The sequence below is a fragment of the Pantoea sp. Cr_R13 genome (assembly GCF_029222565.1).
GTDB classification, from domain to species: domain Bacteria; phylum Pseudomonadota; class Gammaproteobacteria; order Enterobacterales; family Enterobacteriaceae; genus Pantoea; species Pantoea eucalypti.
Map to the genome: position 1 here is coordinate 1 of NZ_JARHXL010000011.1, position 55,595 is coordinate 55,595.

Consider the following 55,595-nt stretch of genomic DNA (forward strand, 5'->3'; position numbering starts at 1 on the left):
TCATCGATAAATTGCTCAGCATTGCAAAACTTGCACACCTCAATTTGTGATCCCATACAACTCTAGCTATTTTAGGATCTGAAAATCACGTTTAGTGAGACCACGTTTTTACAGAGGCACTGTTATGGACAACTACTGGGACACAAAAAGACTCTCAAACTACTTTCTGACGATGGCAAATCTTGAAGCTAATCATTTAGTTAACATAGCCACTTCACTTTCTCAATTTCACCTCAAGGATGCTCTTGTAAAACTGAAATTCCAGGATGAGGTGCGCGAGTTCGCTCGTTTACAGATCCATACCATTCGTACTTCAAATTCTGACGATCAGTGTCAGGAGTGCATTCAGAATCTTAAGCAGGAAAGTCAGCATCTCAAGATTCAGGACAGAATGCTTAGGACCGGTGAAGCTGTCGTATCGTCTTCGGTGCAGTTTTATCATGACCATGAAAAGGTCATTGGATATGTCATCAATGGGATCGGAGTGGTGTTAAGTGGCTTGCAAATCGTGGCTGGTGTCGGTCTGATTGTATGTTCTGTCACTACAGGTAATATTTTAGGTGTTGTAGCGGGTTCGACCCTGGTAATGAATGGAGTGGGATCAGGGATTGAGAGCATAGGAAAACTCAGCGGTGTGCCTCACCCATCGAACCCAATAAGAGATAAATATGAAGATGTTGCAGATTTTTTTGGTTTTGATAAGCGACTCGGTTTGTTAGCCTATCAGGTAGTTGATTTGACAACCTCATACTATGGCATTTTCAAACTGACTTTGAAGCCAGAAGCATGGCGGCTATACAAATATCTGCCAACAGACTATTACCGCAAGGTTCAGGTTATGAGTAAACCAGCACTTGCCTTAAAAGGCGCTGGAGCAGCCTATAAGGGGGCTGGAGTAGGTTTGAACCTATACCAAATGCAAAATAGCCCTGCACAAAACTAACCTCTGGTTTTTCTGATAAACCTGTTAGCTTTCCAGGAGAGGTTCAGAGGAGTCACAAAATAGACCACAAGAAATGCAAACGTCAGAACAATAATATATGGAATGGCATTTGAAGCATCCGCATTGAAAATGCCATCCAGTCCAATAAGTAGCAAAATAACAAGAGCAATGACACCGCCCCAGAAGCGTTTACTCAAATCAATAACGAGGCTTTGTAGTGTATCTTTTTTTGATTCGTCTTTTTTAATGATGCTCTTGAGCTTACCGATATCTTTAGCAGAGAAGCCGTTATTATAGAGTTCTTGCTCAAATTCGTTCATCTGATTCATCCTGAATAACGTTGCGATACGTGCGAAATATAGCACAGTGAAGGAGACACATGCTAACCAACCTGCTTACCTGGCCAGCACTGGTATCAACGTTTCCTCACCTCAGAAGGCTCTGCCTGAACATCATACCCATGCAATTGCGCATGATATTAAAATGCTATATGCAAAAAACAGCATGCACAATAAGCAGATCGTAAGCACAGAAAAATACTAACCTATCCAAACAGCCATGCGAGTAATGCGGGCAATTCGTTTTTTGAACATAAATAAGAGTAAAATGTTGAGATATCATACTGACAATAGAGAAAAAAGAGTCTCAGTATGCAAAAAAGAGGAGAGAATTTGGTACGCCCTACAGGATTCGAACCTGTGACCTACGGCTTAGAAGGCCGGTGCTCTATCCAACTGAGCTAAGGGCGCATGGAGATGGCACGGATTATACGTCGGGAAGCGGGTACGTCAACGTTTTTGCCGTTTCCCCGCAGCGAAGTGCTGCGGGAATAACCAATTGGCGTCAGTGACGACTGCGCCATTCGCTGAGCGACACGAGTTTACTGCTGCCGGTCAATTCTCCTTCCAGCTCAATCCCTTGTGATGTGAAGCGCGCGTTGTATTGCTCACGAAGTGCGTGCAGTTCCTGACTGTCCGGTTCCAGCTGGCGCAGAAAGCCCAGCGCGAGTAGCAGCTGCTGGCGGCTGATAAGCGGTGAAAAACCGGCGCGACTGATAATCGTATGCCAGCGCTGGCTGTTCTCCTCGCTGCCATCAACAATCAACACCTGCCAGATCAGCAGTACCACTGCGCCATTATGCAGATGCGTTTCATTATCGTGGCTGAGATAGTCGGTAAACTCTTTCGCGGCCTCTTTTCCCATCATAGAGATCATTGATTCCACCTGTACCGTTGGCAGCTGCAGTCGTTTGCTGAGCCGCTGGGCGGCGTGGCGTGAGCCCGCGGTGAGCAGCTGAAATCCAGCAACAAATACCACCGCCAGAGTCGCAAGCATTATCCAAATCATTACATCGTCCCCGGATTGTCCTGCAGATATCATACGCATGCAGGCTGGCATCGTCGCGACGAAAACATCGGAAAGCGCATACACGGCTGAAACTGTAACTGACAGCAGCCCACGCTTCTGACAAAATAGCGCCCTTCCCCGATTCAACACAACACAGTGGATTTCCTCTCTGATGGCAGCAAAAATTATTGACGGTAAAACGATTGCGCAGCAGGTGCGCGTTGAGGTTGCGGAAAAAGTGAAGCAGCGTCTGGCGGCCGGAAAACGTGCCCCAGGTCTGGCAGTGGTTCTGGTGGGTGAAAATCCGGCTTCGCAGATCTATGTGGCCAGCAAACGCCGCGCCTGTGAAGAGGTTGGTTTCCACTCCCGCTCTTACGATCTGCCTGCCACCACCCGCGAGGCTGAGCTGCTGGAGCTGATCGATAAGCTCAATCAGGATGATGAAATCGATGGCATTCTGGTACAGCTGCCGCTGCCAGCGGGCATCGATAACGTGAAAGTGCTGGAGCGGATTACGCCTGACAAAGATGTCGATGGGTTCCACCCTTATAACGTCGGCCGCCTGTGTCAGCGTGCACCAACCCTGCGTCCCTGCACGCCACGCGGTATCGTCACGCTGCTGGAGCGTTACAACATTGACACTTACGGCCTGAACGCTGTGGTGGTCGGGGCATCCAACATCGTTGGTCGTCCGATGAGCATGGAGCTCTTGCTCGCAGGCTGTACTACAACGGTTACCCATCGCTTTACCAAAGATCTGCGTCATCACATTGAGCACGCCGATCTGCTGGTCGTTGCTGTGGGCAAGCCAGGCTTTATTCCGGGCGACTGGATCAAACCCGGTGCGATCGTTATCGACGTGGGCATTAACCGTCTGGAGAGCGGCAAAGTCGTAGGCGACGTTGACTATGACAGCGCATCAGCGCGCGCATCTTACATTACCCCGGTGCCGGGCGGTGTGGGTCCAATGACAGTAGCAACATTGATTCAAAACACGCTGCAGGCGTGCGAAGAGTTTCATGATAAAGAGGTTTTTTAAATGACAAGTTTTTCACTGGGTAAATTCCCGCATGTCGATCTGTGTGACCTGTTAAAGCTGGAAGGCTGGGTTCAGAGCGGTGCACAGGCGAAAGTCGTGATTGCCGAGGGTGAAGTGAAGGTGAATGGCGCGGTTGAAACCCGTAAGCGCTGCAAGATCGTAGCCGGTCAGACCGTGGAATTTGCGGGTTTCCGCATCACTGTGGTCGAGTAATTCCGGAGCGTCCCTGCGGGGACGCTATTACAGCGGTTCATCCTCTTTCACACGCGTCTCCCCTTCCTGTTGCTCCAGTGCAATATGATTCACCGCCGTATGCTGCGCAATCAGCGTTGCGAGTCGGGGTGAATGGCTGGTGATCCAGAGCTGACTGTAATCGCTGGCTTCGGCGATTAAACGCGCCAGCGCAGGCAACAAATCCTCATGCAGACTGTTTTCCGGTTCATTCAGTGCCATAAAGGCGGGTGGACGCGGGCTGAGCAGCGCCACAACCAGACAAAGAAACCGCAGCGTGCCATCAGAAAACTCCGCGCTCTCCAGCGGACGCAGAATGCCATGACGGGACATCAGCATCTGAAAACGGCCGTTCTGCACCTCGACGTCAAACTGGCAGTCGGGAAACGCCTGCGCCATTACCTCAAACAACAGCTCTGAATGACCACGCTCCACGATGGTCGCCCAGGCCGCCGCCAGATTGCGGCCATCGTGAGCGAGCACCGGCGCACGCACACCAATCTGCGGCGCACGAATGGGTGAGCCGGGCCAGACCGCGAACTCATGGTAGAAGCGCCACTGCTGCAGACGTTCACGCAGTTGCGAAAGCTCCGGATAAAGATGGGGTTCGCCAAGCTGACCAAACAGTGACTCCTCCGGATGCAATACTGCCGGATAGGCGACGCGCTCACCTTCAACGTTGTGCAGAAAGGCGGTCTGGTTTTCGCGCTGCATGATGCAGGCAGAAGGACGATGTCGCTGGCCGCTGAGCCAGAGCCGTTCCTGCTTCACCAGCGGATCCAGATTGAACAGGCTTGTCGACAGTGGCTCGGGAAAACCAATCTCCAGCTGGTAATCCATATCATCCATTACCACCGCCAGCTCCAGTCGCTTTGGATCGTGTCGGCGATCGCCCCGGCGCAAACCACCTGCCCACATCGCTTTCTGGATGCCGCCTTCTTCAGCCAGCGCCAGCGCCAGCGCCAGACTACCGCTGGCAGCCTCATGCAGCAACCGCACCGCTTTATAGAGGTTGGATTTACCGCAGCCGTTGGGACCGCTCACCACATTCAGCTGCTGAAGCGATAGCGTCAGGTTCCGTATTGAGCGGAAGCCGCGGATCTGAATCTGTTCAATCGCCATAATAAAAAAGGGCGATTGCTCGCCCTCTCCGGTTTATTTTCGACGCCAGCTGGACCCTTGTGGCCCATCTTCGACGATGACACCCAGCGCGTTTAGTTTGTCACGCGCGATATCCGCTTCTGCCCAAGCTTTGGCAGCGCGTGCATCGGCACGAGCCTTCACCCAATGCTCAATCTCGGCAACTTCTTCATCATTCACCTGCGCGCCGCTTTGCAGGAACAGCTCAGGATCCTGCTGCAGGATACCCAGCACGTTAGCCATTTCGCGCAGTTTAGACGCCAGCGCATGTGCTGAAGCACCATCTTCGCTTTTCAGACGGTTGACTTCACGCGCCATGTCGAACAGCACAGAGTAGGCTTCCGGGGTGTTGAAATCATCATCCATCGCGCTGCGGAAACGCGCTTCAAACGCGTCGCCGCCGCTTGCAGGCACGCTGCTGTCGGTGTGACGCAGCGCCGTGTAGAGACGCTCCAGCGCCGCACGCGCCTGATTCAGGTTATCTTCGCCGTAATTAAGCTGGCTGCGATAGTGACCGGACATCAGGAAGTAACGCACTGTTTCCGCATCATAATGTTGCAGCACGTCACGCACGGTAAAGAAGTTGCCGAGTGATTTGGACATCTTCTCGCGGTCAACCATCACCATGCCGGAGTGCATCCAGTAATTGACGTAAGGGCCGTCATGGGCGCAGCTCGACTGAGCGATTTCGTTTTCATGGTGCGGGAACATCAGGTCTGAACCGCCGCCATGGATATCGAAATGCGTACCCAGCTGTTTGCAGTTCATCGCAGAACACTCAATGTGCCAGCCAGGACGCCCGTTGCCCCACGGCGATGACCAGGCTGGCTCATCCGCTTTGGACATTTTCCACAACACAAAATCCATCGGATTGCGCTTCACATCGGCCACTTCAACGCGTGCGCCCGCCTGCAGCTGCTCCAGATCCTGACGCGACAGCGCGCCGTAATCGGTGTCGCTGAGCACATCGAACATCACGTCGCCATTGTCCGCTACATAGGCGTGACCGCGAGCAATCAGCTTTTCCACCAGCTCGATAATCTCAGCGATGTGACGGGTCGCGCGCGGCTCCTCATCGGGCGGCAGGATCCCCAGCGCAGCGAAGTCATTGTGCATCTCGCCGATCATGCGGTTAGTCAGGGTTTCGATACTCTCGCCGTTTTCATTGGCGCGTTTGATGATTTTGTCATCAATGTCAGTGATGTTACGGACATAATTAAGCTGATAACCGAGGTAACGCAGGTAGCGCGCCACGACGTCAAATGCCACGAACGTCCGCCCATGACCAATGTGACAGAGGTCATACACCGTGATGCCGCAAACATACATCCCGATTTTACCGGCATGAATGGGTTTGAATTCCTCTTTCTGTCGACTCAGGGTGTTATAAATCTTAAGCATTGAACGGTTCCGTTTTCGCGTGTGGTTGGCACTTTTAAGTATCCAGACATTGTGCCGTATTTTTATCGCTCGCGCGACGCAAAGCAAGCCAACTGCGCCGTGCTGCTGACGCGTCATTGGAAATTATGATATAAGAACGGTCGACAAAAAGGGGTACGCCAATCGACACCGCGACCTCAGCAACTGATGACAACCTTTACAGGACGACAAAAATGGTAACTTTCCAGACGAACCATGGCGATATCGTAATCAAAACTTTCGATGATAAAGCGCCGGCAACCGTACAGAACTTCCTGGATTACTGCCGTGAAGGTTTTTACGACAACACCATTTTCCACCGCGTAATCAACGGCTTTATGATTCAGGGCGGCGGCTTCGAGCCGGGCATGAAGCAGAAAGAAACCAAAGCCGAAATTCAGAACGAAGCGAACAACGGTCTGAAAAACACCAAAGGTACGCTGGCAATGGCACGTACTTCTGCACCGCACTCTGCCACCGCACAGTTCTTCATCAACGTAGCTGACAACGACTTCCTGAACTTCCGTGACGAAAGCGTTCAGGGCTGGGGCTACTGCGTGTTCGCTGAAGTGGTTGAAGGCATGGATGTGGTCGAGAAAATCAAAGCAGTCTCTACTGGCCGCAGCGGCATGCATCAGGATGTGCCAAAAGATGATGTTGTTATCCAGAAAGTGACCGTCAGCGAGTAATGTCGCGCACGCTGTTTATCGCAGATCTCCATCTGTGTCAGGAAGAACCGGCGATTACCGCCGGTTTTCTGCATTTTTTACAGCGCGAAGCGCCCCACTGCGACGCGCTCTATATTCTCGGCGATCTGTTCGAAGCCTGGATTGGTGACGACGATCCCAATCCTCTGCATCAGCAGATTGCCCGCGCCCTGCGCGCCCTCCCGGTTCCGGTCTTCTTCATCCATGGCAATCGGGACTTCCTGATTGGCCGACGCTTTGCGCGCGCAAGCGGCATGACGCTGCTGCCGGAAGAGCAGGTGCTGACGCTCTACGGCCATCGGCTGCTCATCATGCACGGCGATACGCTCTGCACCGACGATGCGGGTTATCTGCGCTTTCGTGCCAAAGTGCACAATCCCTGGATCCAGCGACTGTTCCTGGCGCTGCCGTTGAGGATCCGCAAACGCATTGCGGCCCGGATGCGAGCCGACAGTAAACAGGCAAACCAGCACAAATCCCAGACCATCATGGATGTAAACCAGGAGGCGGTCACTGCCGCTATGCTGCGTCAGCAGGTGCCGCTGTTGATCCACGGTCATACTCATCGCCCGGCCATTCATACGCTGAACCTGCAGGGTGAAACGGCGGAACGCGCGGTGCTGGGTGCCTGGCACAGCCGGGGTTCCATGATTCAGCTCGACGCCAGCGGCATTCAGCTCATCGATTTCGACTTTTAATCTGCGGTTAATTCCCGGACGTTAGCGGGACGCAACCGTTTTCCTTGCGTGCTTCTCATGCTATTCTCGGTGCCCTTCAAAACCTGTCCGCCCGGCCAGGTCTGTTTGTCTATTCACAGGAGTTGACCGCATGTCATCCAACGCCCCGGCCCGCATCGCCATTGTTATGGGTTCCAGAAGTGACTGGGCCACCATGCAGTTCGCCGCTGAGATCCTTACCAGCCTGGACGTCTCTTTTCATGTTGAAGTAGTCTCTGCGCACCGTACCCCGGATAAACTGTTCAGCTTTGCCGAAACGGCAGCCGATAACGGTTTTCAGGTGATTATTGCTGGCGCAGGTGGCGCAGCGCATCTGCCAGGTATGCTGGCGGCAAAAACTCTGGTGCCAGTGCTGGGTGTACCGGTGCAGAGCGCTGCGCTAAGCGGCGTGGATAGCCTCTATTCAATTGTGCAGATGCCGCGCGGCATTCCGGTCGGAACGCTGGCGATTGGCAAAGCAGGCGCAGCCAATGCCGCGCTGCTGGCCGCCCAGATTCTGGCGCTGCATGACAGTGGGCTGGCGTCACGCCTGACTACCTGGCGTCAGAGCCAGACCGATGAGGTGCTGAACCATCCTGATCCGCGGGTGGATGCATGAAGCCGGTCTGCGTACTGGGCAACGGCCAGCTGGGTCGTATGCTGCGTCAGGCAGGTGAACCGTTGGGCATCGCGGTCTATCCGGTGGGTCTGGAGGCCGATCCTGCTTCCCTGCCAATCGCCGACAGTGTCATCACCGCCGAAATCGAACGCTGGCCCGAGACCGCGCTGACGCGCGAACTGGCCAGCCATCCGGCCTTTGTTAACCGTGATATTTTTCCGCGTCTGGCCGATCGTCTGACGCAGAAACAGTTGCTGGACCAGCTGGGGCTTGCCACCGCGCCATGGCAGTTGCTGGCCGATAAAAGCGAATGGCCGGCAGTGTTTGACTCGCTGGGCGAACTGGCCATCGTGAAAAGCCGCACCGGCGGTTACGACGGGCGGGGTCAGTGGCGTCTGCGTGCTGATGAGACGCATCAGCTACCGGAAGCGTGCTACGGCGAATGTATCGTTGAGCAGGGCATCAACTTTTCCGGTGAAGTCTCACTGGTGGGCGCACGCGGTCACGATGGCACCGTTGTATTCTATCCGCTGACGCATAACCTGCATCAGGATGGCATTCTGCGCACCAGTGTAGCGTTTCCGCAGGCAGACCAGGCTCAGCAGCAGCAGGCTGAATCGATGCTCAGCGCCATTATGCAGGCACTGAATTACGTTGGCGTAATGGCAATGGAGTGTTTCGTTACGCCTGACGGACTGCTGATTAATGAGCTGGCGCCCCGCGTGCACAACAGTGGTCACTGGACGCAGAACGGTGCGTCGATCAGCCAGTTTGAGCTGCATCTGCGCGCCATTCTTGGTCTGGCATTGCCACAGCCGATGGTATTTGCGCCGTCGGTAATGGTTAATCTGATCGGCACCGATGTGAATCTCAGCTGGCTGCAGCAGCCGCTGGTGCATCTGCACTGGTACGACAAAGAGGTGCGTCCGGGCCGTAAAGTGGGTCACCTGAATCTGACCGACAGCGATGCCGGTCGGCTTAAAGCAGCACTGAATGCGCTGGTGCACCTGCTCCCGGAAGAGTACGCCAGCGGCATCGCCTGGGCCGTTGAAAAGCTGTAGTTTCCCGTTACCCGCTTGCGGGTTCTGGGGGCGTTCCGGATAAAGGTCAAAGGCGGCCTCATGCCGCCTTAGTCAGCCCTGCCTTATGCCGCATCAAACTTCCTGAACAACGCCTTCCCTTTCAGTAACCGAATCCCAAGCCAGCCACCGCACAGCGATAACAGCAACGCGCCGCACAACGGCAATGCCAGCCATAATGTCCAGTCAGGCTGCCACGGGAAATCGAAAATCTTTGTCTGTAATCCCCATAGCGCCGCTTCTGCTCCCATCGCGGCCGCCACGCCAGAGACGACGCCGAGCAGAGCAAACTCACACCACAGCGTGGTGCGTAGCAGTCTTTTGCCCGCACCCAGCGTGCGATAGACCACCAGCTCCTGCCTGCGTTGCCGCATCCCGACCTGAATCTGCGCCAGCAGCAGTAACACACCGCAGGCCGTGACCAGTACCACCATGATCTCCAGCGCCCGGCTGACCTGCGTCAGTACCTGACCGATCTGCTGCATGATGCTGCCGATATCCAGCAGACTCAGCGCCGGAAAAGCACGATTCAGCTGCGCCAGCAGAACCGGGTTCGCCTCCATGCGGAAGCTGGTGAGCCAGGTCTGCGGCTGGCTGTCGAGCGCACCCGGCGGGAAGATAAAGAAGAAGTTCGGCTTCAGGCTTTCCCAGTCCACTTTACGCAGGCTGGTAATACGAGCGCTGAACGTCTGCGTATCGCCGTCGAACGTCAGGGTATCGCCGAGCTTCAGCCCCAGCCGATCCGCCAGTTCCACTTCCATTGACACTTCACCCGCTTTTGGTGGCCAGTTGCCTGCCACCAGCGGATTGTGATCCGGGCGATCGGCCAGTTCCGTCAGGTTGAGCTCACGGTTCAGGGCGTTATCCAGCTTCGGATCGGCCGGTTTGCCATTGAGTTCACTAAGCCGTACCCGCGCAATCGGGTAAAAGGTCCCGGGCGTGATCTGATGCGACTGCAGGAAGTCACGCACCTGCGGCACCTGATCGGCCGTCATGTTCAACAGGAAGAAGTTCGGGCTATCCGCCGGTAACTGCTGCTGCCAGCGATCCAGCAGATCGCCACGCATTACCAGCAGCAGCGCCAGCAGCATAAACGACAGTGAAAACGCGGCGAGCTGGCTCAGCGTCATGCCAGGCTGCCGTAGCAGACGGTTGATTGCCAGTCGCAACGCCAGATTACGCACCACCAGCCGACGCAATAGAAGCAGCGTTCCCCAGCCGAGTAACGCCAGTAATCCCGCCAGCACCACCACGCCCGCCAGCAGCGCCCAGAGCATTTTACTGCCGCCGACCAGTAGCGCTAACAGCGTCACGACCACCACGATCATTACCGGAATATAGAACTTCAGTGGCCAGAGATTTGCCACCGCATCGCGCCGCAGTACCCGCAACGGCTGGGTTGCCAGCAGCAGACGATAGGGACGCAGTCCCACCAGCAGCGAAATTACAAACAATGAACCCACTGCCCAGATCCACGGCCAGACGCTGGCTGCCGGTAAGCTGGCAGGCAATACCGGTTTCAGCATCGCCATCAGGATCGCTTCCACGCCCTGCCCCACCAGGCCACCGGCAATCGCCGCCAGCAGCAGCACCGCCAGCCACTGACCGATGATTAAGCGCTGCAACGCGCCGTGCGTCGCACCCAGGGTTTTCAGCACCGCCACCAGATCGTAGCGGCTGCGGCAGTAGTGACTCATGGCGACCGCCACGGCTGCAATCGCCAGCATCAGCGTCAGCAAGGCCGAGAGCAGCAGGAACTGTTGCGCGCGCTGCATCGAACGGCCCAGCGCATCTTCCGTGTTCTCCACGCTGATCCAGCGCTGATCCGCCTTCAGCTGCGGCTCAATCCAGCGGTCATAGCTGGCCAGCGGGTCAGGATTACCGGAGAATTTATAACGCCAGGTGATGCGGCTACCCGGCTGAATCGCACCGGTTTTTGCCGCATCTGCCAGGTTAATCAGCAGACGTGGCGCCATCTCAAATGGGTCAAAGCCGCCATCCGGCTCCTGAATTACCTCGCCGCTGATGCGCAGCTGGGTATCTCCCACTTCCAGCGTGTCGCCCACTTTCAGATTGAGCAGCGCCATCAGGCGCGGTGCTGCCAGCGCGGTGCCTGCCTGCGGTCTCAGCCCCGGAGGTTGCGTCTGTAAGGTGCCAAACATCGGATAGCGATCATCGACCGCTTTGACTGAGGCGAGTTGTGGCGACTGACCGGCAAAAGTCATGGTCATGAAAGTCAGTTGAGAACTGACTGTCAGGCCGTTTTCCTTCGCTTTTTCCAGCCAGGCTTCCGGGGCAGCATCAGTGCTACGCAGCGTGCGGTCACCCGCCATAAAATCACGACTCTGCTGATTCAGCCCTTTTTCCATACGATCGCTGATCGAGCCCAGCGCCAGTACACAGGCTACAGCCAGCGTCAGAGCCAGCCAGACGATCAGCAGTGAGGGGGAGCGCCACTCGCGCCAGAACCAGCGCCAGATCATTGCTCCTCCCACAATTTTCCGTCACGCAGCCGCAATCGACGATCGCAACGCGCCGCCAGCTGTTCATCATGCGTCACCAGAATCAGCGTGGTGGCGAAGTCGCGATTAAGGGAAAACAGCAGGTCGGCAATTCGGTCACCCGTTTTACGATCGAGATTGCCGGTGGGCTCATCGGCAAACAGCAGGCCCGGACGACCACTGAAGGCGCGGGCCAGCGCGACCCGCTGCTGTTCGCCGCCGGAAAGCTGGGCGGGCAGATGATGCAGACGCTCACCCAGCCCGAGCAGCGTCAACAGTTCACGCGCCTGTTCGCGGCTCTGGCGATCGCTGTCGCCGCGCAACAGTGATGGCAGTTGAACGTTTTCCTGCGCATTCAGAGTCGGTACCAGCATAAATGACTGAAACACAAAACCAACCTGTCGTGCGCGCAGTGCCGCACGCTGCTCTTCATTCATCTGGTGCAGCGGCTGACCCAGCAGATGCACTTCACCGCTGCTGCCATCGTCCAGCCCGGCCAGAATGCCCAGCAGGGTAGACTTACCGGAACCCGACTCGCCAATCAGCGCAATGGTCTCGGCTGGTTTGACAACCAACTCAACTCCGGTGAGGATGGTTAACTGATGCTCTCCCTGACCGACGGACTTAGTAAGATGATGAACTTCAACAATGTTTTCCGCTGGCATTATCCCTTCCTGTTATTGATTCTTCTGCTGGTATCCCGTCTTGCTGCTGCAGATACCCTGATGGTGCTGGGCGACAGCCTGAGTGCGGGCTATCGCATGTCTGCCACTGCGGCCTGGCCCAGCCTGCTTGATAAGCAGTGGCAGCAGAAACCGAAAGTGGTCAACGCCAGCATCAGCGGTGATACTGCTGCCCAGGGACTGGCGCGCCTGCCTGCGCTATTAAAACAGCATAAGCCGCAATGGGTGTTAATCGAACTGGGCGGTAACGATGGTCTGCGCGGTTTTCCGCCCGACGCTATCGCACAGAATCTGAGTAAAGTGATCGACGATGTAAAAGCCGCTAATGCGAAACCCTTGCTGATGCAGATCCGTCTGCCCGCCAACTATGGCCGCCGCTACACCGAGGCGTTCAGCGGCATCTATCAGGAGCTCGCACAGCAGCATGCCATTCCTCTGGTGCCCTTTTTTATGGAGCAGGTCTATCTGAAACCCGAATGGATGCAGCAGGATGGTATTCATCCGAATCCTGATGCTCAGCCGTTTATCTCTGCGTTAATGGCAAAAGAACTGGCCCCCTTAGTTAAGCAGCCGTAACGCGCCAGGATGCGCAAATAGGGTAAATAAATGCAAAAAACTATTCTGATTACAGGTTGTTCAAGCGGTATTGGCCTGGTCGCCGCCCACGATTTGCTGGCGCGAGGTTACCGGGTGATCGCCGCCTGTCGCAAAGCCGGCGATGTCGCGCGTATGAACACGCTGGGTTTTATCGGGCTACAGCTCGATTTGGACGATCCTCAAAGCTTGGATCAGGCAGCAGATGCGATACTCGCGTTATGCGATAACCGTCTGGATGCGCTGTTTAACAACGCCGGATTTGGCCTCTATGGACCGCTTCGTACCCTTTCCCGTCAGCAACTTGAACAGCAGTTTTCCAGCAACTTTTTCGGTGTACATCAATTAACGCTGCGGCTGTTACCCGCGCTGCAGGCCAGCGGCGATGGCCGCATTGTGAATACCAGTTCGGTGCTGGGACTGATCTCCACGCCAGGCCGGGGCGCGTACGCTGCCAGTAAATATGCACTGGAAGCCTGGAGCGATGCACTGCGGCTGGAAGTCCGCAGCAGTGGCATTCGGGTCAGTCTGATAGAACCTGGTCCGATTGAGACGCGCTTTACCGATAATGTGACGCAGGGCGAACAGCATAATCCGGTGCGTAACCCCGGCATCGCGGCACGCTTCACCCTGCCACCGGAAGCCATTCTGCCTAAACTTCGTCACGCACTCGATAGTAAACATCCACGTTTACGCTACCCGGTGACACTGGTCGCACACGTAATGAGCCTGTTGAAACGGTTACTGCCTGGCTGGATGCTGGATCGCATTTTGCGCAGCCATTAATCAGCCCTGCGTAATAGCGCTTGAAGCCGGGCCAGTTGGCCCCATATTCTTAGAACACTTTTTGCAAAGAGACTTATCCATGTCACCACAAGCTTCTATCATCGACATCAACGAATCTAACCTGCAGCAGACCCTTGAGCAGTCGATGCAGCTGCCGGTGCTGTTCTACTTCTGGTCTGAGCGCAGCCAGCACTGTCTGGAGCTGACGCCGGTGCTGGAGCGTCTTGCCCAGGAGTACGCGGGTCAGTTTATCCTCGCAAAGCTGGATTGTGACAAAGAGCAACGGGTGGCGTCGCAGTTTGGTCTGCGTTCAATTCCGACCGTCTACCTGTTCCAGGATGGCCAGCCGGTCGACGGCTTCCAGGGACCACAGCCAGAAGAAGCGATCCGCGCCCTGCTGGAAAAAGTGCTGCCGCGCGAAGAAGAGCTGAAAGCGCAGCAGGCGATGGCGCTGATGCAGGAAGAGAAACCGCTGGAGGCGCTGCCACTGTTAAAAGATGCGTGGCAGCTGAGCAACCAGTCCAGCGAAATTGGTTTCCTGCTGGCGGAGGTGCTGATTACCCTGAACCGCAGCGATGAAGCGGAGGCAGTGCTGAAAGTGGTGCCGCTGCAGGACCAGGATACCCGCTATCAGAGCCTGATGGCACAGATCGATCTGCTTAAACAGGCTGCGGATACGCCGGAGATTCAGCAGCTGCAATCCGAGCTGGAAGCGGACCCGACTAACGCCGGACTGGCTGCTAAACTCTCGTTACAGCTGCATCAGGTGGGTCGTAATGACGAAGCACTGGAACTGCTGTTCAGCTTCCTGAAATCCGATCTTAATGCCGCTGATGGCCAGGCGCGTAAAATGCTACAGGAAATTCTGGCAGCGCTGGGTACCGGCGATTCACTGGCTGCGCGCTATCGTCGCCAGCTCTACTCCCTGCTGTACTAAACAGCAGCACCACGGGCCGAAGCGACTCGGCCCGTTAATCTGACAATGCGGAGGTTGTATGATTACTGTTATTCCTGCCCTGATTATTCTGGCACTGGTAGCGGTCTGGGCGACCGTTAAAATCGTGCCACAAGGTTTTCAGTGGACGGTCGAGCGTTTTGGCCGTTATACCCGCACCCTGCAGCCAGGATTAAGCCTGGTAGTGCCGTTCATGGATCGTGTCGGTCGTAAGATCAACATGATGGAACAGGTACTGGATATTCCCTCGCAGGAGATCATTTCTAAAGACAACGCCAACGTCACCATCGACGCCGTCTGCTTTATTCAGGTCGTTGACCCTGCGCGTGCCGCCTATGAAGTCAGCAATCTTGAGCAGGCTATCCTGAACCTCACCATGACCAACATGCGTACGGTTCTTGGCAGTATGGAGCTGGACGAAATGCTGTCACAGCGCGACAGCATCAACACCCGCCTTCTGCACATCGTGGATGAAGCGACGAATCCGTGGGGCGTTAAGATCACCCGTATCGAGATTCGTGACGTGCGTCCGCCGCAGGAACTGATTGGCGCGATGAATGCGCAGATGAAAGCGGAGCGAACCAAACGCGCCGACATTCTCACAGCCGAAGGGGTACGGCAGGCGGCAATCCTGCGCGCTGAAGGCGAAAAGCAGTCGCAAATCCTTAAAGCCGAAGGTGAACGTACGTCGGCATTCCTTCAGGCAGAGGCGCGTGAGCGTCAGGCTGAGGCAGAAGCCAACGCCACGAAAATGGTCTCAGAAGCGATCGCGGCAGGCGATATTCAGGCCATCAACTACTTCGTGGCACAAAAATACACCGATGCGCTGCAAAAAATCGGTGAGGGGAATAACAGCAAAGTCGTCATGATGCCGCTGGAGGCAAGCAGTCTGCTGGGTTCAATTGCAGGCATCGGTGAACTGCTGAAGGACTCACGCACTGAGTCGAAACGCTGATGCTGGCCGACATTATCGCGCACCCGCACTGGTTCTGGCTGACGCTGGGTGGATTACTGCTGGCGGCTGAGATGCTGGGCACCAGCGGTTATCTGCTGTGGAGCGGTCTGGCGGCGGTTATTGTCGGCCTCATTGAATGGTTTGTGCCGGTGAGCTGGACGACGCAGGGTTCCCTGTTTGCCGCGATGACGCTGGTGTGTGTGTTTTTGTGGTATCGCTGGATGCGCCACCGCGAGGCGCATCAAAAACCCAACGCTCTGAACCAGCGCGGCAGCCAGATGATCGGGTTGCAGCTTACTCTGGATACCGCCCTGCACAACCGCACCGGCCATGTGCGCATCGGTGACAGCAGCTGGCGTGTTGAGGCAGATCGGGATCTGCCTGCGGGCACACCGGTGGTCGTGGTGGGTATTGAGGGCATCACACTGCGTATTCAGCCACGCTGACCGCAGCATCCGGCCAGATTATTGATGATGGGACACTCGGCACTGTCATCGCCGGGACAGGCGTCCGCCAGCGCCAGCAGGCGTGCGCGCATGGTATGCAATTCTTCAATGTGGGCCGCGATTTCATCAGCTTTCTGCAGCGTGCGGGCTTTGACATCAGCACTGTGGCGCGAGGGATTATTGAAAAACGCCACCAGCTCACGACACTCATCCAGCGTGAACCCCACCTGACGCGCCTGACGTAACAGGTTTAGCTCGTCAATATGATGACCGCTATACGTGCGGTAACCATTTTCACTGCGCAACGGCGGTGTCACCACGCCTTTCTCTTCGTAAAAGCGAATCGCCTTGCTGGTCAGCCCGGTCTTTTTCGCCACATCGCTGATGTTCATTTGCATCCCCTTGACCTTCCCCTTGATGGAAGGTTTATGCTTAAGCATGAATCGGAACTGACCAATTCGTCAAATGGGATTACAGAAGGAGTTGATTATGTCACACACTATTTCCCTGGCACTCGACGGCTTATCCTGCGGTCACTGTGTCAAACGCGTCAAAGAGGCGCTGGAACAACGCGACGATGTTGATTTGGCTGAGGTCACTCAACAGGAAGCGCAGGTTTCTGGTCAGGCGGATGCGGCCGCGCTGATTGCTACTGTGGAACAGGCGGGTTATCACGCCACGCTGAAAACAGCAGACGCCTCCCCAAAGTCTGAACCGTTGACAGCATCGGAGCCGCCGCCGGAGGCGCTGACAACGGAGACCGCTTCACATCCGGCAGAAAAAGCGTTGCCTGCCCATATGCTGCTGATTGAAGGCATGACCTGTGCCAGTTGCGTCAGTCGTGTTGAAAAAGCGCTGCAGCAGGTTACCGGTGTCAGCCAGGCACGGGTCAATCTCGGTGAACGCAGCGCGCTGGTGCTGGGCAATGCTGACCCGCACCAGCTTGTGGCTGCCGTCGATGCCGCAGGTTATGGCGCGCAGGTCGTGGATGACGAGCAGGAGCGACGTGAAAAACAGCAGCACAGCGCTCGCCGTGCCATGCGGCGTTTCAGCTGGCAGGCTGCTGTCGCCCTGGCGTTTGGCGTGCCACTGATGATCTGGGGCATGGTGGGCAACAACATGATGCTCACCGACAGCAACCACACCACCTGGCTGACGCTGGGCGTCGTAACCCTGCTGATCATGGTCGTGACCGGCAACCACTTTTATCGCAGTGCCTGGCGCAGTTTGCGCAATGGCAGCGCCACCATGGATACGCTGGTGGCACTCGGCACAGGCGCCGCCTGGATCTACTCCTTTAGCGTGGTGCTGTGGCCCGACTTTTTCCCGCCGCCGGCACGCCATCTCTATTTTGAAGCCAGCGTCATGATTCTGGGACTGATCAATCTGGGGCATGCGCTGGAGCAGCGGGCGCGTCAGCGATCGTCTAAGGCGCTGGAACGCCTGCTTGATCTGACGCCGGCCCAGGCGCGGCTGGTCGATCAACAGGGTGACCGGCTGATCCCGGTCAGCGACGTCCAGCCTGGCATGACGCTGCGCCTGGTCACCGGCGATCGGGTTCCGGTCGATGGTGAAATCGTCAGGGGTGAGGCCTGGTTTGATGAAGCGATGCTCACCGGCGAAGCGGTGCCGCAAAGCAAAAATCCGGGTGCGGCGATCTTCGCCGGCACGCTGGTGCAGGACGGCTCGGTTGAATTTATCGCCCGGGCGACCGGGAATCACACTACCCTGTCGCGCATTATCCGGCTGGTGCGTCAGGCACAGAGCAGCAAACCGGATGTGGGGCGTCTGGCCGATCGTATCTCTGCTGTTTTTGTTCCGGTCGTGGTGCTGATTGCACTGCTCAGCGGCGCAGTGTGGTATCTGTTCGGGCCACAGCCACACATCGCTTACATGCTGGTAGTCGCGACTACCGTCCTGATTATTGCCTGCCCCTGTGCGCTGGGACTGGCGACACCGATGTCAATAATTGCCGGTGTTGGACGTGCCGCTGAATTGGGCGTGCTGGTCCGCGACGCCGATGCCCTGCAGCGCGCCAGCCAAATCGACACGCTGGTGTTTGATAAAACCGGTACTCTCACCGCCGGTAAGCCGCAGGTCAGCGAGGTGCTGGTCTGGGGTGATGCCAGCCGTGAATCCGTGTTAGCGACTGCGGCCGCGCTGGAGTTTTCCTCGGGTCATCCGCTGGCGAAAGCGATTGTCGCTGAAGCGAAACTGACGCAACCGCCTCAGTTAGCGCAATTTCGTACAATACGCGGTAAAGGGGTCAGCGGTAGTCTGGATGGCAGAACGCTGCTGCTGGGTAATGCTGCGCTGTTACACGACAGCGGCATTGATTATCAGGTGGCAGAAGCAGAGATTGCGCGCCTGACACAACAGGGGGCAACGCCGGTGTTACTGGCGGAACAGGGCCAGCTAACCGGTCTGATTGCGCTCCGCGATCAGCTTCAGCCAGAAAGTGGCGCCGCCCTGAAGCGGCTGCATCAGCAGGGTTATCGCCTGATTATGCTGACCGGTGACCATGAAAATACCGCGCGCGCCATTGCAGCCGAAGCCGGTATTGATGAAGTCATTGCTGGCGTGTTGCCGGACGGTAAGGCAGCTGCCATTGAAGCGTTACAGCAGCAGGGCCGCCGCGTTGCGATGGTCGGTGATGGCATCAATGACGCGCCTGCGCTGGCGCAGGCCGAGGTGGGCATTGCCATGGGCGGCGGCAGCGATGTCGCCGTGGAAACGGCAGGCATTACGTTAATGCGTGCCGACCTGAACAGCGTGGCAGATGCGTTAGCGCTCGCTTCTGCGACACTGCGCAATATCCGGCAGAACCTGTTTGGCGCATTTATCTATAACAGCATCGGTATTCCGGTGGCTGCGGGTGTGCTCTATCCGCTGACCGGTACACTGCTTAGCCCGATTGTGGCGGGTGCAGCGATGGCGCTCTCCTCTATAACGGTGGTCAGTAATGCAAACCGCCTGCTGCGTTACCAGCCGCCGCGCCAGTAATCGCCTTTTCAGCGCTGTTTTTCGTTCTCTGAAGTCGCTAGCATGGCGTTTTGAACCGCAAGGATTGGGAATGACAGGCAACATCTGGCGCTCACTGCGCGGCTTTATCAGCCAACTTTTTCCCGCCAGTTATCGCTGGCCTGCGATGGATGTCCGGCTTGGCGATCGTCAGTTGCATCTGGTGGGCAGCATCCATATGGGAACGCGCGACATGCAACCATTGCCGCCGCGCCTGCTGTATCGGTTGCAGCAGGCGGATGCGCTCATAGTGGAAGCGGATATTACGCAGGGTGGATCACCCTTTGATCACCGGGGCGATCGTCCAGCACTCGCGACACGGCTGGAGAGCAGTACGATGCAAACGCTCACCGCACTGTGCCAGGAGATGAGTCTCAACCTGAGCCTGCTGGATAACCTGCCCGCCTGGCAGGTGGCGCTGATGTTACAGGCACAGCAGGCGCAAAGACTGGGATTGCGACCTGACTACGGCATCGATTATCAGTTGCTGCAGGCAGCAAAAGGTCTGAACAAGCCGGTGATTGAACTGGAAGGCGCAGATGCACAGATCGCCCTGCTGACCGCACTGCCGGATGACGGTATGGCGCTGTTACAGGATACGCTGCTGCACTGGCATACCAATGCGCGACTGCTGCAGATGATGGTGAGCTGGTGGCTCGATACGCCGCCACGCCAGCCGGAAATTACCCTGCCCGCCACGTTTAGTCAGGCGCTGAATGATACATTGATCGGTCAGCGCAATGCGCAATGGTGTAACAGCCTGCGGGGGCTCGCGGCAGGAAACTATGTGGTCGCGGTGGGTGCGCTGCATCTATACGGCGAAGCTAATCTGCCTGAGATGCTGAAGAAGCCCTGAAAAAAAGAGAGCCGATAATGTTATCGGCCCGTCAAAGAGGAATTTGTTTATGATTTTGGTTATCGCCAGCAATCAGATTACGGGCGCGAGGCCAATTTTACGCAAAGAACAAAATTTCGCCACCTTTTTCCATGGATCTGCGCAATAAGATTTTTCTTAGTAAGGAGCCCGTATGACGCCCGCCGTAAAATTGCTGGAAAAACAAAAAGTCAGCTTCATCCTGCACCCCTATGAGCATGACAGTCACGAAACACATTTTGGTGATGAAGCCGTGCGCAAACTCAATCTGGATGCGCAGCAGGTGTATAAAACACTGCTGGTAGCGCTGAATGGCGAGGCGAAACAGCTGGCGGTGGCGATTACGCCAGTTTCGACACAGCTGGATCTCAAGAAGGTGGCAAAAGCGCTGGGCGCGAAGAAAGCAGATATGGCCGATCCCCAGCTGGCGCAGCGGGTTACCGGTTATCTGGTGGGCGGTATCAGTCCACTGGGGCAGAAAAAACGGCTGCCTACGGTGATTGACCATTCTGCCCGCGCATTTGACGCCATGTTTATTTCAGGCGGTAAGCGTGGACTGGATATCGAACTGGCACCACAGGATCTTTCGCGGCTGCTGGACGCCCCGTTTGCGGATATCGCCCGCCACGATTAAACGCGTGGCTGGGCGCAAAGCTGATCGATCATCCAGCGACCCGCCGGGCCGGGTGGTGTGCGTCGCGACCACACCACCTCAACGGCGATATGCTGCGGCCAGCCCGGCATCGACAGCTCTTTCAGGACGTCATGTCCAAACTGCTTCACCAGCCAGCGCGGCAAAACAGTCCAGCCAAATCCCTGCTCCGCCATCTCTAACAGCAGTAAATACGTGGGTGCCGACCAGATGCGTCCCATCGGCGCGGGTTCAGCGGCCTCAACCCAGGTGTTTAGCCGCAGGTGACGAACGCTTTCCAGCTCGCTTTCGCTTACCGTACTAAGCTGCGCCAGCGGATGATCGCGATGTAAAAAGACGGCCATCTGCGCTTCAACCTGCAGTCGTGCGACCGCAATATCCACCGGCAGATTAGGCTGTGCCCGCACCACACCCAGATGGACCCGCCCGGCCTGCAGCAGATCCAGCACATCGCCATCCTCGGCAATCATGACCTCCAGTTCAATCTCCGGATAACGGGCATCAAATTGCCTGAGCAGATGCTCGTGGTGATCGGTTTGCCAGAAATCGGACATAGCAAAACTCAGCCGGGGTTCAACGCCCTGCGACAGACGTATCGCCAGCGCATCCAGCCGCTCACTGGCGGCGAGGATTTGCTGAACCTGAGGAATAACGCGGCGTCCCTGCTCGGTCAGGATGGGTTGACGACCGGCGCGATCAAATAGCACGAAACCGAGATCGTCTTCTAAATTTGCCACTGCCGCGCTGATGGTGGACTGACTTTTACCCAGCGCGCGCGCCGCCGCAGAGAAAGAACCGCTCGCCACGGTCTGCATAAAAGCCTCAAGGGATTCCGGGGAGTAACGCATCTGAACCATCGCTTTTTTCGATAGGTGTTCATTTTATCTTAGCATTCTGACGTGTGAAAATGCGCCGCATTATTCAAGGAGAATTAACAATGCGTACCCGCTCAATTAAAGAACGTATTCTTCATGCTGTCTGCTTTGAAACGCTGGCGATTCTGACCGTTTCGCCGCTGGCGGCATGGGTGATGAATAAGCCGCTGTTTCAGATGGGATCGCTGGCGATTATGCTCTCTACGGCCGCGATGTTGTGGAACATGATTTATAACAGCGGGTTTGACCGGCTTTATGCGCCAGGCCAGAAACGCGGAACCGGCGTGCGAGTGTTACATGCAGTGGGATTTGAAGGCGGCTTTATCCTGATCGGTTTGCCGATTGCCGCCTGGATGCTGGATATCTCCCTGGGTCAGGCTTTCCTGGTCGAAGTGGCCTTTTTCCTCTTCTTCCTGCCCTACACCATGGCCTATAACTGGGGATGGGACAAATTGCGCGAGCGCTGGATTAAGCGTCACCCCTGCCGGGTGTAAGGAAGACGGGAGGCGCAAGCGCCTCCCGGTGAGTTCAATGCGTGGCGGCTGTTTGATTCCCCCACGGCCAGATCCACGCCAGAATCATTTTGGGATAATTACGCTTCCGCGCTTTTTCCGCCGCTTCATCCCGCGCCTTAATCTGCTCATCCGTCAAATGCACGATCTGCCCTTTCGGCTCATAGTCGCTGGCTTTCACTGGCGAATGCGCCTTAATGAAGTCGCGCAGCACCTGCGCATCAACGGCTCCGCTGTTGGCATACCCGGGGTGATTATCCAGACGCGGATAACCGTCGCCACCTGCTGCATTGAAGCTGTTGGTCGCCATGCGATAAATTTGTGTGTCCTGCAGCGGTTTACCGTTAATGCTGACGTTGCTGACCTGCTTACCGTCAGTGGTCAGGCTGATGCCGGCAAACTGCGCGTAGCCTCCTGAATCAGGCTGAATATTAGCAACGACATCCAGATATTTTTTGATCTCCGCACCGGTCAGGGTGACCGAAACCACCTGATTGCCAAACGGCTGAACCTGCAACAGGTCACGCCAGGTCAGCTTGCCTGCTTTTAGCGAGGTGCGAATACCGCCACCGCTCATCACCGCAAAATCGGCTTTGGTGAAAGCCATCTGGGCGCGCAGAATCAGCTGGCCCAGATTCGTCTGCTCAAAGCGAACCTGCTCTTTTTCACCACTGAAATTGCCGTCAGCGCTGCCAACATTCACGATTAACTTCGCCTCTGCACGTTTCTGGAACGGCATCAGCAACTTCATCATGGCGGTGTTTTTCGGGATCTCTTCCTGCCAGGTCAGCCAGGTTTCGCTGCCATCTGCATTCTTTATCTGGTGTTTGAGGTTGACCGGCACCAGCTGATAAGCCTCCAGCGTCACCTGACCATTACGGAAGGTGAAGTCGCCGCGGCCGACATATTTGCCCCACTTGTCGGCCTGCATAATCCAGATGCCATTTTGCTTATCCGGCTCACACGGCTGGCCTGGCTGATAATTTTTTACGCTGACGTTCTCTTTTTCCATGCAGACCGCATCATGCGAATGACCGCCGACAATCAGGTCGATCGTTCCGGCAGGCAGGCTGCGCGCCAGCGTGACATCACCTATGCCGTTGCTGCCGTGTTTACCGTCGTCATAGTGGCCCAGGTGGGTCAGCGCGACAATCACGTCCGGCTTCTCGGTGGCGCGCAATTCAGCCACCGCTTTCACCGTTTCTGCGACCGGATCGCGGAACTCGGTATCTGTCAGTCCGGCCGGATTAGCCAGTTTCGCCGTGTCCGGCGTGATCAGCCCGACCACCGCAATCTTTAATCCGAGACGGTTGAATACCGCCCAGGGTTTGAACAGGCGCTGACCGGTGCTTTTTTGATACACGTTGGCGGCCAGTAACGGGAATCTCGCCCACTTCTCCTGCTTACGCAGGACCGCGATCGGCTTGTCGAATTCATGGTTGCCCAGCGCCATCGCATCATAGCCAATGAGATTCATCGCGCGGAAATCGGGTTCAGCGTCCAGCTCATCGGACTCCGGCACGCCCGTGTTCACATCACCGGCAGAGAGGATCAATGCGCCGCCGCCGCGGGATTGAACATCGTAGCGCATGGTATCCATCAGGGTTTTCTGCGCGGCCAGACCATACTCACCCTGTTCATTAAACCAGAAGTGACCGTGCTCATCGTTGGTGTGCAGCAGACTGAAACGATAGGTGCGATCGGCCTGGGCGGCCTGTGAAAACAGCGGCATCACGGCCACCAGCAGTGCCATGCCCACCCCTGTCCATTTAGATAACAACACTGTGACTCTCCTTAATTTATCGTCTGGCCCGATTTTCTGCCGCTTTGCCCCACTGTGTCGCACATTCCCCCGGCGAACTCAAGGCCAATGCACATTCATCTGCTTAACACGCCCTGTTCTTTTATTTCTGATCCGCCTTTGATGAGCAGGACAGCCCTGCAAAGCGGCGTTAGTGCGATAACGCGCTTTACCAGTGACCCAGTCCGGTTATTTGTGGAGGGTGCAGATACTGGCAGTAAACGCTATTGCTGACCTCCCTGCTGACTGCTGTAAAAGTGCCGCTGACAGAATTTAACTGCTCTGCACACACATTTATCTCTTTTTTACGCCAGAACGGCATCATTTACTGCATCTGATATTTATTTATCTTCCCCCGGTCTGAAGCGTCAAATCAGTGAATATTGCGGATAATGAATAAAAACATCCACTCAATTGTACATTTGACTTTTTTTCGTGATTTTTTAAGGTATTCCCGCAAATTGCTCAGCGAAAGAATAGATTTTGTTTTAAACTCATTTGTTACAAGCGGATACATTTGTATACAAGGAGACAGGCATGCATCACACCACACCGCTGATCACTACCATTGTCGGAGCACTGGTTCTGGCATTTCTCCTTGGGATGCTGGCAAACCGCCTGCGAATTTCTCCCCTGGTCGGCTACCTGATGGCTGGCGTGCTGGCCGGTCCCTTTACTCCCGGCTTTGTTGCAGATACAAATCTGGCCCCTGAACTGGCAGAACTCGGCGTTATCCTGCTGATGTTTGGTGTCGGCCTGCACTTCTCGATGAAAGATCTGATGTCGGTAAAGTCGATCGCCATTCCCGGTGCCATCGCACAGATCGCGGTCGCGACGTTACTGGGAATGGGATTATCGTGGACGATGGGATGGTCATGGATGACGGGCCTGGTGTTTGGTCTGTGCCTCTCTACCGCCAGTACCGTGGTGTTACTGCGCGCATTAGAGGAGCGACAGCTGATCGACAGCCAGCGTGGACAGATAGCGATTGGCTGGTTGATCGTTGAAGATCTGGTGATGGTACTAACGCTGGTGCTGCTGCCTGCGATTGCCGGCATGATGGAACAGGGTAACGCCAGCGCCGGACTGCTGGTCTGGGACCTGCTGTGGACGATTGGCAAAGTCGCCGCCTTTATGGTGCTGATGATGGTGGTGGGACGCCGTGCTGTGCCCTGGATTCTCGCCCGCAGCGCCGCTACTGGCTCACGCGAGCTGTTTACACTGGCGGTGTTAGCACTGGCACTGGGCATCGCCTTTGGTGCGGTTGAATTCTTTGATGTGTCGTTTGCGCTGGGCGCTTTCTTCGCCGGTATGGTGCTGAACGAGTCGGAACTGAGCCACCGCGCTGCGCGCGATACCCTGCCGTTGCGCGATGCGTTTGCCGTACTGTTCTTTGTGTCGGTCGGCATGCTGTTTGACCCGTCGATTCTGGTCACGCAGCCGCTGGCGGTGCTAGGCGCGCTGGTCATTATTGTGGTGGGTAAGTCAGTCGCTGCCTGGCTGCTGGTGTCGCTGCTTGGCCATTCGCGTCGTACGGCTCTGACCATTTCGGTCAGCCTGGCGCAGATTGGTGAGTTCGCCTTTATTCTGGCCGGCCTGGGTATCTCACTTGGGCTGCTGAATGATGAGGGCCGCAACCTGGTGCTGGCCGCCGCCATCCTGTCGATTATGCTTAACCCGATTCTGTTTACCCTCCTTGAGCGTTTCCTGGCGAAAACGGAGACGATGGAAGAGCAGACGCTGGAAGAAGCAATCGAAGAAGAGAAACAGATCCCGGTCGATTTCTGCAATCACGCCGTGATTGTGGGTTACGGCCGGGTGGGCAGCCTGATTGGCCAGAAGCTGCTTGAAGCCAATGTTCCGCTGGTGGTGGTTGAGAATTCCCGCACGCGTGTCGAAGCACTGCGCGAGCAAGGTATTAAGGCCGTGCTGGGAAATGCGGCTCGCGCGGACACCATGGAACTGGCCCGACTCGACTGCGCCCGCTGGCTGTTGCTGACCATCCCGAATGGTTATGAGGCGGGAGAAGTGGTCACCGCCGCGCGTGAAAAGCATCAGAATATCGAGATTATCGCCCGCGCCCACTATGACGATGAAGTGGAGTACATTATGGAACGTGGCGCCACTCGCGTGGTGATGGGTGAGCGTGAGATTGCCAGCAGTATGCTGCAAATCCTGCAGGATGAAATGACGCAGGGCGAGGATTTACAGCCCTGCGACGTAGTGCGCTGATTAAGTCTGGCCCGTATAGCTGTGATACCGAGACGGCACAGGGAACAGGTTCAGATCGGAAAGACGCAAAAGCCGTCATCCATGACATGCTCGTCCCGCGCCGTCCTGGCGCGGGACGCTTTCCTCTTCTGCCCCTGTTCCCTGCGCATTGAATTAATCTATTGCTGTCAGATTCACCCTCATTTAAGTTTGCAAACTGTCTGCTGCCCTGTGGCGACCCGCTTTACCGATCCCAGTAAGACTCTTCCAGACTGTCTTCCCGCTCCGGCAGGCCGCGGGTTAAACGCGGCGAATGCTGATTCAGCACCTGATAGCTGACACGGTTGGCATACTTACACACCTGCGCCAGCGATGAATAGGTCAGATACGGACGCGCATGTTTGCTGGAGTTCGGCACATTCAGGCTGTGATAGTTATTGGCGGTGATGTCATGCAGTAACGCCGCCAGCGCCCCATCACCGGCGCCGTTGGTGTTCATGATCTTTTCCGGTCCACCCATATAAGGCGCGATGTGCGAGAAAACACGCAGCGGCTGCTGGCAATCCTGCTGGCGCATTACGCGGCTGAACTCGTACTGATTGAACTCAGCAATCGCACCCGGCAACAGCGGATGATTGGTTTTACGTTTGAACTCGTCTTCGGTGTAGCCCGCCATGTAAAGCCCAATCGGGCCGGCGGTGCAGAGCACCAGATCCACCCAATCCAGCGCCATGTTGGAGGCGCGCAGCGGATCGGCTTCGCCGGTCAGCGCCAGCGCTTCCTCTTCATTCATCGCCACGATGCTGACATGATCACGCAGGAAGTCCCGCCAGAACTCAGGATTGTCGCCAATCACATGTTTGGTGCCCAGCGTCAGCACCACCGGCACGTTGTGACGTTTGGCATACTCAATCGCCCGTAACGTCGCCTGCGGCATCGGCTCACCTTCGGCACAGCGCACCAGGTAAGAGGTCAGTACCAGTGCAGAGGCACCGGCAATCACCTCTTCCGGCACATTATCCGGATGCAACTGGTTCATCTGGCCTGGGCTGATAGCGAACGTTCGCTCGCCATGTTCACCAATCAGCGTAAAACAGCGGCCAATAGCGCCATCGACGCCCTGCAGATAGTTGAGATCGACCCGGCTTGACGTGTTACAGAGATAACGATAGGCGTAACCGCCAATCTGGATGTTATTGCACATAACACCCAGCAGCACCGAGCGGTCATCAGCCAGTACCGAGAAGTTATGCAGCGTGTTACCGATGGTGCCGCCGGCAAACTGATGGGTGATCAGCGCTTCGCGCATCAGCTCGTTATAGAGCGCTTCCGCGACGGCATTATCGATGACCAGCGAGTGCCCGGCACTCAGGCCGTAACGCTCAAGAAAAGCGTCATCGACTTTGGCTTCGATATCCACCAGCGTCTGGTCGATACCCACCACCCAGCTGCCGGCATCAACGTCGTGTTGTGCGGGCTGTAACAGGGGATCGCGTGCGCTGACGGGAAAGTAGTGTTTGGATTTGCGTTTGCCGGGAAATTTCATCGGGAGGTGCCGTCTGGAAAAACAGGCGGAGAATGATATCACACTCTCCGCCTGCGCTTTAACGGCGTGCGTTGACCAGTTGCGCCATCATGTCGATATGCGCCTCATCGGCGTTCAGCGCAGGGATATACTCAAACTTCTCACCACCGGCATGCATGAAGATCTCGCCGTTTTCGCCACTGATCTCCTCGAGCGTCTCCAGACAGTCAGAGGAGAAGCCCGGGCTCATCACCTGAACATGCTTGATCCCTTTGGCGGGCAGGCTTTCCATGGTTTTGTCGGTGTAAGGCATCAGCCAGGGTTCACGACCAAAACGTGACTGGAAGGTCATCATGTACTGATCGTCACGCAGACCCAGCGCTTTAACCAGGGCCGCCGTGGTATCCGCACAACGCTGCGGGTAGTCATCGCCTTCGTTGGCAAAACGCTGCGGAATGCCGTGGAACGATAACACCAGCAGATCGGGCTGACCGTGCCACTCAAATGAGCGCTCCACCGTCGCTTTCAGCGCGGCGATATAGGCTGGATGCTCGGCATAGTCGCGAATAAACTGCACGTCAGGCAGCGAACGGTAATCTTTGAATACGGCGGTCAGACCATCCCACACTGAGGCCACAGTGGAGCAGGAGAATTGCGGGTAGAGTGGCAGCACAATCAGGCGGGTCACGCCCTGCGCCATCAGCTTATCGACTGCACTTTTCAGGCTCGGGTTGCCATAGCTCATGCCCAGCTCGACGGGCATATCAACACGGGCCGCCAGAGCATCGCGCTGACGCATGCTGTAAACCAGCAGCGGTGATCCCCCTTCCATCCAGATCGATGCGTAGAGCTTAGAGACGCGTGGCGAGCGAAACGGCAGAATGACAGCATTGAGAACCGGCCACCAGAGCCAGCGCGGCGCATCAACCACGCGCGGATCGCCTAAAAATTGTTTCAGATAGCGTTTAACTGCAGGTGTGGTTGGGGCGTCTGGCGTACCTAAATTTACCAATAACACGCCTGGCTTATCTTGCCTCATTGGAGTTCCTTGATGACAGCGGGGATGCGTGAAAACGGGGAAATTGTAGCGGAATTAGTGGGAGGTAAAATCGATTACTGCAAAAGGGGCCAGTAATACCGGCCCCATTGAGCTTAGCCGAGGATCTTAGCCAGCTCAGCACTCACTTCGGTCACCTTACGGGTCCCGTCGATTTTGTGATAGGCGGTGTTGCCCGCTTCCGCTTCTTTGCTGTAGTAAGCAATCAGTGGCGCGGTCATCTGATGGTATTCCACCAGGCGCTTACGCACGGTCTCTTCCTGATCGTCTTTACGCGTGGTCAGCTCTTCGCCGGTCAGATCATCTTTGCCTTCCACTTTCGGTGGATTAAAGGTGACGTGATAAACGCGGCCAGATGGGGTATGAACGCGACGGCCCACGATACGTTCAACGATCAGTTCGTCCGGTACGGCAAACTCCAGCACGTGATCAACCTTGATCCCGGCCTCTTTCATTGCATCTGCCTGAGGAATGGTGCGCGGGAAACCGTCCAGCAGGAAACCGTTTTTGCAGTCTTCCTGAGTGATACGCTCTTTGACCAGCGCAATCACCAGCTCATCGGTCACCAGTTTGCCAGCATCCATAATGGCTTTCGCCTGGTTGCCCAGCTCGCTGCCTGCTTTTACTGCTGCACGCAACATGTCGCCGGTGGAGATTTGCGGAATACCGTACTTCTCCATGATGAATTGGGCCTGAGTCCCCTTACCTGCGCCCGGAGCTCCGAGCAGAATAATACGCATTGCGTAAATCCCCTTGCGAATCGCATTGATCTATCTTAGAAGCGGAAGAACATACCATTATGACCCGCTCATCACAAGGAAGGGCGCGGATCGCGCAGGGTGACTTTAGCGGCTTTCTGGCCCTGACCCCGACCCGCCCGGCCTGACTGACGCTTTTTCAGATTTACCACCTGCGCTGAGCAGAAATTGCAGTCGCCGACTCAGATGATGCGTCATATTCACGCTTTTCTTGCCGCTGCCCCGCACATTAGCATTCAGCTGCAGCCTCGCCAGCTGCGGCCATTTCACCACATCGTCCGCATCTGACAGCGCAGAGATCAGCGAGGCCGGAACATTAAAGCTGGCGAACGGCAAACCAGGCTGATGACAGGAGTTCAGCGGCAGCGGGGATGACAGGGAAAGCGCATCGACGGTGGCGGCATTGTAGGGGCGCCACAGCGGATCGTCGAAGCGGCGCAGCGCCTCGTACGTGGCGTTAAGAGTCAGTCCCTGTTCAAATAGCCGCAGTTCGCTGCGCACCAGCGTACTGAAGTCATGGGTCCGCAACGCTACCAGCACCAGATCGCTGCAGATCTCAGCGTGGCGATCCAGCCGGGTAACAAACAAATGGGATTCGTCGATCAGTCTCTGATGCAGCACGCTGGCGAAGCTCTCGCTCGCCTCAGTCACACCCTGATTCTGGCAATCCTGTAAGGGACGCACGCGGCCATTCGGCAGTTCGATATGTGGGACCAGCATAATGCTGCCGGCTATCAGCGGAACCGCTGGCAGGTTACTAAGTTCGGTGATTGGATAACGCAAGGCATAGCGCTGCTGATTGCGTGCCTGCTCCTGACGCAGAAAAAGCTGAGAAAGAAGGACCTGCGCTACATGCAGTGAGGGCGCGAAGAAGAGATCGAATTGCTCCAGCCGGTAAAAGCGTGAGAGCGCCAGGCGTAACCGATGGCGCGCCTCTGCTGACGTTTCAGAGGATAAAGGGCTGTGAGCCATGGTTGTCTCGCTTCAGGGAGTGTGCGGCGTGAGCGCAGGTTAAGCGAGGCGGAATATCGGTGAAAAAAAACACAGATATAAGGCTGAGTCAACCCGCCAGAATTTGCTTTACAGAGTAGGTTAATGCGGCTGGACTTTAAAATGATATAAATTAACAATCCCTGTTAGGTTTCTGCACAGGAGATAGGGATGAACGGACTGCCACCACTCAGAGCGCTGCACTATTTTCACCAGGCAGCCTTACACAGCAGCTTTAGTGTGGCGGCTGAACATCTGCATGTGACCCACAGCGCCATCAGCCATCAGATTCGCCAGCTGGAGAGCTGGATGGGTAAGCCGCTGTTTGTCCGTAGTCATGGCCGCGTGAAACTGACCGCACACGGCGACCGGCTGCTTCTGAGCTGTCAGCAGGCATTCAGTGAGTTACGCAGCAGCTGCGAGAATATTCGCACCGGCCTGCTTCAGCAAATCCGCGTCTCGTGTGCTCCCAGCTTTTTGTCACAATGGCTGATCCCCCGAATCGCCAGCTTTTACCAACGCTATCCGGAGATTGAAGTTCACTTTCTGCCGCTCGCTGAGATCGCGCAACTGCGCAGCGAACATGTGGATGTACTGATCCTCAGCCATGGCGATCCACCTGAACCCGATTTAGACGCCACGCTGGTCAGCGAGGATGAGATTGGACCGCTTTGCGCACCGCATTTTGCCACGCAGCTGCGGGTCGGAGAGGATCTGGTAACACTGCCTCTGCTCCATGCAGATACCCGACGGCACGCGTGGTCAGAGTGGGCGGTCCAGACCGGAGTCAGGGGTCGCTTTAATAGCGGTAAACATTTTGAGACGCTGTCGCTGGGCATTCAGGCCGCACGAAGTGGTCTGGGTGTTCTGATGGCACCGCGTTTGCTGGTTCGCAAAGAACTGGAGGATGGCACGCTGATCGCCCCGCTGGGCTTTGTTCCCGTGGAGCGTGCGACCTGGATGATGACGAAGCAGAGCCGTCGTCAGGATACGGAGATCCGTGTGTTTCGTGACTGGCTGCGGGAGGCCGCACAGCCATAAAAAAAGCCGGTGATAATCACCGGCTTGTAGCCGTTATGCCGTCAGCAGCTGGTTCATGCGACGGATAAACTGGTTTGGATCGTCCAGCGTACCGCGCTCTGCCAGCAACGCCTGATCCAGCAGCAGCTCAATCCACTCACCGAAGCGTGCTTCATCCTGCGTATCCGCAACACGTTTCACCAGCGGATGATCCGGGTTGATTTCAAACAGGTACTTCACTTCCGGCACTTCCTGTCCGGCCGCCGCAAACAGCTTCGCCATCTGCGTGGTCATCTCGTTGGCATCGGTAGTCACAATCGCTGGCGTGTCGGTCAGACGATGGGTCAGACGCACCTCTTTCACGCGTTCGCCCAGCAGATTTTTCACACGCTCAACAAATGGCTCCAGCGCTTTTTCCGCTTCTTTCTGCTCTTCGGTCTCTTCATCCGCCAGTTTGCTCAGCGACTCATCTGCTTTGCTGACCGACTGGAAGGTTTTACCGTCAAACTCAGTGAGGTAGCTCATCATCCATTCGTCGATGCGATCGGAGAGCAGCAGCACCTCAATGCCTTTTTTGCGGAACAGCTCCAGGTGCGGGCTGCTCTTCGCAGCGGCATAGCTGTCAGCAGTGATGTAGTAAATCTTCTCCTGACCTTCCACCATGCGGCTGACGTAGTCTTCCAGTGAAATGGTCTGTGCTGAACCTTCGCTCTGGGTGGTGGCGAAGCGCAGCAGTTTCGCAATCGTTTCCTGGTTGGCGTTATCTTCCGCCGGACCTTCTTTCAGCACCAGGCCGAATTCATTCCAGAAGGTCTGGTATTTCTCGTTGTCATCTTTCGCCAGTCTTTCCAGCATCTGCAAAGTACGCTTCGTCAGCGCAGCACGCAGGCTCTGGGTCACGCGGCTATCCTGCAGGATCTCGCGGGAGACGTTCAGCGGCAGATCACTGGAGTCAATCAGACCACGCACAAAGCGCAGGTAATTCGGCATGAACTGCTCAGCATCATCCATGATAAAGACGCGCTGCACGTAGAGTTTCAGGCCATGCTTCTGATCGCGGTTCCACATATCGAATGGCGCACGCGCCGGAATGTAGAGCAGGCTGGTGTACTCCTGCTTACCTTCCACCCGATTGTGGCTCCAGGCGACCGGGTCGCTGTAGTCATGGGCGATATGTTTGTAGAACTCGTTGTACTCGTCGTCGCTGATCTCAGCTTTGTTGCGGGTCCACAGCGCCTGGGCTTTGTTGATCTTCTCCCAGTGAGTTCCCTCGCCCTCTTCATCTTTGCTCTCGATCTCAACCGGCAGCGCGATGTGATCGGAATATTTGCTGATGATGCTGCGAACGCGCCATGCGTCCAGGAACTCATCTTCGCCTTCGCGCAGATGCAGCGTGATCTCAGTACCACGATCGGCTTTCTCGATCTCAGCCAGGGTATATTCGCCCTCGCCCGCAGATTCCCAGAACACACCTTCATCGGCAGATGCGCCCGCAGCGCGGGTACGTACGGTGACTTTATCTGCCACGATAAAGGCAGAGTAGAAGCCCACACCGAACTGACCGATCAGCTGGCTGTCTTTAGCCTGATCGGAGCCGAGGGATTCCAGGAAGGATTTGGTGCCCGATTTGGCGATAGTGCCGAGGTTCTCAATGACCTCATCGCGACGCATACCGATACCATTGTCGCTGAGCGTGAGGGTACGGTTGTCCTTATCAACAGAGAGACGAACGCGTAGCTCGCCGTCACCTTCATACAGGCTGGAATCTGACAGCGCGCGGAAACGCAGTTTGTCTGCCGCATCCGAGGCGTTGGAAATCAGCTCACGCAGGAAAATCTCTTTGTTTGAATAGAGAGAATGGATCATCAGGTGCAGAAGTTGTTTTACTTCCGACTGAAAGCCACGGGTCTCTTGTCCTTTCATGGTCATTGCTACCTCAACAAAACAGGTTGAACAAACGTTGTTGAGGTTGATGTGGGGATGACGCGGGGGTTTTCAAGCCGGTGTCTTTCACAACACCGGCAAGTGATTAAAATTTAAACTTCTGACGACCTGCCAGCGAGTGGGACAGCGTGGTGCCATCGACCATCTCCAGCTCTCCGCCCACCGGCACACCGTGCGCGATACGGCTGGCGTCAACGCCATACTGACCACAGAGTTCCGCAATGTAGTTTGCGGTCGCCTCGCCTTCCACCGTCGGATTGGTCGCGAGGATCACTTCCTGCAGCGTTTCACTCTCCAGCCGCTGCTCCAGACGATCCAGGCCGATATCTGCCGGACCAATGCCGTCGAGCGGCGACAGATGTCCCATCAGCACAAAGTAGCGGCCGCCAAACTGGCCGGTCTGCTCAATGGCGTGAATATCTGCCGGGCTTTCCACTACGCAGATTTGACCATTCTGCTGACGCCGTGGATTGGCGCAGATGGTGCAAATTTCCTGCTCGGTGAATGTCCGGCAATCAGCACAGTGACCAATCTCCGACATCGCCCGGGTCAGCGCCTGCGCCAGGCGCATACCACCGCTGCGATCGCGCTGCAGCAGCTGAAAAGCCATGCGCTGTGCCGATTTCGGCCCAACGCCGGGCAGACAGCGCAGCGACTCCATCAATGATTCAAGCAGTGGACTGGTTTGCATCAGAACGGCATCTTAAAGCCTGGTGGCAGCTGCATACCCGAAGAGACAGACGCCATCTTCTCTTTCTGGGTTTCATCAATGCGACGTGCCGCATCGTTGAACGCCGCAGCGATCAGATCTTCCAGCATATCTTTGTCATCTTCCAGCAGGCTGGGATCGACTTCCACGCGACGGCAGTTGTGCGCGCCGTTAATGGTCACTTTTACCAGGCCAGCACCCGATTCGCCGGTCACTTCAATCGCGGCGATCTCTTCCTGAACCTTGGCCATTTTGTCCTGCATCTGCTGGGCCTGTTTCATCAGGTTGCCCAATCCGCCTTTACCACCAAACATAGTTTTCTCTCTCAGCTAAGGCTACAACGCTATCGTTACGATAGCAGCAGCGTGTTCAAACAGGTCGGATACTCTCCTCATCCAGATCAGCATCGAAAAATCGCTGCAGCGTCTGGATGTGGGTATCACAGGTGATCGACTGACGCGCCTGCGCCAGTTTCTCTTCGTAAATGGCCTGACGCCACTCCAGTGGCGTCAACACCGATGAATTATCGTCTTCAACGACCGAGAGTTCAACTTTCTGCCCGGCACGCTCACTCAGCGCATCGCATAACACCTGCTGCGCCGACGGTGAATTCAGGTGACGCTGACTGCTGCGTAAATGCAGACAGACCCCGTTTTCGGTGGTCTCTTTCCAGGCATTTAATGCCAGCTGCTGCACCAGTTTTGGCAGCGGCAGGGTCGCAATCTCTGCGGCCCAGGGATCGCGCTGCTGCGCTTCTTCCGCCAGGCGCGCCGCCAGCTCAGGGGTTTTCTCATGCTCCAGCGCAGAACGCAAGGCCTTCGGCGTCGCGACCGGCTCTGCCACTTCAACCTGCTGATTAACGGCTTTCCAGCGGTACGCTTCCTCTTTTACCGGCGCGGCAGGCTCACGATCGCGGATACGCTGCTGACTGCGCTCGGTAACCGAAGCCAGCCGCTCCAGCGCCGAGTTGGCCGGCCGCGCACCTGGCGCCGCCGGCTCACTCTTTTTTGGCTTGTTCGCTCCCTGACGCAACAACTGCGTGCGCGCCTGGAGGAGCTGGCTGGTGGAGCTTGAAAGTGGCGCTTCAGGTGCACCATCCGGCGGCGGCGCGGGTTGCGGAGCCGCATCAGGCGCGGCCATCTGCGGCTGAGCGGCAACGTGCTGTTGCGGCGCAGGCATCGGCTGATGAGGCTGCTGCGCCACAGGCGACGCTGTCTGAGCAGGTGACGATGTGGCGGGCTGTGCTGCCGAGTGTCGTGCGACAGGCGAAGGCCCGGAAGGTGCCGGTGCCGTCTGCGCCGGCGCGACAGGTGCCATCTGCTGGGTTAGCGCGGGACGGGCAATCGGTTCTGCCACCGCCGCTTTGGGGTGGAACGCCAGTGCGCGCAGTAGCGTCATCTCCACGCCCATGCGGCGATCGGGCGCAATCGGCAGATCCTTGCGGCCCATCAACAGCGTCTGATAATAGAGTTGCAGATCGGCGGGCGGCACCACGCGAGCCAGTTCACGCAGTCGCAGAGCGTTGCTCTCGTCATCATCGCTGAGCGAAGCCGGCAGCAGTTGCACCATTGCAATCTGGTGCAGCAGGCGCAGCATCTCTACCAGCAACGCCTCCCATTCCACACCGCGTGAAGCCGCCTGGCTCAGCAGTGTCATGACCTGCTGACCGTCACCGTCCACCAGCGCTTCCAGTAGCCCAAGCGGCTGTTCATCATCCAGCGTGCCGAGCATGACGCTGACCGTGCTGCTGGTCACCGCGCCCTGCCCCATGGCAATCGCCTGATCGGTTAGGCTCAGCGCATCGCGCATACTGCCATCGGCGGCGCGCGCCAGCAGCTGAAGCGCCCGGGTTTCGCTCTCAATCTGTTCCTGCTTCAGAACATGCTCAAGCTGCTGGCGGATTTGATCAACATCCAGCGCTTTGAGATGGAACTGCAGGCAACGCGAAAGAATCGTCACCGGCAGTTTCTGTGGATCGGTGGTCGCCAGCAGAAACTTAACGTGTGAAGGTGGCTCTTCCAGCGTCTTTAACAGCGCATTGAAGCTGTGACGCGACAGCATATGCACTTCATCAATCAGATAGACTTTGAAGCGTCCACGGGCCGGGGCGTACTGCACGTTGTCGAGCAGATCACGGGTGTCTTCAACCTTGGTACGCGATGCGGCGTCAATCTCGATCAGATCGACAAAGCGGCCCTGCTCAATTTCACGGCAGTTATCACACTGACCACAGGGCGTGGCGGTGATACCGGTTTCGCAGTTAAGGCCTTTGGCCAGCAGACGCGCAATGGTGGTTTTCCCCACGCCGCGGGTGCCGGAGAAGAGATAAGCATGATGGATGCGTCCCAGAGACAATCCATTCGCCAGCGCCGTCAGAACATGTTCCTGACCGACAACATCAGCAAAAGCCTGGGGACGCCATTTTCGCGCAAGTACCTGATAGCTCATGTGGATTCGACGAAGTTGGATGGAAAGATGAGCGCAGACGCTCTGCAACCCCTGTATAAGATTGCAGTAGTCTATCAGCTACGCTTTTGGCTGGCACTCGTTATCTTGACGCCAGAGGCGTGACGGCCTCGCCGGGTGGCAAGGCCGAAAGAGTGGCTTAGTGGCCGGAGAATTTGACCAGGCTGTAACTCTCAACGCCCAGGGCATTGAGACGCGATTCACCGGTCAGATCGAACAGGTTAATAATGAAAGCCGCGTCTTTCACTTCACCGCCTGCACGACGGATCAGTTTAACGGTCGCTTCAATGGTCCCACCGGTCGCCAGCAGGTCATCAACCACCAGCACCAGATCGCCCGGCTGGATGGCATCTTTGTGCAATTCCAGCTGATCGGTGCCATATTCCAGCTCATAAGCTTCGCTGTAAACCTCACGCGGCAGTTTGCCGGGCTTACGCACCGGAACAAAACCGACGCCGAGGCCTAATGCCACCGGGGCACCAAACAGGAAACCGCGCGCTTCCGTACCCACCACTTTAGTGATGCCTTTATTACGGTAACGCTCAACCAGCAGCGCAATCGACGCGGCATAGGCTTTGGGATCTTCCAGCAGGCTGGTGACATCGCGGAACAGGATGCCTGGCTTAGGATAATCAGGGATACTTTTAATGCTGTTTTCAATGAATTCAAGCTGCTGCGCAGTGTCGGTCATAATGATACGCCTGGTAAAAAATTCTGTTTCGCGCAGCTTCAAAAGCGCTAATACCTGGTAAAAGGCTCAGCGGAAGTCAATTCACAAAGGGAAGCCACGCACGAAGACGCCCAAATCTAAGCAAATGACCGGCTAAATGCAACTTTATCGCGGCGACTTTGGTGCGTCCGCTGCTTCTGCCACCACCGGAATACGCCACATAAACAGCAGCAGCGCCGCCAGCATGATCAGCAGCATGACGCGTACCCAGAGCTGATGCACCAGGAAAAGCGAAAGACTAAATGTTGCGACTATCAGGCAGATAGCGCGGACTTTGGCGCCCGGCGGCATTGCGCGATGCTGTTGCCAGTGGCGCAAATAGCGGCCAAATGGCGATTTCCACAGCAGCCAGTGATGAAAGCGCGGCGATGACCGCGCAAAACACCAGGCCGCAAGCAGCATGAATGGCGTGGTAGGTAATAAAGGTAATACAATGCCCAGCGTCCCCAGCACAATCGCCAGCCAGCCGAGGGTTAATAACAGAATGCGTTGCATGAATCCCGCCCAGCTCTTTCCTCATCCGACTACGTTAGCACAGCCGGGCGTCACGCGATGAGTGCGATCGCTTTGCAACAGCGCCTGCAACAGCTTCTGATCGACCTGCGTCAGGAGATTGCCCGTCATCCGGATGGTGAGTGCCGTCTGCCACGCTTTGACTCGCAGCTTTTTCGCACCAAAGGCACGCGACTGGCAGATTACCTGCTGGAAGTGGAACAGAATTTCGCCCGACTGTGCGACAGCGGTAACGATCTGGCGCGCAGTGCCTGGCTGGCTGAACACCTGGTGGATCAGATTGCTGCCCTGCAACGCGAGGCGAGTACCCAAAAGCTGCGTACCCAACGTGAACAGCCGGTTAAGAACCCACGCGCCTCGAAATATCAGGAGTACCGTGAATTTGAACGGCGCTTACTGGCGATGATCGATCAGCGTGAACAGCGGCTGGCACTGGCCGAAACGCTGGCGGTCCAGCGTCAGCTGAAGCAGGATCTGGAAACGTTAGAGGGAAGACTGGCGCGCTGTCGTCAGGCGATTCGCTCTGTCGAATGGGGCGCTTCCCTGCACGGCGGCGAGCACAGCGAATAAAGCGCAGCGTGAGAAAAGCGCTTCTATACTGAGTGCAATTCTGCGTGGAGACGAACCATGGGTTTACTGAGCTGGCTGATTTGCGGGCTACTGCTGGGCCTGTTAAAGCGTCTGCTGATACCGGGTCGGCCCGGTGGCCTGATGGCGACCCTGACGCTGTCGATGATCGGCGCACTGATCGGCGGCTATATCGCCGCCTATTTTGAACTGGGCTCGCTGGCAACGCTGCATGCTGGCGCCCTGGGCATTGCGATTGTCGGCGCGGTTCTGATGCTGCTGGTCGCGGCCCGATTACGTATTTAGGAGACAAGATGTCACTGGAAAATGCCCCTGACGACGTCAAACTGGCTGTTGATCTGATTCAGCTACTGGAAGAGCATCAATTGCCGGTTGAGACCGTGCTCTCCGCGCTGGCTATGGTGCAGCGCGATTTCGAGAACAAGCGCGATAGCCAGCCGGCCTAACAGGACGCCGTCAGCGTCGGGCTGAGGCGCAGCATATCGATAAAGGCATTGGTCAGAACGGGTGCGTCTGCGGCTAAATCAAAACTGTCCGGCGAAAACAGCCAGCTTTCCATCATACCGTTGACGTAACCGCGCATAATCAGGGCAGCCTGACGCGTGCTGAGAGTGCCCGGAAGTTGTCCGGCGTCAATGCACTGGCGCAGGACATCTTCAATTTTATCGTAGCATTCCAGCAGTAAGCTCTGTTGCATATTCTTCAGTGCCGACATTTCGCCCACAAATTCGCATTTATGGAAAATGATCTCCATCAACGCGCGTCGCTGTGGATCCTTTGCAGTCGCTTCAAAGATATAGACCAGCATTGCGCGCAACACAGAGAGTGGATCGCCAGGGTATTTTGTCTGATACTCAAGTTCCACATCGTCCAGACCCGCATCACAACGAAGCCATATTTCGTGTAATACATCGGCTTTGTTTTTGAAGTGCCAGTAGATTGCCCCGCGCGTAACGCTGGCTGCGGTGGCGATATCTGCCAGTGAGGTGGCTGAGACGCCCTGCTGCGAAAAGAGAACAATAGCGGCATCAAGAATTTGATGCCGTGTTTCAAGTGCTTGCGCTTTGGTTTTTCGTGCCATAGTGGGCTTTTTTTACAAACAGGTAAGTTTACATACATTTGTGAATGTATGTACCATAGCATGACCTGCGCCTTGCCACAGCAATGGGTTTTTCAGTTTGTGATCCATTGACCAATTGATACCGGACACTAGAGGTTTATTTATGAATAAAATCAGAGGATTATCGCCTCTGGCGGCCGCCCTGATGCTATCAGGCAGCTTTTTGTTAACAGGATGTGACAACAATAAATCCGAACAAGCCGCCCATCAGCAACCGCCAGCCGTAGGTGTTGTTACACTGAAAACGGAACCCCTTAAGATTTCAACTGAATTACCTGGCCGCACCTCGGCATACCGTGTGGCTGAAGTCCGTCCGCAGGTGTCCGGTATTATTCTGAAGCGTAACTTTATTGAAGGAAGCGACGTTAAAGCAGGTCAGTCTCTTTATCAGATCGATCCGGCTACCTATCAGGCAGCCTATGACAGCGCCAAAGGTGATTTAACGCAGGCGCAGGCTAACGCACATATCGCTCAGCTGACCGTCAAACGTTATAAACCTCTGCTCGGCACCAAATATATCAGTCAGCAGGATTATGACACCGCTGTTGCTACAGCCGCGCAAAACGAGGCTGCGGTTCAGGTAGCAAAAGCCAATGTCGAAACGGCCCGCATTAATCTGGCTTACACCAAAGTCACCTCGCCTATCAGTGGCCGCATCGGTAAATCGTCGGTAACGGAAGGTGCGCTGGTACAAAGCGCACAAACCACCGCACTGGCCACCGTGCAGCAGCTTGATCCCATGTATGTCGACGTCACCCAGTCGAGCGAAGATTTTATGCGCTTACGTTCAGAACTGGAGTCGGGTCAGCTGAAGCAGAGCGAGGGCAAAGCCAACGTGACACTGCTGATGCAGAACGGCAGCAGCTATCCACAGCCTGGTACGCTGGAGTTTTCTGACGTCACCGTTGATGAAACCACCGGTTCTATCACACTGCGCGCCATTGTCCCGAACCCGAACCATACCCTGTTACCGGGCATGTTTGTTCGTGCGCGTCTGGACGAAGGCACCAATCCTGATGCGTTACTGGTTCCGCAACAGGCGGTAACTCGTACCCCAACGGGTCAGGCAACGGTCATGGTCGTGGGTGCAGATAACAAAGTAGAAGCGCGTCAGGTCACCACCTCTCAGGCGATTGGCGACAAATGGTTAGTCACTGACGGTGTTAAAGCGGGTGAGCGTGTGATCAGCACCGGTCTGCAGCGTGCCAAACCGGGCGCACAGGTGACCCCACAAGAAGTCTCAGACGATGCGAAAGCGGCACCTGATTCCAAGCCGCAGTCTGACAAGTCACCGTCATAACAGGAGCCGTTGATTCATGGCTAAGTTCTTTATCGATCGACCCATCTTTGCGTGGGTGCTTGCCATCATCATCATGCTGGTCGGTGCGCTGTCGATTCTCAAACTTCCGATCGAGCAATATCCTAATGTTGCCCCGCCGGCGATTGAGATTCAGGCCACCTACCCTGGTGCGGATGCTAAAACGCTGCAGGACTCGGTGACCCAGGTTATCGAACAAAACATGAACGGTATCGATGGACTGATGTATATGTCCTCGAGCAGCGACTCGTCCGGTACGCTGACCCTGACCATCTCCTTTGAGTCGGGTACAGATGCAGATATCGCGCAGGTTCAGGTGCAGAACAAACTGCAATTGGCGACGCCGCTGCTGCCGCAGGAAGTGCAGCAACAGGGGATTCAGGTTAAGAAATCGTCCAGTAGCTTCCTGATGGTAGCGGGCTTCATCAGCGACGATGACAACATGACGCAGAATGACATTTCTGACTTTATTTCGTCATCAATCAAAGATCCGATCAGCCGTACCAAAGGCGTGGGTGATACCCAGGTATTTGGTGCGCAGTACGCGATGCGTATCTGGATGGATCCACACAAGCTGAACAACTACAACCTGACGCCGGTTGATGTGATCAGTGCGCTGAACACTCAGAACACCCAGGTCGCTGCCGGTCAGTTAGGTGGTACGCCGCCGGTGCCAGGACAGCAGCTCAACGCCTCAATCATTGCGCAAACCCGTCTGACCTCAACGGATGAGTTCGGCAAAATCCTGCTCAAAGTGAACGAAGATGGTTCTCAGGTTCGTCTGCGTGATGTGGCAAGGATTGAACTCGGTGCAGAAAACTACGAAATCGTTGCCCGTTATAATGGCAAGCCTGCGTCCGGTATCGGTATCAAGCTGGCCACCGGTGCGAATGCGCTGGATACCGCCAATGCGGTGAAAGAAGAACTGGCCAAATTGCAGCCGACCTTCCCGGCCGGTCTGAAAGTGGTCTATCCGTATGACACCACACCTTTCGTTAAGATCTCGATTTTCGAAGTGGTGAAAACGCTGATCGAAGCGATTGTGCTGGTGTTCCTGGTGATGTATCTGTTTCTGCAGAACTTCCGCGCCACGCTCATTCCGACTATCGCTGTGCCCGTGGTACTGCTGGGTACGTTTGCCGTTATCAACGCGTTTGGTTATTCGATAAACACCCTGACGATGTTCGGGATGGTGCTGGCCATCGGCTTGCTGGTGGATGACGCCATCGTGGTGGTTGAGAACGTTGAGCGCGTGATGGCGGAAGAAGGATTACCGCCAAAAGAAGCAACGAAGCGTTCAATGGAGCAGATTCAGGGCGCACTTGTCGGTATCGCGCTGGTACTGGCCGCTGTATTTATTCCGATGGCGTTCTTTGGTGGCTCGACCGGCGTTATCTACCGTCAGTTCTCCATCACTATCGTTTCGGCGATGGCGCTATCGGTGCTGGTCGCCTTTATTCTGACGCCGGCACTCTGTGCCACCATGCTGAAACCGATCAAAAAAGGCGAGCACGGTAAAACCACCGGTTTCTTCGGCTGGTTCAACCGTATATTCGACAAAAGCACCAGCCACTATGTGGATGGCGTCGGCCACATGGTTCGCAGTACGGGTCGCTACATGCTGATCTATCTGGTCATCGTGGTCGGAATGGCGTTTCTGTTTATGCGGCTGCCCTCTTCATTCTTACCGGAAGAGGATCAGGGTCTGCTGCTGGCTCAGGCGCAGCTGCCTGCGGGCGCAACGCAGGAGCGTACTCAGAAAGTGCTGGATCAGGTGACGGACTACTTCCTGACGCAGGAGAAAGACACGGTTAAATCAGTGTTCACCGTTAACGGCTTCGGCTTTGCCGGTCGTGGACAGAATACCGGTATCGCCTTCGTCAGTCTCAAGCCGTGGGATGAGCGTACCGGCGCAGACATGAAAGTTCCGGCGATTGCTGGCCGCGCCATGCAGGCGCTGGGCGCAATCAAAGATGCGATGGTTATTCCGTTCAACCTGCCCGCTATCATTGAACTGGGTAACGCGACTGGCTTCGATTTTGAGCTCATCGATCAGAATAACCTGGGTCACGATAAGCTGACGGAAGCGCGTAATCAGCTGTTTGGTATGATTGCACAGCATCCTGATACGCTGGTTGGCGTGCGCCCGAACGGTATGGAAGATACACCGCAGTACAAGCTGACGATCGATCAGGAAAAAGCGCAGGCACTGGGCGTATCACTCAGTGATATCAATACCACGCTGGCGGCTTCCTGGGGTGGCTCTTACGTGAACGATTTCATTGATCGCGGTCGTGTGAAAAAAGTTTACGTGATGGGTAAAGCGGACTCCCGCATGTTGCCGGACGACATTGGTAAGTGGTTCGTGCGCAACAGCAGTGGAACCATGGTGCCCTTCTCAGCCTTCTCGTCAGCGAAATGGCAGTATGGTTCACCGCGCCTTGAGCGTTACAACGGCCTGCCTGCGATGGAAATCCTGGGACAGGCAGCTCCCGGTAAAAGTTCGGGTGCGGCCATGGATCTGATGGAAGAGCTGGCGGCGAAACTGCCTGCCGGTATCGGCTATGACTGGACTGGCATGTCCTATCAGGAACGCTTATCCGGTAATCAGGCTCCTGCGCTCTATGCTATCTCGCTGATTGTGGTCTTCCTGTGTCTCGCCGCACTGTACGAGAGCTGGTCGATTCCCTTCTCGGTTATGCTGGTTGTCCCGCTCGGGGTTATTGGTGCACTGCTCTTTACCACCCTGCGTGGCTTAAGTAATGACGTCTACTTTGTTGTCGGGTTACTGACCACCATCGGCCTCTCGACCAAGAACGCCATCCTTATTGTCGAATTTGCTAAGGATTTGATGGATAAAGAGGGCAAAGGGCTGATTGAAGCTGCGCTGGAAGCGTGTCGTATGCGTCTGCGTCCTATCCTGATGACGTCACTGGCGTTTATTCTCGGGGTACTGCCGCTGGCAATCAGTACCGGTGCTGGCTCCGGTTCTCAGAACGCGGTAGGTACAGGCGTAATCGGTGGTATGGTTACCGCGACTATCCTGGCGATCTTCTTTGTGCCGGTGTTCTTTGTGGTGGTACGCCGCCGCTTTGGCAAGAAAAAAGAAGAATCAGCAAACAGTCATCCGGTTGAACATAACCAGACTCACTAAGCTGTAAATCATCTAAGGCCGCGCAAGCGGCCTTTTTTATGCCTGCGATTCTGTCCCTGCTCTTTGCAGATCCTCTGCTTTTAATAATGCGCTGGCAGTTGCAATGCTGAAAAGTGCGGCGCATAATAATGTTATATTATAACATTACATAGGCGTGCATTATGAAAGCGAATATTCATCCTCACTATCGTCACGTGGTCTTCCATGACACATCCGCTGATGTGTGGTTCAAAATCGGATCCACCATAAAAACCGATCGCACAGTTGAGTTCGAAGGCGAAACACTGCCCTACGTCACCCTGGACGTGTCATCCGCCTCGCATGTTTTCTACACCGGCAAACAGAAAGATTTTGCTAAAGAAGGCAGCACCGCACGCTTTAACCAGCGTTTCGGTTCTTTCCTGACCGCAAAGAAGAGGTAACTCATGAAGGTATTAAGCTCACTGCGCTCCGCCAAAAATCGCCATCGGGATTGTAAGGTAGTCCGCCGCAAAGGCCGTGTTTACGTTATCTGTAAAACAAATCCACGCTTTAAAGCTGTACAGGGAAGGAAGAAGAAACGCTAGTTTGTGTCGTGATGACTGGCCGGGCTCGCCCGGCCTTTTTTATGCCTATTGCATACTCTTCAGCATCGCATTCACGTTATGTTTAAAGGCCGCCTGATAAGTCGCCGCCGGGCCAGAAGCCGTGGATAAGGCTTCCGGATAGAGCTCACCACCTGGCTCAGCACCGGTCGCGCTGGCTATCTGTTTCACTAACCGCGGGTCCGTCTGATTCTCGATGAAATAGCGGTTAATGTGCTGCTGTTTGAGCTGGTTGATTAAGCTCCCCACGTTGCTGGCACTCGCTTCTGCTTCAGTTGAGAATCCGACGGGTGCCAGAAACGTTACGCCATATCGCTGTCCAAAGTAACCAAACGCATCGTGACTGGTCAGCACTTTACGCTTGTCGGCAGGCACAGCATCAAAGGCCGTTTTTGCCCAGCTATCCAGCGCCTGCAGTTGCTGTATGTAATTCTGCCCACGCTTGCGGATTGCTGGCGCGTCTTCAGGGTCGGCTTTGACCAGCGCATTCATCACGTTGGTCGCGTAGATAACGCCGTTCTGCATGCTGTTCCAGGCGTGTGGATCGGTCACCGTTTTGCCCTCCTCCTCCATGCTGCGCGTAGTCACACCCGTTGAAGCGACCACGGGCTGCCCGCGATATCCCGACGCGCTGACCAGGCGATCCATCCACCCTTCCAGTCCCAGTCCGCTGACAAACACCAGATCGGCCTTCGCCAGCGCCTGGCTGTCCTGTGGCGTCGGCTCAAACGTATGGGGATCGCCATTCGGTCCCACCAGACTTTTTACGTTGACATGATCGCCGCCGACCTGTTTGACGATATCTGCCAGCACAGTAAAACTGGCCACGACATCCACCGTTTTTGCCATTGCAAATGGCGTGGCAAACAGCGCAGCGAGCGCCAGGCTAACCGGTAATTTTTTCATAGATACCCCTTAAGATTAATGGCGGCGCAAAATCCCGCCGCATGGCCCTGCAAGAATGGAGAAAAAAAACAGCATGGCGGCGCTCAGCACCACAGCGGGACCGGCCGGTAATGAAAAGTGCCAGGAGAGCATCAGGCCAGCCAGGGCTGAAATCATTGCCATGAAAATGGCGATAGCCAGCATCGCGGCAAGATGGCGGCTCCAGAAACGGGCGCTGGCAGCAGGCAGCATCATTAATCCCACCGACATCAGCGTGCCCAGCACCTGAAAGCCTGCCACCAGATTCAGCACCACCAGCATTAAAAACAGACCATGCACCAGCGGTGCACTCCATTTTCCCTGCGCCCGCAGGAAGTCACTGTCAAAGGCATCGATGACCAGCGGACGATAAATGATCGCCAGCATAATCAGCGTAAAGGCGGCGATGCCACCGACCAGCAACAGTGCAGCATTGTCCACCGCCAGCAGCGAGCCAAACAGTACGTGCAGCAGATCCACGCTTGAGCCGCGCAGCGAGACCAGCGTGACGCCCAGCGCCAGCGAACCGAGGTAAAACCCGGCAAAACTGGCATCCTCTTTTAAGGGCGTGTATCGACTAACCGCGCCCGAGAGCAGCGCCACGGCTAAACCTGCGATCAGGCCGCCGATACCCATCGCGACCAGTGACAGTCCGGAGATCAGATAGCCAATAGCCGCCCCCGGCAACACAGCATGTGATAACGCATCGCCAATCAGACTCATACGGCGCAGCGAAAGAAAAACGCCGAGTGGCGTGGCACTGATAGCCAGCGCGACGCAGGCAACCAGTGCGCGCCGCATAAACCCAAACTCAATAAAAGGCTGTATCAACGTCACGGCGCATAACTCCGCAGAGGGGGATCAGGGAGCCAGGTGCAACTGACCTCCGTATCATCCATCGACATCACATTACTGAAGTAGCGAGCGACCAGTGGACGGTCGTGCAGCACCACCAGCAGCGTTGTTCCAGCCTGCTGTTGCTGTTCCAGTATCGACATCAGTAATGTTACCGTCTGACTATCAATGCCGTTAAAAGGCTCATCCAGTAGCCAGAGCTGGCTGCGCTGCATCATCAGCCGCGCAAACAAGACGCGCTGAAGCTGTCCGCCCGATAAGGTCGCGGGCTGCGCATCTGCATAATCACGCATCTGAACCGCCTCCAGCGCCTGCCAGATTTCCCGACGCAGTTCACGGTTGATGCCGCCGAACCAGCCGCAGCGAGGCCAGCAGCCAATTGAAACCAGTTCAAATACCGTCAGGGGAAAGCGCGTCTCCAGTTCAGTACGCTGTGGCATCCAGCCAATAGCCCGCCGCGAAACCTGCAGCTCGCAGCGCCCCGCTATCGGTGGCAGCAAGCCCGCGATGGTTTTTAACAGTGTTGATTTGCCGCTACCATTCGCGCCGACCAGGGCTGTCATCGAGCCAGCGCTGAGCTGACCGTTGATGGCGGGGGTAACAGCCTGTCCCTGATAGCCCGCGCGAAGTGCGTTGAACCGAATCATGCGCTGATCCCCCATTTTATCGCCACAGCAAGCAGCGCAATGAACAGCAGTGCGATAGCCAGTCGCCCACCTAATGACATAAGTAATCCACTCTGACGCATCACTTCACCAATATGTTATAACATAACAATAATATATCGGATATTGTTGCTGCATCTATGCGCGAATGTGTATCAAAAGATAAATAACGCCAGGTGTCACTGGCAGTCGCAGACATGCGATGCAGGCTGCTCACACCACTGGCGCAGGTTAATAATTAACGGTTTTGTGCTCTGCTGGCTTGCAAACTGGTTGCAGAAATCCAATGATAGGTTTATTGACGGTTATAAGCGGACCAGATATGTTGTCACGAATTGAATGTGATATTGCTGTGGGCGAATCAGACTGCGCAAAATTAGCGGAGATTGTTCAGCGGAATATTCTCAAAATAACAGATTTGCTGGTAGGGGATTTACGCTGGTATTCGCAGAATGCGCAGTTAGTTCCTGGCAGTTTAAAAATTATTTGTGTTGAATATCAGGATCTGGATAGTTTTAAATTACTTTACGATTTTGACTGGAATTTATTTAGTCCTTGTCAGGATTTAAATGAAACAGTAACGCAATCGGAGCAGGTGAAGTTTCGCATTGTGCCCGGTGCACTTGAGTTTGATGCGATTGACAATGCCCAACCCTCCCCCAGCGATGAATTGTAATATTTAGTAATGGAGGTGAGCAGAACTAATGGTTTTACACTATCTTTAAGATATCCCGTTTAATAACTGCCCGAATAATCGCTTCCCGGCGGCGTTATCGTGACTCGCTGCCCTGCGGCAACTGTGCTAGCTATGGAGGGGAAAAAGATGGACGAATACTCACCGAAACGGCATGATATTGCCCAGCTTAAATACCTATGTGAAAGCCTGTTTGACGACAGCATGGCAACATTAACCGACAGCCATCATGGCTGGGTAAATGATCCCACTTCTGAAAGCAATCTGCAGCTTAACGATTTGATTGAGCACATCGCCTCTTTCACCATGAATTACAAAATTAAGCACGTTGAAGATGAAGCGCTGATTTCGCAAATCGATGAATATCTTGATGATACCTTTATGTTATTCAGCAACTATGGTGTCAATAGTCCGGATCTTCAACGGTGGCAACGTTCAGCTAAACGCTTATTTAATCTGTTCACTGAAGAGTGCGCTTTTCTCCAGCAACCGAGCCATTCATTATAGTACAGACATGAGAACGGTTTATTTATGAACAAAACCCTGACTAAAACTGATTATTTGATGCGACTACGGCGTTGCCGTTCACTGGATACCCTGGAAAGGGTCATTGAAAAAAATAAGTATGAATTACCTGAAGATGAGTTAGCGGTATTTTACTCGGCAGCTGACCATCGTCTGGCAGAACTGACGATGAACAAGCTTTACGATAAAGTCCCGGGTTCAGTCTGGAAATTTGTCCGCTAGTTTTATTGATTAGTACTTAGCTTTACATTTTTTAGTACCGGATATTCCTGCCTGCCGTCAAACCAATCGGCCAGGCGGGTTTTGCCTGTCTGCAGTTTCTGTGAAGGGATATTGCGAGGGAGAAAGTGGTGGGGGCCCTGCCAGCTACATCCCGGCACACGCGTCACCTGCTACGGCTGCTTCCTTCCGGATCTGACCGAGTTCACAAGCTAGCATTGCGGGAGAACCAACAGGGCCCCCATTGACAAGCCCTCTTTACGAGAGCGGGGGCATTATCTGGGAAGGAGGGTGCAATTGCAAGCGTAGTCGGGACAACCGTTGTTTTCTTGAACAACCGCCGTTATAACGCTTTCACTGCTTTCTCCCCATGCTAAAGTTAAGACCTTATTCCTGATGAAATAAGCGGATGAAATAAACACATGGAACAGCCTGACACCTTCCAGCAACGCATCTGGCAAATTGTTGCCGCTATTCCGTATGGCCATGTCACTACCTATGGCGATGTGGCGCTGCTGGCCGGTTCTCCGCGGGCGGCACGCCAGGTCGGCGGCGTGCTCAGTCGGTTACCTGAAGGCACTACCCTTCCCTGGCATCGCGTCGTCAATCGTCACGGTAAAATTTCACTGCAGGGCGACCGTCTGTTCAGACAGCGCGATGCACTGGAAGCCGAAGGCATAGAGGTAAGTGATGAGGGACAGCTTGATATCGGAACGTATCGCTGGGATTTCAGGCAGTAAAAGGGGCGACAAGGTCGCCCCGAAAAGTGATTAAATATGGGTTGGTGCAGGAACAGCTGCAGACGGCGTCACCTGAGTCGGTGAGGTCGAAGGAACGGTGGTCGCTGCGCCCGGCTGGGTTGGCATCGCCATTGACGGCACGGGTACCAGCAGCAGTTCAGCTTTAGTGCCACCCTGGTTGATCACCGGCTTCACGCCTTCAGTGACAAAAGCCAGTTTGCCGTCGATTGAGATCGCTGCGCTTAACAGAATGCGCGCATTAGGCTGGATGTCGGCCGGGTTAAACGGCAGCACGAACTGGAAAGGTGCCTGTTTACCTTCAGTACGCACCACGCGCTGCGACAGCACTTTTGATGGTGCGTCGGATACAGAGGCATCAGACAGGGTTACCGTTAACACCGCATCCGGCGGCAGCGCAATGCGCTGGCGGATAAATACAGAGCCACTTACGTTAGGCTGCGCAATTGCCGCGGTCTGGCCTGCAACCGCAGAACCCAGAGTGGGGGTCGGAACGGGTTTACTCTTATCGGCGCATCCCGCAACAGCAAGCGCCATAATTACACCACTACACACATGCCTGAGTTTCATTGATGTCGTCTCCATTTGATCAAAATGATTGTCGGCAGCGAATCCTGCTTACAGCGTTTCACTCGCCGTATGTCCTTAATGTTGGCACAAAAATGAAATTTTGCCTGGCTCAGCTAAAGCGGAAAGTCTGATTGACGTCAACTGGTCCGATCTTTCACACTGAGCAGGTCACTTTATTGAGGAATGCGCCATGAGTCAGGCACTGCAAAATCTGCTGAATCTGTTAAATCTGGAAAAACTCGAAGAGGGTTTATATCGCGGCCAGAGCGAAGATCTGGGTCTGCGCCAGGTTTTTGGCGGTCAGGTGGTCGGTCAGGCCCTTTATGCCGCTAAGCAAACCGTCCCGCCAGATCGCGTTATCCACTCTTTCCACAGCTACTTTTTGCGACCCGGCGATAGCCAGAAAGCGATTATCTATGATGTTGAAACGCTGCGTGATGGCAAAAGTTTCAGTGCCCGGCGGGTAAGTGCCATTCAGAATGGACAGCCGATTTTTTACATGACCGCATCGTTTCAGTCGCCGGAAAGCGGATTTGAACATCAAAATCCGATGCCTGAAGTCGTCGGGCCTGAAAACCTGTTAACTGAGCAGGCGATGGCGCAGAAAATGGCACATCTTCTGCCAGAAAAGCTACGCGAGAAATTCATTGCTGAACGTCCGCTGGAGATCCGTCCGGTGCAGATTCACAACCCGTTGCGGGGACATGTGGCTAAGCCTGAGCGCCAGGTCTGGATCCGTGCCACTGGCCCACTGCCTGACGACTTACGTATTCACCAGTACCTGCTCGGCTATGCTTCCGATCTCAATTTCCTGCCGGTCGCGCTTCAGCCGCACGGTAAAGGCTTTTTAGAACCGGACATGCAGGTCGCCACGATCGACCATTCCATGTGGTTCCACCGCCCGTTCGACTTCACTGAATGGCTGCTCTACAGTGTGGTCAGTACCTCGGCTTCTGGCGCACGCGGTTTTGTCCGGGGTGAGTTTTACAATCAGCAAGGTGTGCTGGTGGCGTCGACGGTTCAGGAAGGCGTGATGCGTCAGCGCAGCGAATAAAAAAAGGGGCGATTTCTCGCCCCCGATTCATCTTTTCCGTACTGACAGATTACTGGTTGTAAGCGTTCTCGCCGTGGCTGTTTACGTCCAGACCTTCACGCTCATGCTCTTCCGGTACACGCAGACCAACAATCAGGTCAGCCAGCTTAAAGCCGATAAAGGCGACAACACCCGACCAGACGATAGTCAGGCCCACGCTGAACAGCTGCACCCAGACCTGATGGCCCATGGTAACGCCCTGTGCATAGCCCACGCCGCCCAGTGAAGAGGAAGCAAACACGCCAGTCAGAATACAGCCTACAATTCCACAGACGCCGTGTACGCCGAACACATCGCAGGGATCATCCACACGCAGCCATTTCTTCAGGGTGGTCACACCCCACAATCCTGCCAGGCCGCCAACCAGACCGATGATCAAGGATCCGCCCACGCCAACGTAACCACAGGCTGGGGTAATCGCTACCAGACCGGCAATAAAGCCTGAACAGGCACCCAACAGAGAAGGCTTACCACGTACCGCCCACTCGCCAAAGGTCCATGCCAGGACTGCGCCCGCGGTTGCGACGACGGTATTCAGGAAGGCCAATGCCGCGATTTCATTTGCTGCAGACGCAGAACCGGCGTTGAAGCCGAACCAGCCAACATAAAGAATCGCGGTGCCGGTGAAGACCATTGGCAGGTTGTGTGGCTTAAAGGCCTCTTTACCAAAACCAGCACGTTTGCCTACCAGATAAGCGCCCACCAGACCCGCTACTGCGGCGTTAATATGCACTACTGTACCGCCAGCAAAGTCCAGCGCACCATCCTGAGCCAGGAAACCGCCCGCCCACACCATGTGCGCGATAGGTAAATAGGAGAGCGTCAGCCAGACACCGACAAAAATCAGTACTGCAGAGAAGCGGATACGTTCAGCTATCGCACCGACAATCAGGCCCACGGTGATACAGGCAAATGAGGCCTGGAAAGCGACGTGGATATACTGATAGAAACTGCCCATTACGGCGGTAAGTTGAATGTTTTTCAGCATGGCCCAGCCAAAGCCACCAAAGAAAGCATTGCCTTCACTGAACGCCAGGGAGTAGCCGTAGACCACCCACAATACGCAAACCAGCGAGAAGGTCACCGCGACCTGGGTCAGCATCGACAGAACGTTTTTGCCGCGAATCAGACCACCGTAAAACAGCGCGATACCTGGAATTGACATAAACAGCACCAGCGCGGTGCAAATCATCATAAATGCGTTATCAGCCTTGTCCGCAACGGCAGGCGCAGCCATCGCGAGTGAGGGTAACAGTGCCAGGCTGGTGAGGCCCAACTTAGCTAACATTTTATTCATTTTTATTCCATCCCATCACAGTACTGAGTCTTGATTACAGAGCGGCTTCGTCGGTCTCGCCGGTACGAATACGGATGACGCGCTGCAGTTCAGCCACGAAAATCTTACCGTCGCCAATTTTGCCGGTGTAAGCCGCTTTACTGATGACATCCACCACTTCGTCCAGCTGATCATCGGCAATCGCGATATCAATTTTGACTTTTGGCAGGAAATTTACGCTGTATTCTGCGCCACGATAAAGCTCTGCATGGCCTTTCTGACGGCCAAACCCCTTCACTTCGGAGACGGTCAGTCCCTGAATGCCGATAGAGGATAAAGCTTCACGTACATCCTCCAGCTTGAATGGCTTAATTACGACGGTGACCAGCTTCATTGGATCCCCTCCAGCGAGTAAATTGGTAACGTTTATGGACACGAAGGGATATAAGCAAAGCCTGTGCCAGAGTGTAAAACTGACGTTAATCAGTGAGTCAGGCGAGACGCGGCAAGGCATGGTTTTAACCGTAGCGGAAACCTGAAGCCTGGATGAAGGGGAATACTGCCAGGGACTGCACTCCTTTGGTGCTTAAGGCGTCAAAGGAGTGCATTTGTACAGATTATTCTGATAAACATGCTCAAAAAAGGTGCAGCTCAACCTTCAGATGTTACAGGCACGCCCGACGCCAGATTTTCACCTGCCTGTTGTAGCTGATACATCTGCCAGTAGCGTCCCTGCATCGCCAGCAGTTGCTGATGGGTACCCTGCTCCACCACACGACCGCGATGAAGCACCAGAATCTTGTCCGCTTCCACAATCGTTGATAGTCGGTGCGCAATCACCACCAGCGTACTGTGCTGACGAAGCGTCGCAAGTGTCTGCTGAATCGCCTGTTCGGTACCGGAGTCGATATTGGCTGTTGCCTCGTCGAGGATAAGTATCTGCGGCAGATCAACCAGTACCCGGGCCAGCGCCAGCAGCTGCTTCTGTCCGACCGACAAATTATTGCCCTGCTCGCCCAGCCGGGTATGAATTCCCTCTGGTAAAGCCTGCGCCAGTGGCGCCAGCTGTACCTGCTGGAGCACCTGCCAGACAGCCTCTTCACTGATGTCGCGGCCCAGCCGGACATTGGCCAGCAGCGTATCGGCCAGTACGACCGGATCCTGCTGCACCATCGCGATACCGTGTCGCAGCACGGCATGACTCAGGTCACCAATAGGCCGGTCATCAATCCGGATTTCGCCGCGCGTCACCGGGTAGTAGCCCATCAGCAAATTAGCCAGAGTACTCTTGCCGCTGCCGGTATGGCCCACCAGTGCCACGAATTCACGCGGTGCGACGTCAAGATTGATATCACTGAGTACATCGCGGTTTTCACGGTAGGCAAAACTGAGATTGTTCAGGGTGATACGACCTGAAGCCAGTGGCTGCGGGTCGATGCCATATTGCTGCTGCGTAGCATCCATCAGCTCGAAAATACGCTCACCAGAAACCACCGCCTGTTGCAGCATCGATTGCTGCGTGGTCAGCTCAATCAGCGGCTCATTCAGGCGGCCCAGGTAAGTAATAAAGGCATACAACACCCCGACTTCAAACACGCCAGGCACCGAGAAGCTGAACAGGATCAGCAACCCACACAGTACCATCGCTGAAAACAGGCTCAACAGAGGGCGCAGCAGAAAGCCATCAAGACGCAGCGTCTCCATTCGCGCCAGATAGTGGGAGCGACTCGCTTCGCCCATACGCTCACCAAATCGCGCCTGCTGGCGAAACTGCTGAATCACGCTCATGCCGCTGATCACTTCGTTAAAGCCGTTGTTAATGTCTGCCAGATAACTACGAACCCGTCGGGCAATCGGCGTGCTGTAGCGCTGATAGATAAACATGACTATCAGTACCAGCGGGAAGATCATCATCGCCACCAGTGCCATACGCCAGTCAAGGCTGAACATCGCTACCATCATGGCACCAACGAGTGCAGCACTGCGCAGCACAGTGGAGACCACCGTGACGTAGAGATCGCGGATGACTTCGGTGTCGTTCGTCACACGCGAAATGATTTGACCGACCGGCTGGGTATCAAAGGCGCTCAGCGGCTGACAGAGTGCTGCATTCATCACGTCACAGCGCAACTGCTGGACCACGCCAATCGCGGCACGGTTGAATAACAGCGCCTGCCAGTAGTGCAGCCCGGCGGCCAGTAACTGAAGCAGGATAAAACTCACCACCAGTCCGGCAACGATACCCCAGGGCATCTGATGCTTCGCCACCAGATTATCAATAAAATAGCTGACCAGCACCGGGCCGGTCACTTCCGCTGCGGCAGCAATCCAGAGCATGCCAACCGCCAGCGACAGAGATTTGCGCCATGGCTTGCCGTAGCTCAGCAGACGCTTCAGGGTTGGCCACAAGCGTGCAGACTTAGCCATGCGGCACTCCTTTCTCATTTTCATCATCATCCAGTGCCGCTTCGAGTTGCTGATACCGGTACATATCACGATACCAGCCAGCACTGCTGGCCAGCGCATCGTGATCGCCTCGCTGCATCACACTGCCCTGTTGCAGCACCAGAATTTCACTGGCTTCTGTCAGCGCCGACAGGCGGTGTGCGCTGATAATCAGTGTTTTCCCCTGCCCCCAGATGCGCAGATTATGCAGGATTTCGTGTTCGGTACGTCCATCCACTGCAGAAAGTGCGTCGTCCAGAATCAGGATTTCGGCATTCAGCAGGAGTGCCCTGGCAATTGAAAGACGCTGCTTCTGTCCACCGGACAGCATGACGCCGCGCTCCCCGACTTCCGTTTCATAACCCTGCGGCAGACGCAGGATATCGTCATGAACACAGGCCAGCATAGCTGCACGTTCTATCTCCAGCTGGGTTGCGCCCGGTTTCCCCAATGCAATATTGTTCGCCACACTGTCTGAGAACAGGAACGGTGTCTGGCTGACTACGGCCAGACGGCTGCGCCAGCTGTCCAGCCGTAACTGCGGCAGCGGGATCTGATGGTAGCGGATGTCACCCTGCTGAATATCAAAGTGACGCTGAATCAGGCTGAGCAGTGTGCTTTTGCCACTGCCGGTTGGCCCGCACAGTCCCAGCATCTCACCGGGTTTCAACTGGAAGATGATATCGCTTAGCACCGGACCCGTGCTGGCCGGATAGTGAAAGGCGCGAATAGCGACCTGCAGCATGCCGGGTTGAGGGGGTAACGATTTATCGCCATCTTCCACCGCTGGCGCTTCTGCCAGCAGCGCACCGATGCGGCTCCAGGCGGCGCTGCCGCGTTCGACAATATTAAACATCCACGCCAGCGCCAGCATTGGCCAAATCATCAGGCCGAGATACATCACAAAGCTGGTGAGCTGTCCCAGCGTCATCTGATCATGCCACACCATCCAGCTGCCGCCGCCAATCGCCAGCAGGTTTGAGAAACCG

General features: G+C 55.5%; 58 protein-coding genes, 1 tRNA gene, 1 other RNA gene and 1 other annotated feature (1 of these 61 running past the window's edge). Of the genes, 30 read left to right on the forward strand and 30 right to left on the reverse strand.

All coding sequences use genetic code 11. The annotated features are described in order from the left end of the window. Positions 1-124: 124 nt before the first annotated feature. Complete coding sequence (locus P2R09_RS06300) at positions 125-943, forward strand: DUF4225 domain-containing protein (RefSeq protein ID WP_275768137.1); 819 nt, start codon at positions 125-127, stop codon at positions 941-943. Here the strand turns inward: P2R09_RS06300 and P2R09_RS06305 are convergent. From P2R09_RS06305 to P2R09_RS06315, 3 genes are all read right to left on the reverse strand, one after another. Continuing rightward, positions 940-1,263 (reverse strand): hypothetical protein, encoded by a 324-nt coding sequence (locus P2R09_RS06305; RefSeq protein ID WP_008924965.1) that lies wholly within the window; start codon positions 1,261-1,263, stop codon positions 940-942. The genes P2R09_RS06300 and P2R09_RS06305 overlap by 4 nt on opposite strands. Before the next feature lie 352 nt (positions 1,264-1,615). After that, positions 1,616-1,692, reverse strand: a tRNA-Arg gene (locus tag P2R09_RS06310). Between the two features lie 94 nt (positions 1,693-1,786). Next, positions 1,787-2,290, reverse strand: a complete 504-nt coding sequence (locus P2R09_RS06315; RefSeq protein WP_275768139.1) for a DUF1198 family protein — start codon at positions 2,288-2,290, stop codon at positions 1,787-1,789. 172 nt (positions 2,291-2,462) lie between these two features. Here P2R09_RS06315 and folD point away from each other — a divergent pair, with 172 nt between their 5' ends. Both folD and ybcJ read left to right on the forward strand, forming a co-directional pair. Then, entirely contained in the window at positions 2,463-3,329 is an 867-nt protein-coding gene (gene folD / locus P2R09_RS06320; RefSeq protein WP_003849457.1) for a bifunctional methylenetetrahydrofolate dehydrogenase/methenyltetrahydrofolate cyclohydrolase FolD, read from the forward strand. After that, a complete protein-coding gene (ybcJ, locus tag P2R09_RS06325) occupies positions 3,330-3,542 on the forward strand; it encodes a ribosome-associated protein YbcJ (protein ID WP_003849455.1) in 213 nt (70 codons plus the stop codon). It begins immediately after the preceding gene. Between the two features lie 27 nt (positions 3,543-3,569). On the opposite strand, the gene P2R09_RS06330 is transcribed toward ybcJ, so the two are convergent. Then, positions 3,570-4,682, reverse strand: coding sequence for an AAA family ATPase (locus tag P2R09_RS06330; RefSeq protein WP_275768142.1), 1,113 nt, complete (start codon positions 4,680-4,682; stop codon positions 3,570-3,572). A gap of 33 nt (positions 4,683-4,715) precedes the next feature. Then, complete coding sequence (gene cysS, locus P2R09_RS06335) at positions 4,716-6,101, reverse strand: cysteine--tRNA ligase (protein ID WP_008924928.1); 1,386 nt, start codon at positions 6,099-6,101, stop codon at positions 4,716-4,718. 212 nt (positions 6,102-6,313) lie between these two features. Between cysS and ppiB the strand changes: the two genes are divergently transcribed. The 4 genes from ppiB to purK all read left to right on the forward strand — a co-directional run bounded on the left by ppiB (position 6,314) and on the right by purK (position 9,222). Then, a complete protein-coding gene (ppiB, locus tag P2R09_RS06340) occupies positions 6,314-6,808 on the forward strand; it encodes a peptidylprolyl isomerase B (RefSeq protein WP_003849447.1) in 495 nt (164 codons plus the stop codon). Then, positions 6,808-7,524 (forward strand): UDP-2,3-diacylglucosamine diphosphatase, encoded by a 717-nt coding sequence (gene lpxH / locus P2R09_RS06345; protein ID WP_003849446.1) that lies wholly within the window; start codon positions 6,808-6,810, stop codon positions 7,522-7,524. The genes ppiB and lpxH overlap by 1 nt, the downstream gene beginning before the upstream one ends. A gap of 130 nt (positions 7,525-7,654) precedes the next feature. Continuing rightward, on the forward strand, positions 7,655-8,161 hold the full coding sequence (purE, locus tag P2R09_RS06350) for a 5-(carboxyamino)imidazole ribonucleotide mutase (protein ID WP_275768146.1): 507 nt from the start codon (positions 7,655-7,657) through the stop codon (positions 8,159-8,161). Continuing rightward, positions 8,158-9,222 (forward strand): 5-(carboxyamino)imidazole ribonucleotide synthase, encoded by a 1,065-nt coding sequence (gene purK, locus P2R09_RS06355; protein ID WP_275768148.1) that lies wholly within the window; start codon positions 8,158-8,160, stop codon positions 9,220-9,222. The genes purE and purK overlap by 4 nt, the downstream gene beginning before the upstream one ends. Before the next feature lie 83 nt (positions 9,223-9,305). On the opposite strand, the gene ybbP is transcribed toward purK, so the two are convergent. Both ybbP and ybbA read right to left on the reverse strand, forming a co-directional pair. Then, positions 9,306-11,723, reverse strand: a complete 2,418-nt coding sequence (ybbP, locus tag P2R09_RS06360) for a putative ABC transporter permease subunit YbbP (RefSeq protein ID WP_275768150.1) — start codon at positions 11,721-11,723, stop codon at positions 9,306-9,308. Then, a complete protein-coding gene (gene ybbA / locus P2R09_RS06365; RefSeq protein ID WP_010259059.1) occupies positions 11,720-12,406 on the reverse strand; it encodes a putative ABC transporter ATP-binding protein YbbA in 687 nt (228 codons plus the stop codon). Before ybbA ends, ybbP begins: the two co-directional genes overlap by 4 nt. Between ybbA and tesA the strand changes: the two genes are divergently transcribed. From tesA to P2R09_RS06390, 5 genes are all read left to right on the forward strand, one after another. Continuing rightward, positions 12,374-13,000 carry a multifunctional acyl-CoA thioesterase I/protease I/lysophospholipase L1 gene (tesA, locus tag P2R09_RS06370; RefSeq protein ID WP_275768154.1) on the forward strand — a complete coding sequence of 209 codons (627 nt, stop codon included), beginning with the start codon at positions 12,374-12,376 and terminating at the stop codon, positions 12,998-13,000. The genes ybbA and tesA overlap by 33 nt on opposite strands. A 30-nt stretch (positions 13,001-13,030) precedes the next feature. After that, positions 13,031-13,804, forward strand: coding sequence for an SDR family oxidoreductase (locus tag P2R09_RS06375; protein WP_275768156.1), 774 nt, complete (start codon positions 13,031-13,033; stop codon positions 13,802-13,804). A gap of 79 nt (positions 13,805-13,883) precedes the next feature. After that, positions 13,884-14,741: a co-chaperone YbbN gene (locus tag P2R09_RS06380; RefSeq protein ID WP_275768158.1), complete on the forward strand. Its 858-nt coding sequence runs from the start codon at positions 13,884-13,886 to the stop codon at positions 14,739-14,741. 58 nt (positions 14,742-14,799) lie between these two features. Next, positions 14,800-15,714, forward strand: a complete 915-nt coding sequence (locus P2R09_RS06385; protein ID WP_003849430.1) for an SPFH domain-containing protein — start codon at positions 14,800-14,802, stop codon at positions 15,712-15,714. Continuing rightward, positions 15,714-16,160, forward strand: a complete 447-nt coding sequence (locus P2R09_RS06390) for an NfeD family protein (protein WP_275768161.1) — start codon at positions 15,714-15,716, stop codon at positions 16,158-16,160. Before P2R09_RS06385 ends, P2R09_RS06390 begins: the two co-directional genes overlap by 1 nt. On the opposite strand, the gene cueR is transcribed toward P2R09_RS06390, so the two are convergent. Continuing rightward, a complete protein-coding gene (gene cueR / locus P2R09_RS06395) occupies positions 16,148-16,552 on the reverse strand; it encodes a Cu(I)-responsive transcriptional regulator (protein WP_003849426.1) in 405 nt (134 codons plus the stop codon). The genes P2R09_RS06390 and cueR overlap by 13 nt on opposite strands. A gap of 97 nt (positions 16,553-16,649) precedes the next feature. Here cueR and copA point away from each other — a divergent pair, with 97 nt between their 5' ends. The 3 genes from copA (at position 16,650) to ybaK (ending at position 20,689) form a co-directional block, all read left to right on the forward strand. Next, the gene (copA, locus tag P2R09_RS06400; protein WP_275768164.1) at positions 16,650-19,163 is read left to right on the forward strand and encodes a copper-exporting P-type ATPase CopA; all 2,514 of its coding nucleotides are present in this window, start codon (positions 16,650-16,652) and stop codon (positions 19,161-19,163) included. A gap of 70 nt (positions 19,164-19,233) precedes the next feature. Next, positions 19,234-20,037, forward strand: coding sequence for a TraB/GumN family protein (locus tag P2R09_RS06405; RefSeq protein ID WP_275768166.1), 804 nt, complete (start codon positions 19,234-19,236; stop codon positions 20,035-20,037). 172 nt (positions 20,038-20,209) lie between these two features. After that, positions 20,210-20,689, forward strand: a complete 480-nt coding sequence (gene ybaK, locus P2R09_RS06410) for a Cys-tRNA(Pro)/Cys-tRNA(Cys) deacylase YbaK (RefSeq protein WP_275768168.1) — start codon at positions 20,210-20,212, stop codon at positions 20,687-20,689. Here the strand turns inward: ybaK and P2R09_RS06415 are convergent. Beyond that, positions 20,686-21,555: a LysR family transcriptional regulator gene (locus P2R09_RS06415; protein ID WP_275768170.1), complete on the reverse strand. Its 870-nt coding sequence runs from the start codon at positions 21,553-21,555 to the stop codon at positions 20,686-20,688. The two genes, ybaK and P2R09_RS06415, sit on opposite strands and share 4 nt — an antisense overlap. A gap of 89 nt (positions 21,556-21,644) precedes the next feature. Here P2R09_RS06415 and P2R09_RS06420 point away from each other — a divergent pair, with 89 nt between their 5' ends. After that, on the forward strand, positions 21,645-22,076 hold the full coding sequence (locus P2R09_RS06420) for a multidrug/biocide efflux PACE transporter (RefSeq protein ID WP_275768172.1): 432 nt from the start codon (positions 21,645-21,647) through the stop codon (positions 22,074-22,076). 34 nt (positions 22,077-22,110) lie between these two features. Here the strand turns inward: P2R09_RS06420 and ushA are convergent, their stop codons facing one another. Further along, positions 22,111-23,877, reverse strand: coding sequence for a bifunctional UDP-sugar hydrolase/5'-nucleotidase UshA (gene ushA / locus P2R09_RS06425; RefSeq protein ID WP_275768174.1), 1,767 nt, complete (start codon positions 23,875-23,877; stop codon positions 22,111-22,113). Between the two features lie 555 nt (positions 23,878-24,432). Between ushA and ybaL the strand changes: the two genes are divergently transcribed. Beyond that, on the forward strand, positions 24,433-26,127 hold the full coding sequence (gene ybaL, locus P2R09_RS06430) for a YbaL family putative K(+) efflux transporter (RefSeq protein WP_275768176.1): 1,695 nt from the start codon (positions 24,433-24,435) through the stop codon (positions 26,125-26,127). Between the two features lie 223 nt (positions 26,128-26,350). Here ybaL and P2R09_RS06435 read toward each other — a convergent pair whose 3' ends face one another. The 4 genes from P2R09_RS06435 to P2R09_RS06450 all read right to left on the reverse strand — a co-directional run bounded on the left by P2R09_RS06435 (position 26,351) and on the right by P2R09_RS06450 (position 30,418). Beyond that, positions 26,351-27,652 carry an inosine/guanosine kinase gene (locus tag P2R09_RS06435; RefSeq protein WP_275768178.1) on the reverse strand — a complete coding sequence of 434 codons (1,302 nt, stop codon included), beginning with the start codon at positions 27,650-27,652 and terminating at the stop codon, positions 26,351-26,353. A 58-nt stretch (positions 27,653-27,710) separates the two neighbouring features. Then, entirely contained in the window at positions 27,711-28,670 is a 960-nt protein-coding gene (gene hemH, locus P2R09_RS06440) for a ferrochelatase (protein WP_275768180.1), read from the reverse strand. 113 nt (positions 28,671-28,783) lie between these two features. Beyond that, on the reverse strand, positions 28,784-29,428 hold the full coding sequence (gene adk, locus P2R09_RS06445; RefSeq protein WP_003850412.1) for an adenylate kinase: 645 nt from the start codon (positions 29,426-29,428) through the stop codon (positions 28,784-28,786). Positions 29,429-29,533: 105 nt separating this feature from the next. Continuing rightward, positions 29,534-30,418: a DUF6024 family protein gene (locus P2R09_RS06450; protein ID WP_275768182.1), complete on the reverse strand. Its 885-nt coding sequence runs from the start codon at positions 30,416-30,418 to the stop codon at positions 29,534-29,536. A 189-nt stretch (positions 30,419-30,607) separates the two neighbouring features. On the opposite strand from P2R09_RS06450, the gene P2R09_RS06455 reads away from it, so the two are divergent. Beyond that, a complete protein-coding gene (locus P2R09_RS06455) occupies positions 30,608-31,477 on the forward strand; it encodes a LysR substrate-binding domain-containing protein (protein ID WP_275768184.1) in 870 nt (289 codons plus the stop codon). A 33-nt stretch (positions 31,478-31,510) separates the two neighbouring features. On the opposite strand, the gene htpG is transcribed toward P2R09_RS06455, so the two are convergent. The 6 genes from htpG to P2R09_RS06485 form a co-directional block, all read right to left on the reverse strand. Next, positions 31,511-33,385, reverse strand: coding sequence for a molecular chaperone HtpG (gene htpG, locus P2R09_RS06460; protein WP_008924917.1), 1,875 nt, complete (start codon positions 33,383-33,385; stop codon positions 31,511-31,513). Between the two features lie 100 nt (positions 33,386-33,485). Next, positions 33,486-34,091, reverse strand: coding sequence for a recombination mediator RecR (recR, locus tag P2R09_RS06465; protein ID WP_003850420.1), 606 nt, complete (start codon positions 34,089-34,091; stop codon positions 33,486-33,488). Then, complete coding sequence (locus P2R09_RS06470; RefSeq protein ID WP_003850423.1) at positions 34,091-34,423, reverse strand: YbaB/EbfC family nucleoid-associated protein; 333 nt, start codon at positions 34,421-34,423, stop codon at positions 34,091-34,093. Before P2R09_RS06470 ends, recR begins: the two co-directional genes overlap by 1 nt. A gap of 55 nt (positions 34,424-34,478) precedes the next feature. Then, positions 34,479-36,557, reverse strand: a complete 2,079-nt coding sequence (dnaX, locus tag P2R09_RS06475; RefSeq protein WP_275768191.1) for a DNA polymerase III subunit gamma/tau — start codon at positions 36,555-36,557, stop codon at positions 34,479-34,481. Further along, positions 35,076-35,137: a sequence feature (DnaX frameshifting element), on the reverse strand. It overlaps the preceding gene by 62 nt. A 157-nt stretch (positions 36,558-36,714) precedes the next feature. Further along, complete coding sequence (gene apt / locus P2R09_RS06480; RefSeq protein ID WP_275768193.1) at positions 36,715-37,266, reverse strand: adenine phosphoribosyltransferase; 552 nt, start codon at positions 37,264-37,266, stop codon at positions 36,715-36,717. Positions 37,267-37,410: 144 nt separating this feature from the next. Beyond that, positions 37,411-37,800, reverse strand: coding sequence for a DUF454 family protein (locus tag P2R09_RS06485; protein ID WP_275768195.1), 390 nt, complete (start codon positions 37,798-37,800; stop codon positions 37,411-37,413). A 57-nt stretch (positions 37,801-37,857) separates the two neighbouring features. Here P2R09_RS06485 and P2R09_RS06490 point away from each other — a divergent pair, with 57 nt between their 5' ends. The 3 genes from P2R09_RS06490 to rsmS are packed head-to-tail and all read left to right on the forward strand — an operon-like array spanning position 37,858 to position 38,852. After that, positions 37,858-38,388, forward strand: coding sequence for a primosomal replication protein (locus tag P2R09_RS06490; RefSeq protein ID WP_275768197.1), 531 nt, complete (start codon positions 37,858-37,860; stop codon positions 38,386-38,388). A gap of 57 nt (positions 38,389-38,445) precedes the next feature. After that, positions 38,446-38,691: a hypothetical protein gene (locus tag P2R09_RS06495; RefSeq protein ID WP_275768199.1), complete on the forward strand. Its 246-nt coding sequence runs from the start codon at positions 38,446-38,448 to the stop codon at positions 38,689-38,691. A gap of 8 nt (positions 38,692-38,699) precedes the next feature. Then, entirely contained in the window at positions 38,700-38,852 is a 153-nt protein-coding gene (gene rsmS, locus P2R09_RS06500; protein ID WP_275768201.1) for a pleiotropic regulatory protein RsmS, read from the forward strand. Here rsmS and acrR read toward each other — a convergent pair. Further along, positions 38,849-39,487: a multidrug efflux transporter transcriptional repressor AcrR gene (acrR, locus tag P2R09_RS06505; protein ID WP_003850439.1), complete on the reverse strand. Its 639-nt coding sequence runs from the start codon at positions 39,485-39,487 to the stop codon at positions 38,849-38,851. The genes rsmS and acrR overlap by 4 nt on opposite strands. 142 nt (positions 39,488-39,629) lie before the next feature. Between acrR and P2R09_RS06510 the strand changes: the two genes are divergently transcribed. From P2R09_RS06510 to ykgO, 4 genes are all read left to right on the forward strand, one after another. Then, positions 39,630-40,826 carry an efflux RND transporter periplasmic adaptor subunit gene (locus P2R09_RS06510; protein WP_275768203.1) on the forward strand — a complete coding sequence of 399 codons (1,197 nt, stop codon included), beginning with the start codon at positions 39,630-39,632 and terminating at the stop codon, positions 40,824-40,826. 16 nt (positions 40,827-40,842) lie between these two features. Further along, positions 40,843-43,998 (forward strand): efflux RND transporter permease subunit, encoded by a 3,156-nt coding sequence (locus P2R09_RS06515; protein WP_275768205.1) that lies wholly within the window; start codon positions 40,843-40,845, stop codon positions 43,996-43,998. 161 nt (positions 43,999-44,159) lie between these two features. After that, complete coding sequence (locus P2R09_RS06520) at positions 44,160-44,420, forward strand: type B 50S ribosomal protein L31 (RefSeq protein WP_275768207.1); 261 nt, start codon at positions 44,160-44,162, stop codon at positions 44,418-44,420. A gap of 3 nt (positions 44,421-44,423) precedes the next feature. Further along, positions 44,424-44,564, forward strand: a complete 141-nt coding sequence (gene ykgO, locus P2R09_RS06525; RefSeq protein ID WP_003850445.1) for a type B 50S ribosomal protein L36 — start codon at positions 44,424-44,426, stop codon at positions 44,562-44,564. 45 nt (positions 44,565-44,609) lie between these two features. Here ykgO and P2R09_RS06530 read toward each other — a convergent pair whose 3' ends face one another. Genes P2R09_RS06530 through P2R09_RS06540 form a run of 3 tightly spaced genes read right to left on the reverse strand, consistent with a single transcriptional unit; the run spans position 44,610 to position 47,008 of the window. Further along, positions 44,610-45,488: a metal ABC transporter substrate-binding protein gene (locus tag P2R09_RS06530; RefSeq protein WP_275768209.1), complete on the reverse strand. Its 879-nt coding sequence runs from the start codon at positions 45,486-45,488 to the stop codon at positions 44,610-44,612. Positions 45,489-45,503: 15 nt separating this feature from the next. Next, positions 45,504-46,343, reverse strand: a complete 840-nt coding sequence (locus P2R09_RS06535) for a metal ABC transporter permease (RefSeq protein ID WP_275768211.1) — start codon at positions 46,341-46,343, stop codon at positions 45,504-45,506. Continuing rightward, complete coding sequence (locus P2R09_RS06540; RefSeq protein WP_275768213.1) at positions 46,340-47,008, reverse strand: ABC transporter ATP-binding protein; 669 nt, start codon at positions 47,006-47,008, stop codon at positions 46,340-46,342. The genes P2R09_RS06535 and P2R09_RS06540 overlap by 4 nt, the downstream gene beginning before the upstream one ends. A gap of 340 nt (positions 47,009-47,348) precedes the next feature. Here P2R09_RS06540 and P2R09_RS06545 point away from each other — a divergent pair, with 340 nt between their 5' ends. From P2R09_RS06545 to P2R09_RS06555, 3 genes are all read left to right on the forward strand, one after another. Beyond that, positions 47,349-47,702 carry a hypothetical protein gene (locus P2R09_RS06545; protein WP_008924909.1) on the forward strand — a complete coding sequence of 118 codons (354 nt, stop codon included), beginning with the start codon at positions 47,349-47,351 and terminating at the stop codon, positions 47,700-47,702. Between the two features lie 147 nt (positions 47,703-47,849). Then, on the forward strand, positions 47,850-48,227 hold the full coding sequence (gene tomB / locus P2R09_RS06550) for an Hha toxicity modulator TomB (protein ID WP_003850455.1): 378 nt from the start codon (positions 47,850-47,852) through the stop codon (positions 48,225-48,227). A 24-nt stretch (positions 48,228-48,251) separates the two neighbouring features. Then, entirely contained in the window at positions 48,252-48,467 is a 216-nt protein-coding gene (locus P2R09_RS06555) for an HHA domain-containing protein (protein WP_003850458.1), read from the forward strand. 135 nt (positions 48,468-48,602) lie between these two features. Here P2R09_RS06555 and ffs read toward each other — a convergent pair. After that, an RNA gene (ffs, locus tag P2R09_RS06560) (signal recognition particle sRNA small type) lies at positions 48,603-48,699 on the reverse strand. Positions 48,700-48,886: 187 nt separating this feature from the next. Here ffs and P2R09_RS06565 point away from each other — a divergent pair. Next, complete coding sequence (locus P2R09_RS06565; RefSeq protein ID WP_275768218.1) at positions 48,887-49,204, forward strand: MGMT family protein; 318 nt, start codon at positions 48,887-48,889, stop codon at positions 49,202-49,204. A gap of 30 nt (positions 49,205-49,234) precedes the next feature. Here P2R09_RS06565 and P2R09_RS06570 read toward each other — a convergent pair whose 3' ends face one another. Then, on the reverse strand, positions 49,235-49,792 hold the full coding sequence (locus tag P2R09_RS06570; protein WP_008924908.1) for a YbaY family lipoprotein: 558 nt from the start codon (positions 49,790-49,792) through the stop codon (positions 49,235-49,237). Between the two features lie 190 nt (positions 49,793-49,982). Between P2R09_RS06570 and tesB the strand changes: the two genes are divergently transcribed. Then, the gene (tesB, locus tag P2R09_RS06575; RefSeq protein ID WP_003850463.1) at positions 49,983-50,846 is read left to right on the forward strand and encodes an acyl-CoA thioesterase II; all 864 of its coding nucleotides are present in this window, start codon (positions 49,983-49,985) and stop codon (positions 50,844-50,846) included. A gap of 49 nt (positions 50,847-50,895) precedes the next feature. On the opposite strand, the gene amtB is transcribed toward tesB, so the two are convergent. The 4 genes from amtB to P2R09_RS06595 form a co-directional block, all read right to left on the reverse strand. Then, positions 50,896-52,182: an ammonium transporter AmtB gene (gene amtB, locus P2R09_RS06580; protein ID WP_003850465.1), complete on the reverse strand. Its 1,287-nt coding sequence runs from the start codon at positions 52,180-52,182 to the stop codon at positions 50,896-50,898. Between the two features lie 34 nt (positions 52,183-52,216). Next, on the reverse strand, positions 52,217-52,555 hold the full coding sequence (gene glnK / locus P2R09_RS06585; RefSeq protein ID WP_003850469.1) for a P-II family nitrogen regulator: 339 nt from the start codon (positions 52,553-52,555) through the stop codon (positions 52,217-52,219). Between the two features lie 257 nt (positions 52,556-52,812). Further along, positions 52,813-54,588 (reverse strand): SmdB family multidrug efflux ABC transporter permease/ATP-binding protein, encoded by a 1,776-nt coding sequence (locus P2R09_RS06590; protein WP_008924906.1) that lies wholly within the window; start codon positions 54,586-54,588, stop codon positions 52,813-52,815. Continuing rightward, a protein-coding gene (locus P2R09_RS06595) for a SmdA family multidrug ABC transporter permease/ATP-binding protein (RefSeq protein ID WP_003850473.1) crosses the window boundary here: on the reverse strand, positions 54,581-55,595 show its 3' portion. It continues 755 nt past the right edge of the window; 1,015 of the gene's 1,770 nt are visible here — the last part of the coding sequence; its start codon lies off the right edge, out of view; its stop codon occupies positions 54,581-54,583. The genes P2R09_RS06590 and P2R09_RS06595 overlap by 8 nt, the downstream gene beginning before the upstream one ends.

Bases quoted from the DNA above. Each gene is read 5' to 3' on its own strand.
- P2R09_RS06300 (WP_275768137.1), top strand. From the start codon at position 125: ATGGACAACTACTGGGACACAAAAAGACTCTCAAACTACTTTCTGACG.
- P2R09_RS06305 (WP_008924965.1), bottom strand. From the start codon at position 1,263: ATGAACGAATTTGAGCAAGAACTCTATAATAACGGCTTCTCTGCTAAA.
- P2R09_RS06315 (WP_275768139.1), bottom strand. From the start codon at position 2,290: ATGATTTGGATAATGCTTGCGACTCTGGCGGTGGTATTTGTTGCTGGA.
- folD (WP_003849457.1), top strand. From the start codon at position 2,463: ATGGCAGCAAAAATTATTGACGGTAAAACGATTGCGCAGCAGGTGCGC.
- ybcJ (WP_003849455.1), top strand. From the start codon at position 3,330: ATGACAAGTTTTTCACTGGGTAAATTCCCGCATGTCGATCTGTGTGAC.
- P2R09_RS06330 (WP_275768142.1), bottom strand. From the start codon at position 4,682: ATGGCGATTGAACAGATTCAGATCCGCGGCTTCCGCTCAATACGGAAC.
- cysS (WP_008924928.1), bottom strand. From the start codon at position 6,101: ATGCTTAAGATTTATAACACCCTGAGTCGACAGAAAGAGGAATTCAAA.
- ppiB (WP_003849447.1), top strand. From the start codon at position 6,314: ATGGTAACTTTCCAGACGAACCATGGCGATATCGTAATCAAAACTTTC.
- lpxH (WP_003849446.1), top strand. From the start codon at position 6,808: ATGTCGCGCACGCTGTTTATCGCAGATCTCCATCTGTGTCAGGAAGAA.
- purE (WP_275768146.1), top strand. From the start codon at position 7,655: ATGTCATCCAACGCCCCGGCCCGCATCGCCATTGTTATGGGTTCCAGA.
- purK (WP_275768148.1), top strand. From the start codon at position 8,158: ATGAAGCCGGTCTGCGTACTGGGCAACGGCCAGCTGGGTCGTATGCTG.
- ybbP (WP_275768150.1), bottom strand. From the start codon at position 11,723: ATGATCTGGCGCTGGTTCTGGCGCGAGTGGCGCTCCCCCTCACTGCTG.
- tesA (WP_275768154.1), top strand. From the start codon at position 12,374: ATGATGAACTTCAACAATGTTTTCCGCTGGCATTATCCCTTCCTGTTA.
- ybbA (WP_010259059.1), bottom strand. From the start codon at position 12,406: ATGCCAGCGGAAAACATTGTTGAAGTTCATCATCTTACTAAGTCCGTC.
- P2R09_RS06375 (WP_275768156.1), top strand. From the start codon at position 13,031: ATGCAAAAAACTATTCTGATTACAGGTTGTTCAAGCGGTATTGGCCTG.
- P2R09_RS06380 (WP_275768158.1), top strand. From the start codon at position 13,884: ATGTCACCACAAGCTTCTATCATCGACATCAACGAATCTAACCTGCAG.
- P2R09_RS06385 (WP_003849430.1), top strand. From the start codon at position 14,800: ATGATTACTGTTATTCCTGCCCTGATTATTCTGGCACTGGTAGCGGTC.
- P2R09_RS06390 (WP_275768161.1), top strand. From the start codon at position 15,714: ATGCTGGCCGACATTATCGCGCACCCGCACTGGTTCTGGCTGACGCTG.
- cueR (WP_003849426.1), bottom strand. From the start codon at position 16,552: ATGAACATCAGCGATGTGGCGAAAAAGACCGGGCTGACCAGCAAGGCG.
- copA (WP_275768164.1), top strand. From the start codon at position 16,650: ATGTCACACACTATTTCCCTGGCACTCGACGGCTTATCCTGCGGTCAC.
- P2R09_RS06405 (WP_275768166.1), top strand. From the start codon at position 19,234: ATGACAGGCAACATCTGGCGCTCACTGCGCGGCTTTATCAGCCAACTT.
- ybaK (WP_275768168.1), top strand. From the start codon at position 20,210: ATGACGCCCGCCGTAAAATTGCTGGAAAAACAAAAAGTCAGCTTCATC.
- P2R09_RS06415 (WP_275768170.1), bottom strand. From the start codon at position 21,555: ATGCGTTACTCCCCGGAATCCCTTGAGGCTTTTATGCAGACCGTGGCG.
- P2R09_RS06420 (WP_275768172.1), top strand. From the start codon at position 21,645: ATGCGTACCCGCTCAATTAAAGAACGTATTCTTCATGCTGTCTGCTTT.
- ybaL (WP_275768176.1), top strand. From the start codon at position 24,433: ATGCATCACACCACACCGCTGATCACTACCATTGTCGGAGCACTGGTT.
- P2R09_RS06435 (WP_275768178.1), bottom strand. From the start codon at position 27,652: ATGAAATTTCCCGGCAAACGCAAATCCAAACACTACTTTCCCGTCAGC.
- hemH (WP_275768180.1), bottom strand. From the start codon at position 28,670: ATGAGGCAAGATAAGCCAGGCGTGTTATTGGTAAATTTAGGTACGCCA.
- adk (WP_003850412.1), bottom strand. From the start codon at position 29,428: ATGCGTATTATTCTGCTCGGAGCTCCGGGCGCAGGTAAGGGGACTCAG.
- P2R09_RS06450 (WP_275768182.1), bottom strand. From the start codon at position 30,418: ATGGCTCACAGCCCTTTATCCTCTGAAACGTCAGCAGAGGCGCGCCAT.
- P2R09_RS06455 (WP_275768184.1), top strand. From the start codon at position 30,608: ATGAACGGACTGCCACCACTCAGAGCGCTGCACTATTTTCACCAGGCA.
- htpG (WP_008924917.1), bottom strand. From the start codon at position 33,385: ATGACCATGAAAGGACAAGAGACCCGTGGCTTTCAGTCGGAAGTAAAA.
- recR (WP_003850420.1), bottom strand. From the start codon at position 34,091: ATGCAAACCAGTCCACTGCTTGAATCATTGATGGAGTCGCTGCGCTGT.
- P2R09_RS06470 (WP_003850423.1), bottom strand. From the start codon at position 34,423: ATGTTTGGTGGTAAAGGCGGATTGGGCAACCTGATGAAACAGGCCCAG.
- dnaX (WP_275768191.1), bottom strand. From the start codon at position 36,557: ATGAGCTATCAGGTACTTGCGCGAAAATGGCGTCCCCAGGCTTTTGCT.
- apt (WP_275768193.1), bottom strand. From the start codon at position 37,266: ATGACCGACACTGCGCAGCAGCTTGAATTCATTGAAAACAGCATTAAA.
- P2R09_RS06485 (WP_275768195.1), bottom strand. From the start codon at position 37,800: ATGCAACGCATTCTGTTATTAACCCTCGGCTGGCTGGCGATTGTGCTG.
- P2R09_RS06490 (WP_275768197.1), top strand. From the start codon at position 37,858: ATGAGTGCGATCGCTTTGCAACAGCGCCTGCAACAGCTTCTGATCGAC.
- P2R09_RS06495 (WP_275768199.1), top strand. From the start codon at position 38,446: ATGGGTTTACTGAGCTGGCTGATTTGCGGGCTACTGCTGGGCCTGTTA.
- rsmS (WP_275768201.1), top strand. From the start codon at position 38,700: ATGTCACTGGAAAATGCCCCTGACGACGTCAAACTGGCTGTTGATCTG.
- acrR (WP_003850439.1), bottom strand. From the start codon at position 39,487: ATGGCACGAAAAACCAAAGCGCAAGCACTTGAAACACGGCATCAAATT.
- P2R09_RS06510 (WP_275768203.1), top strand. From the start codon at position 39,630: ATGAATAAAATCAGAGGATTATCGCCTCTGGCGGCCGCCCTGATGCTA.
- P2R09_RS06515 (WP_275768205.1), top strand. From the start codon at position 40,843: ATGGCTAAGTTCTTTATCGATCGACCCATCTTTGCGTGGGTGCTTGCC.
- P2R09_RS06520 (WP_275768207.1), top strand. From the start codon at position 44,160: ATGAAAGCGAATATTCATCCTCACTATCGTCACGTGGTCTTCCATGAC.
- ykgO (WP_003850445.1), top strand. From the start codon at position 44,424: ATGAAGGTATTAAGCTCACTGCGCTCCGCCAAAAATCGCCATCGGGAT.
- P2R09_RS06530 (WP_275768209.1), bottom strand. From the start codon at position 45,488: ATGAAAAAATTACCGGTTAGCCTGGCGCTCGCTGCGCTGTTTGCCACG.
- P2R09_RS06540 (WP_275768213.1), bottom strand. From the start codon at position 47,008: ATGATTCGGTTCAACGCACTTCGCGCGGGCTATCAGGGACAGGCTGTT.
- P2R09_RS06545 (WP_008924909.1), top strand. From the start codon at position 47,349: ATGTTGTCACGAATTGAATGTGATATTGCTGTGGGCGAATCAGACTGC.
- tomB (WP_003850455.1), top strand. From the start codon at position 47,850: ATGGACGAATACTCACCGAAACGGCATGATATTGCCCAGCTTAAATAC.
- P2R09_RS06555 (WP_003850458.1), top strand. From the start codon at position 48,252: ATGAACAAAACCCTGACTAAAACTGATTATTTGATGCGACTACGGCGT.
- P2R09_RS06565 (WP_275768218.1), top strand. From the start codon at position 48,887: ATGGAACAGCCTGACACCTTCCAGCAACGCATCTGGCAAATTGTTGCC.
- P2R09_RS06570 (WP_008924908.1), bottom strand. From the start codon at position 49,792: ATGAAACTCAGGCATGTGTGTAGTGGTGTAATTATGGCGCTTGCTGTT.
- tesB (WP_003850463.1), top strand. From the start codon at position 49,983: ATGAGTCAGGCACTGCAAAATCTGCTGAATCTGTTAAATCTGGAAAAA.
- amtB (WP_003850465.1), bottom strand. From the start codon at position 52,182: ATGAATAAAATGTTAGCTAAGTTGGGCCTCACCAGCCTGGCACTGTTA.
- glnK (WP_003850469.1), bottom strand. From the start codon at position 52,555: ATGAAGCTGGTCACCGTCGTAATTAAGCCATTCAAGCTGGAGGATGTA.
- P2R09_RS06590 (WP_008924906.1), bottom strand. From the start codon at position 54,588: ATGGCTAAGTCTGCACGCTTGTGGCCAACCCTGAAGCGTCTGCTGAGC.